Origin of the sequence: Trabulsiella guamensis ATCC 49490, assembly GCF_000734965.1 — a bacterium.
Classification (GTDB): domain Bacteria; phylum Pseudomonadota; class Gammaproteobacteria; order Enterobacterales; family Enterobacteriaceae; genus Trabulsiella; species Trabulsiella guamensis.
The window spans coordinates 1-56,659 of record NZ_JMTB01000029.1 but is presented as its reverse complement, the minus strand read 5'-3'; the positions used below and the strand labels follow the sequence as shown (position 1 = coordinate 56,659).

Annotated in this window: 47 protein-coding genes and 2 pseudogenes; 20 read left to right on the top strand and 29 right to left on the bottom strand. The window is 53.9% G+C overall.

Annotated elements, in window-relative coordinates; all coding sequences use genetic code 11:
• The 3 genes from GTGU_RS03040 to GTGU_RS03030 form a co-directional block, all read right to left on the bottom strand.
• Window positions 1-781, bottom strand: a 781-nt coding sequence (locus GTGU_RS03040) for a virulence factor SrfC family protein (protein ID WP_038154146.1), incomplete at its 3' end; no start/stop codon positions are given.
• A complete protein-coding gene (locus GTGU_RS03035; protein ID WP_038154145.1) occupies window positions 778-3,756 on the bottom strand; it encodes a virulence factor SrfB in 2,979 nt (992 codons plus the stop codon). The genes GTGU_RS03040 and GTGU_RS03035, both read right to left, overlap by 4 nt.
• Window positions 3,757-3,760: 4 nt before the next feature.
• Entirely contained in the window at window positions 3,761-5,119 is a 1,359-nt protein-coding gene (locus GTGU_RS03030) for an SrfA family protein (protein ID WP_038154144.1), read from the bottom strand.
• 270 nt (window positions 5,120-5,389) lie between these two features.
• On the opposite strand from GTGU_RS03030, the gene GTGU_RS03025 reads away from it, so the two are divergent.
• The gene (locus GTGU_RS03025; RefSeq protein WP_038154142.1) at window positions 5,390-6,985 is read left to right on the top strand and encodes an ABC transporter substrate-binding protein; all 1,596 of its coding nucleotides are present in this window, start codon (window positions 5,390-5,392) and stop codon (window positions 6,983-6,985) included.
• 17 nt (window positions 6,986-7,002) lie between these two features.
• Complete coding sequence (locus tag GTGU_RS03020; RefSeq protein WP_038154141.1) at window positions 7,003-7,236, top strand: DUF2526 family protein; 234 nt, start codon at window positions 7,003-7,005, stop codon at window positions 7,234-7,236.
• Between the two features lie 2 nt (window positions 7,237-7,238).
• Here GTGU_RS03020 and GTGU_RS03015 read toward each other — a convergent pair whose 3' ends face one another.
• Both GTGU_RS03015 and GTGU_RS03010 read right to left on the bottom strand, forming a co-directional pair.
• Window positions 7,239-7,688, bottom strand: a complete 450-nt coding sequence (locus tag GTGU_RS03015; RefSeq protein ID WP_038154140.1) for a DMT family transporter — start codon at window positions 7,686-7,688, stop codon at window positions 7,239-7,241.
• Window positions 7,685-8,203 (bottom strand): GNAT family N-acetyltransferase, encoded by a 519-nt coding sequence (locus GTGU_RS03010; protein WP_038154138.1) that lies wholly within the window; start codon window positions 8,201-8,203, stop codon window positions 7,685-7,687. The genes GTGU_RS03015 and GTGU_RS03010 overlap by 4 nt, the downstream gene beginning before the upstream one ends.
• A gap of 58 nt (window positions 8,204-8,261) precedes the next feature.
• Here GTGU_RS03010 and GTGU_RS03005 point away from each other — a divergent pair, with 58 nt between their 5' ends.
• Window positions 8,262-8,837, top strand: coding sequence for a helix-turn-helix domain-containing protein (locus tag GTGU_RS03005; RefSeq protein WP_038154151.1), 576 nt, complete (start codon window positions 8,262-8,264; stop codon window positions 8,835-8,837).
• A 283-nt stretch (window positions 8,838-9,120) separates the two neighbouring features.
• Window positions 9,121-9,780, top strand: a complete 660-nt coding sequence (locus GTGU_RS03000; protein WP_038154137.1) for a GntR family transcriptional regulator — start codon at window positions 9,121-9,123, stop codon at window positions 9,778-9,780.
• Window positions 9,781-9,862: 82 nt separating this feature from the next.
• Here the strand turns inward: GTGU_RS03000 and pqqU are convergent, their stop codons facing one another.
• Window positions 9,863-11,974, bottom strand: a complete 2,112-nt coding sequence (gene pqqU, locus GTGU_RS02995) for a TonB-dependent receptor PqqU (RefSeq protein ID WP_038154136.1) — start codon at window positions 11,972-11,974, stop codon at window positions 9,863-9,865.
• Window positions 11,975-12,191: 217 nt separating this feature from the next.
• Here pqqU and GTGU_RS02990 point away from each other — a divergent pair, with 217 nt between their 5' ends.
• From GTGU_RS02990 to GTGU_RS02980, 3 genes are all read left to right on the top strand, one after another.
• The gene (locus GTGU_RS02990) at window positions 12,192-12,824 is read left to right on the top strand and encodes a glutathione S-transferase family protein (protein WP_038154135.1); all 633 of its coding nucleotides are present in this window, start codon (window positions 12,192-12,194) and stop codon (window positions 12,822-12,824) included.
• 145 nt (window positions 12,825-12,969) lie between these two features.
• Entirely contained in the window at window positions 12,970-13,671 is a 702-nt protein-coding gene (locus GTGU_RS02985) for a cysteine hydrolase family protein (protein WP_038154134.1), read from the top strand.
• A 21-nt stretch (window positions 13,672-13,692) separates the two neighbouring features.
• Complete coding sequence (locus tag GTGU_RS02980) at window positions 13,693-14,643, top strand: GlxA family transcriptional regulator (RefSeq protein WP_038154133.1); 951 nt, start codon at window positions 13,693-13,695, stop codon at window positions 14,641-14,643.
• Window position 14,644: 1 nt separating this feature from the next.
• Here the strand turns inward: GTGU_RS02980 and GTGU_RS02975 are convergent, their stop codons facing one another.
• Window positions 14,645-15,223 (bottom strand): flavin reductase family protein, encoded by a 579-nt coding sequence (locus GTGU_RS02975; RefSeq protein WP_038154132.1) that lies wholly within the window; start codon window positions 15,221-15,223, stop codon window positions 14,645-14,647.
• Window positions 15,224-15,356: 133 nt separating this feature from the next.
• On the opposite strand from GTGU_RS02975, the gene nhoA reads away from it, so the two are divergent.
• Window positions 15,357-16,202 (top strand): N-hydroxyarylamine O-acetyltransferase, encoded by an 846-nt coding sequence (gene nhoA / locus GTGU_RS02970; RefSeq protein WP_038154130.1) that lies wholly within the window; start codon window positions 15,357-15,359, stop codon window positions 16,200-16,202.
• A 33-nt stretch (window positions 16,203-16,235) separates the two neighbouring features.
• Here nhoA and GTGU_RS02965 read toward each other — a convergent pair whose 3' ends face one another.
• On the bottom strand, window positions 16,236-16,835 hold the full coding sequence (locus tag GTGU_RS02965) for a TetR family transcriptional regulator (RefSeq protein WP_038154129.1): 600 nt from the start codon (window positions 16,833-16,835) through the stop codon (window positions 16,236-16,238).
• 263 nt (window positions 16,836-17,098) lie between these two features.
• Window positions 17,099-17,308 (bottom strand): annotated as a pseudogene (locus tag GTGU_RS26495) (RHS repeat-associated core domain-containing protein); the annotation flags it as partial.
• Window positions 17,309-17,462: 154 nt separating this feature from the next.
• On the opposite strand from GTGU_RS26495, the gene GTGU_RS02955 reads away from it, so the two are divergent.
• The gene (locus GTGU_RS02955) at window positions 17,463-18,953 is read left to right on the top strand and encodes an MFS transporter (RefSeq protein WP_038154127.1); all 1,491 of its coding nucleotides are present in this window, start codon (window positions 17,463-17,465) and stop codon (window positions 18,951-18,953) included.
• Between the two features lie 37 nt (window positions 18,954-18,990).
• Here the strand turns inward: GTGU_RS02955 and GTGU_RS02950 are convergent, their stop codons facing one another.
• Window positions 18,991-20,172 (bottom strand): RHS repeat-associated core domain-containing protein, encoded by a 1,182-nt coding sequence (locus tag GTGU_RS02950; protein WP_038154126.1) that lies wholly within the window; start codon window positions 20,170-20,172, stop codon window positions 18,991-18,993.
• 91 nt (window positions 20,173-20,263) lie between these two features.
• A complete protein-coding gene (gene yddG / locus GTGU_RS02945) occupies window positions 20,264-21,142 on the bottom strand; it encodes an aromatic amino acid DMT transporter YddG (protein ID WP_038154125.1) in 879 nt (292 codons plus the stop codon).
• 228 nt (window positions 21,143-21,370) lie between these two features.
• Between yddG and fdnG the strand changes: the two genes are divergently transcribed.
• From fdnG to fdnI, 3 genes are read left to right on the top strand one after another with little or no spacing between them, the layout of a single operon-like run.
• On the top strand, window positions 21,371-24,418 hold the full coding sequence (gene fdnG / locus GTGU_RS02935; RefSeq protein WP_156964029.1) for a formate dehydrogenase-N subunit alpha: 3,048 nt from the start codon (window positions 21,371-21,373) through the stop codon (window positions 24,416-24,418).
• A gap of 12 nt (window positions 24,419-24,430) precedes the next feature.
• The gene (gene fdxH, locus GTGU_RS02930; protein ID WP_038154122.1) at window positions 24,431-25,315 is read left to right on the top strand and encodes a formate dehydrogenase subunit beta; all 885 of its coding nucleotides are present in this window, start codon (window positions 24,431-24,433) and stop codon (window positions 25,313-25,315) included.
• Complete coding sequence (gene fdnI / locus GTGU_RS02925) at window positions 25,308-25,964, top strand: formate dehydrogenase-N subunit gamma (protein ID WP_038154150.1); 657 nt, start codon at window positions 25,308-25,310, stop codon at window positions 25,962-25,964. Before fdxH ends, fdnI begins: the two co-directional genes overlap by 8 nt.
• A gap of 69 nt (window positions 25,965-26,033) precedes the next feature.
• Here the strand turns inward: fdnI and GTGU_RS02920 are convergent.
• From GTGU_RS02920 to sra, 3 genes and pseudogenes are all read right to left on the bottom strand, one after another.
• A pseudogene (locus GTGU_RS02920) lies at window positions 26,034-27,539 on the bottom strand (ABC-F family ATP-binding cassette domain-containing protein); the annotation flags it as partial.
• A 300-nt stretch (window positions 27,540-27,839) separates the two neighbouring features.
• A complete protein-coding gene (locus GTGU_RS02915; RefSeq protein WP_038154121.1) occupies window positions 27,840-29,537 on the bottom strand; it encodes an NAD-dependent malic enzyme in 1,698 nt (565 codons plus the stop codon).
• Between the two features lie 180 nt (window positions 29,538-29,717).
• Window positions 29,718-29,852 carry a stationary-phase-induced ribosome-associated protein gene (gene sra, locus GTGU_RS02910; protein ID WP_038154120.1) on the bottom strand — a complete coding sequence of 45 codons (135 nt, stop codon included), beginning with the start codon at window positions 29,850-29,852 and terminating at the stop codon, window positions 29,718-29,720.
• A 256-nt stretch (window positions 29,853-30,108) separates the two neighbouring features.
• Between sra and GTGU_RS02905 the strand changes: the two genes are divergently transcribed.
• From GTGU_RS02905 to GTGU_RS02895, 3 genes are all read left to right on the top strand, one after another.
• On the top strand, window positions 30,109-31,158 hold the full coding sequence (locus GTGU_RS02905) for an NAD(P)-dependent alcohol dehydrogenase (protein ID WP_038154119.1): 1,050 nt from the start codon (window positions 30,109-30,111) through the stop codon (window positions 31,156-31,158).
• 183 nt (window positions 31,159-31,341) lie between these two features.
• A complete protein-coding gene (locus GTGU_RS02900; protein ID WP_038154118.1) occupies window positions 31,342-32,601 on the top strand; it encodes an MFS transporter in 1,260 nt (419 codons plus the stop codon).
• Window positions 32,602-32,809: 208 nt separating this feature from the next.
• Window positions 32,810-33,790 (top strand): magnesium transporter, encoded by a 981-nt coding sequence (locus GTGU_RS02895; RefSeq protein WP_245609580.1) that lies wholly within the window; start codon window positions 32,810-32,812, stop codon window positions 33,788-33,790.
• Here GTGU_RS02895 and cho read toward each other — a convergent pair.
• Window positions 33,787-34,650: an excinuclease Cho gene (cho, locus tag GTGU_RS02890; protein ID WP_038154115.1), complete on the bottom strand. Its 864-nt coding sequence runs from the start codon at window positions 34,648-34,650 to the stop codon at window positions 33,787-33,789. The two genes, GTGU_RS02895 and cho, sit on opposite strands and share 4 nt — an antisense overlap.
• A 233-nt stretch (window positions 34,651-34,883) precedes the next feature.
• On the opposite strand from cho, the gene mqo reads away from it, so the two are divergent.
• A complete protein-coding gene (mqo, locus tag GTGU_RS02885; protein WP_051857285.1) occupies window positions 34,884-36,533 on the top strand; it encodes a malate dehydrogenase (quinone) in 1,650 nt (549 codons plus the stop codon).
• 33 nt (window positions 36,534-36,566) lie between these two features.
• Here mqo and GTGU_RS02880 read toward each other — a convergent pair whose 3' ends face one another.
• The gene (locus GTGU_RS02880) at window positions 36,567-37,931 is read right to left on the bottom strand and encodes a cytochrome P450 (protein ID WP_245609579.1); all 1,365 of its coding nucleotides are present in this window, start codon (window positions 37,929-37,931) and stop codon (window positions 36,567-36,569) included.
• Window positions 37,932-38,057: 126 nt separating this feature from the next.
• Window positions 38,058-38,771, bottom strand: a complete 714-nt coding sequence (gene bdcA, locus GTGU_RS02875; protein WP_038154111.1) for an SDR family oxidoreductase — start codon at window positions 38,769-38,771, stop codon at window positions 38,058-38,060.
• A gap of 77 nt (window positions 38,772-38,848) precedes the next feature.
• On the opposite strand from bdcA, the gene GTGU_RS02870 reads away from it, so the two are divergent.
• A complete protein-coding gene (locus GTGU_RS02870) occupies window positions 38,849-39,439 on the top strand; it encodes a TetR/AcrR family transcriptional regulator (protein ID WP_038154110.1) in 591 nt (196 codons plus the stop codon).
• Between the two features lie 23 nt (window positions 39,440-39,462).
• Entirely contained in the window at window positions 39,463-39,951 is a 489-nt protein-coding gene (locus GTGU_RS02865) for a methyltransferase family protein (RefSeq protein ID WP_051857284.1), read from the top strand.
• An 8-nt stretch (window positions 39,952-39,959) separates the two neighbouring features.
• Here the strand turns inward: GTGU_RS02865 and GTGU_RS02860 are convergent, their stop codons facing one another.
• From GTGU_RS02860 to GTGU_RS02840, 5 genes are all read right to left on the bottom strand, one after another.
• Window positions 39,960-41,030 carry an ABC transporter ATP-binding protein gene (locus GTGU_RS02860; RefSeq protein ID WP_038154108.1) on the bottom strand — a complete coding sequence of 357 codons (1,071 nt, stop codon included), beginning with the start codon at window positions 41,028-41,030 and terminating at the stop codon, window positions 39,960-39,962.
• On the bottom strand, window positions 41,023-42,792 hold the full coding sequence (locus tag GTGU_RS02855) for an ABC transporter permease (protein WP_038154107.1): 1,770 nt from the start codon (window positions 42,790-42,792) through the stop codon (window positions 41,023-41,025). Before GTGU_RS02855 ends, GTGU_RS02860 begins: the two co-directional genes overlap by 8 nt.
• Before the next feature lie 88 nt (window positions 42,793-42,880).
• On the bottom strand, window positions 42,881-43,969 hold the full coding sequence (locus tag GTGU_RS02850; protein ID WP_038154106.1) for an ABC transporter substrate-binding protein: 1,089 nt from the start codon (window positions 43,967-43,969) through the stop codon (window positions 42,881-42,883).
• A 167-nt stretch (window positions 43,970-44,136) separates the two neighbouring features.
• On the bottom strand, window positions 44,137-44,838 hold the full coding sequence (locus GTGU_RS02845) for a response regulator (protein ID WP_038154105.1): 702 nt from the start codon (window positions 44,836-44,838) through the stop codon (window positions 44,137-44,139).
• A 3-nt stretch (window positions 44,839-44,841) separates the two neighbouring features.
• Window positions 44,842-46,464 carry an ATP-binding protein gene (locus GTGU_RS02840; RefSeq protein WP_038154104.1) on the bottom strand — a complete coding sequence of 541 codons (1,623 nt, stop codon included), beginning with the start codon at window positions 46,462-46,464 and terminating at the stop codon, window positions 44,842-44,844.
• Between the two features lie 392 nt (window positions 46,465-46,856).
• Here GTGU_RS02840 and GTGU_RS02835 point away from each other — a divergent pair, with 392 nt between their 5' ends.
• The gene (locus GTGU_RS02835; protein ID WP_038154103.1) at window positions 46,857-47,231 is read left to right on the top strand and encodes a VOC family protein; all 375 of its coding nucleotides are present in this window, start codon (window positions 46,857-46,859) and stop codon (window positions 47,229-47,231) included.
• A 100-nt stretch (window positions 47,232-47,331) separates the two neighbouring features.
• Here GTGU_RS02835 and GTGU_RS02830 read toward each other — a convergent pair whose 3' ends face one another.
• The 7 genes from GTGU_RS02830 to sad form a co-directional block, all read right to left on the bottom strand.
• Complete coding sequence (locus GTGU_RS02830) at window positions 47,332-48,783, bottom strand: tagaturonate reductase (protein WP_038154102.1); 1,452 nt, start codon at window positions 48,781-48,783, stop codon at window positions 47,332-47,334.
• A gap of 88 nt (window positions 48,784-48,871) precedes the next feature.
• Complete coding sequence (locus GTGU_RS02825; protein WP_038154101.1) at window positions 48,872-49,855, bottom strand: sensor domain-containing diguanylate cyclase; 984 nt, start codon at window positions 49,853-49,855, stop codon at window positions 48,872-48,874.
• Between the two features lie 81 nt (window positions 49,856-49,936).
• Window positions 49,937-51,355, bottom strand: coding sequence for a GGDEF domain-containing protein (locus GTGU_RS02820; RefSeq protein WP_038154100.1), 1,419 nt, complete (start codon window positions 51,353-51,355; stop codon window positions 49,937-49,939).
• Between the two features lie 104 nt (window positions 51,356-51,459).
• Complete coding sequence (locus tag GTGU_RS02815) at window positions 51,460-51,819, bottom strand: DUF4186 domain-containing protein (protein ID WP_038154099.1); 360 nt, start codon at window positions 51,817-51,819, stop codon at window positions 51,460-51,462.
• 6 nt (window positions 51,820-51,825) lie between these two features.
• The gene (gene glsB / locus GTGU_RS02810; protein ID WP_038154098.1) at window positions 51,826-52,752 is read right to left on the bottom strand and encodes a glutaminase B; all 927 of its coding nucleotides are present in this window, start codon (window positions 52,750-52,752) and stop codon (window positions 51,826-51,828) included.
• A gap of 63 nt (window positions 52,753-52,815) precedes the next feature.
• Window positions 52,816-54,405, bottom strand: a complete 1,590-nt coding sequence (locus GTGU_RS02805; RefSeq protein WP_038154097.1) for a methyl-accepting chemotaxis protein — start codon at window positions 54,403-54,405, stop codon at window positions 52,816-52,818.
• 103 nt (window positions 54,406-54,508) lie between these two features.
• A complete protein-coding gene (sad, locus tag GTGU_RS02800; protein WP_038154096.1) occupies window positions 54,509-55,894 on the bottom strand; it encodes a succinate-semialdehyde dehydrogenase in 1,386 nt (461 codons plus the stop codon).
• Between the two features lie 103 nt (window positions 55,895-55,997).
• Between sad and GTGU_RS02795 the strand changes: the two genes are divergently transcribed.
• Window positions 55,998-56,659, top strand: a 662-nt coding sequence (locus GTGU_RS02795) for a LysR family transcriptional regulator (protein ID WP_038154095.1), incomplete at its 3' end; no start/stop codon positions are given.

Sequence of the window (56,659 nt, the reverse complement as noted above, 5' to 3'; positions counted from 1 at the left end):
CAGGTAACGCAAACGTATCGACAAGCAGGCTCAGCGGGGCGGCAACATCACGGGCATTGCCGGTCTGATGCAGCATATGCGCCAGTGCCAGCCACTGTTGGGTCAACGCGTGTTGCTCTCCCCACAACAATGACCAGGCGCTGGCGCGGGCGCTGAGATCCAGTGAAGGCAGCAATGTGGCAAACTGATACCACAGGTCGTCGTCCATCTGCTGTTGCGCAACCGGAACGCTGTCGCGCCAGAAACGGGCAATGGCGGCAATGGATTCCTGATCAATACCAGGCACCTGTTGCGGCTGACGCAGGGACTGCCATCCCGCCAGACGTGCGGTAATGACGCTTTTCTCGACCGGCCGTATCTCTTCCTGATCCAACGCATGCATAATAAACAACTGCACCAGCTCGGCTTCGCTCATCAACTTCAGACGTAACGGAAACGCCTCATCCGGCGCCGTGGCCTGCTGACTGAAACGGATCGCCATGCGGGTGGTGTTATGACCGGGGTTAATATGGGTAAACCAGTCGAGGGTTTTGGCACCAGCGGTAATCGGCAATCGCCCGGCAGGGCTGTTGCACAGGGTCGTCAGCAAAAGAGCTTTGGCCTCCAGAGCGTGACCATACAGACCAACGCAGGGCGGCTGGTTCTGCACACAGGCGAGTTGCCGCTGCTGATGCTTAAGCGCCAGCAGCCGGGTCAATAGGGCGTCCGCATCGTTATTCAGTAAGGGGGCGTGCTGACGCGTGGCTTCCGTCCACGCGATGACGGCTTGTAAATCACTCATTTCAGATAAACGCTCCCGCTATCGATCCAGTAGTGGCTACCGCTATGACGGCGATCGGCCAGCGTATTCAGTTTCAGCGTCAGGGCATTCGGTGCGACCGGCGTACCGTCCTGTAACCAGGCATCTGCCAGCTCAAAAGCCTCTGGCGCCAGATTCCGGTTGCCGCCGCGCAATTGCAGACGGACATGCAGGACCCCATCGCCGGCAATGGTTTTGGCCAGTTCCGGGCTGTTAATGCTCAGGGTGTAGAGCGGAGTGGCAGGCCAGCGGGCGTTGGCGAGCTGGCGGAAACCCAGCGTGACATTGCCGCGTAGCGGGAAATGGAGCCGCGAGTCGAGCTTCACGCCAGGCTGATCCAGATCGATGTCCGAATACCAGACGTTCTCGTCCCGCAGGGTATTCACTACATTATCCAGCACCCCGAGATAACGCACGGTGGAATAAGCACCGATATCCACGGCCTTAAAGTTAAAGCGCGGCAGACGTAAATCGAGCGCCAGGCTGCAGAGCATCGCGCCCACCGCTGCGGTCGATTTCGGGTTGCCGATTTTCCCCTGCTGGCTGAACGGATACCACTCATGCACATGATATTTGTCGAGCCAGACCATGCGGCTCGCCGGGACCGGCTGCAAATGGCGGATCAGCGCCTGTACGCCTGGCAGGCAACCGGGGCGACCGGTGATAAGCAGCACGTCGCAGTGATAATGTGAAATGGCTTCGCACACCGCATGCAACGGTGAGGCGATAGTAAATTCACCCGCCAGCATCGCCTGCTGCAGGTCACTGAAATTCACCTGCAACGGCACATTAAGCAACTCAAACGGTGCGGATCCGCCCGGTAACTGATGCTCTACCGCATGGGTAATGTAGTTCATCACGTTGCGGGTCGGTTGCTGACTCAGCAGTTCGCCAAAAGTGGCATAGAGACCGGCCAGCGGATCGCTGCTGTCGCTGCGTTCCCACGCGGCAAGAATGGCGTGGCCGAGCGGCATAAAGAGCTGGAGCGTGGTCTGCTGGCGCAGTACCGCCTGGGTATCGATGCGGCCGGAATCGCCAAATAACGTCGCCATCAGGGCGGGCGCATCAGCGATGCCACTTTTCTGTAACTGCGTCTGTAATGCCGGTAACACGCAGCGCTGTATGATATCCAGCAGGATGTCGTCGCCCGCCACTTTAAACCCTTCGCGGAACAGCAAATGCGGGGTGATTTTGACGTTGCTGCCAGTACCATCATCAAGCTGGTACTGGGTGATCGCCATATCTGTGGTACCGCCGCCAAGATCAACCGAGGCCACGCGCAACGTACGGCCCGGCAGCTCATTTTGCGCGACAGCGCGATCCGGGCGGGACAGGGCTGCAAAAAACGCTTCTGTTTGCCCGCTGTAATGCGACACGGCTTCGTTATACAACCACACGAGTTGGCCGCAACTGGCTTCGTCCCACTCCATCTGGATCTGCGGCACCGGCACCACGCTGTTTTTCTGCAGTTTCACGCTGGCGAAATCGTCATCCTGGGGATGCCAGCCGAGTGATTTCCACACCAGCGCAATCGCTTCAAACATCCGGCGACGGAAAATCTCACGCTCCTGTTTCGGCATCGCCGATGGCAGCGTCAAAATAATGGTCCGTAATTGACGGGGTGATGAGGGGAAACCAAGCCGCAGGCGGGTGGCGACGCTGTTGATTTGCCCGAGCGCCTGCGCCAGTAATTCACACAGCATATGCGTCATCAGCGTGCTGCGACTGTATTGTGGTGAAAATACCGGCAGACGATCTTCTGGCGGCAGCGTGTAGAGCGGCTGTCCGTCATCGTTCATCAGATTCATCAGCGGGAAGGCGGTGGCTAACGGCTCGCGCTGGGTTTTGCTGTTGATCTGACTGAAACGCCAGTCCTGCACAGTGGGTGTTTCATCCCAGAGATAACGACGCGGGCTGGACAAGCCGCTGTAGCCGTCGGTACCCGTACGTTGCATCGCCAGTTTTCGCGCTTCGTCACCGACGCGAACAATCGACGGCCAGACAAAGGCGTCATCACGTCCGCTCTCCACTGAACAGTGCTGTTTGCCGAAACGCGCTTCGCAGAATTCGATGCGGCTGCTAAACAATGGCTCATTGAGATATTGCGGTTCGGTCAGCGAACGCACCTGTAATTCTGCTGTCTGGCGCAGACCGTCGTTAGCATCGCCCTGATCTTCAATAATAACGCCACAGGTATGGGTGTTGCCGACATCAAGGATCACATCGACCGGAATCGCTGGCGTACTCAACGTGGCGGTAACGATCTTAATTTCCGGGACAGACAACTGTTCGCCGAGCAGGGTGAGCAGATTAAGCCAGTGGCCCTGGTATTCAAAACTGCGCATCGCTTGTGCGATGTCGCGCTCGGTGCGGTTTTGCTGGGCAGCGTACTGATTAAAAACTTCGCGCAGCCAGCCGTCGACCCAGGTTTGATCGAGAAAATCGGCGATTTCGTCGTCACGCCACGCCAGCGCAAAGCGGGTGCCGTTAAGAATATCGTTTTCGACTGGCGCCAGCGACGCCGGGTTGTCGCCGCTGAGCTGGCTGTCGAACGCCAGTGTTACACGGTGACTGTTGCCGGCGCTGTCCGGCTGGCTCAGCTTGCGGATCTGTACTCGCGCCCAGTTGTCCGGTCCTTCAACGAAGGTGCGCGGCGGGTTAAAGCGGAAGAAGGGCAGTGGCAGCCAGATCCCATCGAGGATCGAAAGCGACTGCTCCAGCGTCAGTGTGCTTTCCGGTTTTACCACTTCCGCCTGTTCACCCTGACGGGCCGGCAGCGTGTAGCGGCCATTGACCAGATCATAATCGAGTCGCAGCAACGGGCCGTTGGCGGTTTTACGCACGAAGCGCCCGCTGTGGAGTGACTCCTGGGGCGTAAGACCGAAATCAAGGAACTGCACGCCACTGTTGGCAATCAGCGTGACGCTCTGTTTGTAATCGCAAAGAGTAACCAGCATGACATCAGGCCCCTGTTTTCTTGAACGTCAGCGGGACGATGGTTTTGGCATCGTAACGACCGGTACATTGCGCCACATCGCTGGTGCCTGCTTTGCAGGTAATTTCCGGCATCGGGTAGCGGGAACCATCGGCGCAGCGCGCCGCGCCACGGCTCTTAATCAGCAGCTCGCCGCTTTGGTGCAGGCCGGAGAAGATCTCTGCACGGCAGACGATATTTTTGCCATGCACCACGCGTGCCGTGCCTTTGTTATTCTGGATCTGATAACGCAGCGATGGCGCTTTGCCGCTCGGATCTTTGATATCGCCCAGCACCCGCCAGTTACCATTGAGGAAGCGGGTGGTGCCCGCTTTGAGCTGACCGGCCTCCATGATCAACGCATCTTTAGGGATGGCGGCGATTACCACCGGCTCATTTGCGGGTGTTGCTTTCTGTTCTACAGCCTCTTCTTTGGCTTTGACGACATCGGCCTGATGCAGCGGTAACCCGGCGGTCAGTTTTGGTAAGTCTGCCGGAGCGGGTAATACAACCGGCGCCGGGGTTTGCGCGACAACAGGTGCCGGAACTGCTGTCGGCGCGTCCTGTTTCCAGAGCATTGGTGCGCCAACGGCAGCCACCACCACGGCCGCGACCGGCAGGCTCCACAGCGGAACACGGCGGCGACGGGGCGCTGGCATTGTGTTTTCTGGTTGTGGGGGTGTTTCCGGGATGAGCGGAACAGCAACGGTGACTTCAGGTTCAGTGATCTCCACGGGGGTAAACGGCGGTTCAGGGAGCGAGGGCGCTGGCGTGAACAGCGGCTTATCGCCATCGCTAAACATGACTGGCTCAGGGAGTGTTTCGGCAGGCGGTTCCGGAAGTTGCTCAATCACCGGTTCCGGCTCCGGTAACGTCAGACAGGCCAGCGCGTCATCGCGGGTATTTTCATTGAGATTGATGAAACCCCAGAAGGTGATGACCGGCTTACCGTCGACCAGATAAACGTGATTTTCACCGGGGAACTGCAATGCTTTTTCCAGCAACGCGCCAAACAATTGCTGCGCGGTTTTATCGGATTGCAAGCTTTTGCGGCTCAGTACGAGAGCGCTGTCAAAGGTGCTGTGCAGGAAACGCAGCGCCCGTTCGCGGGTCTCGTTATCGGCGGCTTTCCAGGTGATCGCTTTTCCTTCGATGGGTGCGTACCACGCGACACGGTCATTGTCGTCGTTGATCTGCGGAATCGCCAGGCAGTCTACCAGTGCGAGCTGTTTGCGCAGGCGCAGGGTTTCACGGATTTGCAACGCCGAGTCAAAGACTGCCTGACCGCCGCCGCCAACAGCCTGGAAATCGTCAAGATCGCCGCTGCGTAATAGAGTTTTTGTCACGTTCTCATCCCATAGACTTCTTCACTCCATTACTCTACTGGAGGGGCTATGGTTCTAAACGGTAAAAGACAGGCTAAAACCTTCGAATTCTCGTGCTATTGAGAGGTGAATTTTTGCTTGACCTTTGCGAAACAACTTAACCCAAACAGCTGATTAAGAAAGCAACGAAAAACACCCGGTTAGCATAACCTGATGACGATTGATTATTTGTCAGTTATTACCGACTGTGCTGTTATTAAGATCCACATAATAAAAGCAGGGTTTACCACCATGTCTAAAGGGATAACACTACTCGCGCTGGCATTGAGCGCACTTTTACCGGCAAGTGCCTTCGCGGCAGACAAAGACACCATTATCTACTGTTCAGAAGCCTCCCCGGAATCCTTCAACCCGCAGATTGCCAGCTCCGGCCCGTCGTTCGTTGCCAGTTCGCAAACGCAATATAACCGCCTGATTAATTTTGACCCGGTGAAAAACACCCCAGTGCCATCACTGGCGACTGAGTGGAAAATTTCCCCTGACGGCAAAACCTATACCTTCACCTTGCGTCAGGGCGTGAAATTCAACAGCAACAAATTCTTCAAACCGACGCGCGATTTTAATGCGGATGACGTTATTTTCTCGGTAATGCGTCAGAAAGACCCTAATCATCCGTACCACAAGGTTTCGCAGGGCAATTATGAATATTTCACGGATGTGGGGCTGGATAAGCTGATTCAGGACGTGAAGAAGATCGACGATTATCACGTCCAGTTTGTGTTGAGTGAGCCAAATGCCGCGTTTCTCGCCGACTGGGGGATGGATTTCGCCTCAATTCTCTCCGCCGAATATGCCGATGCGATGCTGAAAAAAGGCACGCCGGAAAATGTCGATAACTGGCCGATTGGCACCGGGCCGTACGTATTGCAACAGTACAAGGTCGATTCGCTGATCCGCTACGTCGCTAACCCAAATTACTGGGAGGGTGCCGTACCGACGAAGCACTTGATTTTCTCCATTACGCCAGATGTGCAGACCCGTCTGGCCAAACTGCAGACCAACGAATGCCAGATTATTCCTGCGCCATCGCCCGTGCAGTTCGATGCGATCAAGAAGAATAAAGATCTGACGTTGCATTCCGTTGATGCGCTGAATGTCGGTTATCTGGCATTTAACACGGAGAAGAAACCGTTTGATAACGTGCTGGTGCGTCAGGCGCTGAACTACGCGACGGACAAGAAAGCCATCATCAACGCCGTGTTTATGGGCTCCGGTACGGTGGCGAAATCGCCGCTGCCGCCAAATATGCTCGGCTACAAAAAAGATCTGCAGGACTATGCCTACGATCCACAAAAAGCAAAGGAACTGCTAAAGCAGGCGGGTCTGGAAAATGGGACGGAAGTGACGCTGTGGTCGATGCCGGTTCAGCGTCCATACAACCCAAACTCCCGCCGTATTGCGGAGATGATCCAGAACGACTGGGCGAAAGTAGGCGTTAAAGCCAACATCGTGACCTATGAATGGGGTGAATACCTCTCCGGCATGCGCAAAGGCGAACATGACTCGGCGCTGTTTGGCTGGATGTCTGACAATGGCGATCCTGATAACTTTGCCGATGTACTGCTCGGTTGCGGCAGCGTTAAAACCGGTTCTAATGCCGCCCGTTGGTGTGATAAGGGGTACAATGACCTGGTTCAGAAAGCGAAACTGACCAGCGACCCGGCGGCGCGTGCGGAATTGTACGGTCAGGCGCAGGAAATTTACTATCAGCAGGCACCGTGGATTGCGCTGGCAAATGGCAAAACCTTCTTCGCCACCCGCAGTAACGTCTCCGGCTTTAGCGTCAGCCTGATGGGCAGCGATTTCTCGAAAGCGAAGTTAAATTAAGCGATAAGGGGTGAGGTATGTCGCATCTGGATGAGGTGACCGCCCGCGTGGACGCGGCGGTGGCGGAAAGTGTGATTACGCATATGAATGAGTTGCTGATTGAACTTAGCGAGGATGCGGCGCTGAGCCGGGAAGACCGCAATACGCAACAGCAGCGCCTGCGTAATGCCATCGCGCATCATGGCCGCCAGCACAAGGAAGATATGGAGGCGCGCCACGAGCAGCTTACCAGAGGCGGCACCATTCTTTAACGTCAGAACTGGCGTCTGGCCACCAGCCAGGCGCCAGCCACCAGCATGACAGCGCCGCACACCGGCCCCACCAGTGCCCGCCAGGGAATATCCTGACTACGCATGACGTCCATCACCAGCCCACCGATTAACTGACTGGCGACCAGCACCGCAATGGTCGTTGCCGCGCCGACATACTGATAACCACTGATGCTGGCAAAAACGAAAAACGAGCCAAGCAGACCGGGGATCAACGTCCACCACTTTACGCTTGACGCCAGTTCCTGAAAGCCACCAGCGCCGTGCTTTATCCACAGAATGCTGACGAACAGGACGATCCCAACCAGTGAGTTCAGCAGCATGGCGATCAGGATCGTGGAGGTGTTCTGCGTGATCCGTACCATCAGGGTATTCTGGATGACAAGGCCAAACCCGGCGGCAATGAGAAAGGCGAGAGTCAGCGACTGGTTCATGGCAGCGCATCCGGTTCTGTCCGGTCATCAAGCTGAAGCTGCATGAAAATCAGATCCAGCCAGCGACCAAACTTGGTGCCTACCTGTGGCATTTCGCCGGTAGTGATAAAACCGAGAGAGGCGTGAAGTTGTAGCGAGGCGAGGTTTTGCGACTCAATACCCGCGACCATCACGTGTTTGCCGATGGTTCTGGCTTCTTCAATCAATTGCGTCAGCAGCAGACGCCCCAGCCCTTTACCCTGGTGCGCAGGATGCACGTAGACAGAATGCTCGACGGTATGACGAAAGCCATCAAACGCGCGCCAGTCGCCAAACGACGCGTAACCTGTCACGGTACCCTGTTCTTCGCTGACCAGGACCGGATACCCCAACTGCTGGCGCGCTTCAAACCATGCCATTCGGTTATCTGCATCAACGGTGGAATCATTCCAGATGGCGGCAGTATGCAGTACGGCATGATTGTAGATTTCTGCAATCGCTGGACAGTCTTCTTTACAGGCATAGCGAATCGTCATAGCAAACCTCATGGCATGTATACTATAGTAGTACGATGTTATTACTATAATGTATTCCATGATGACGCCAGAAGACAATGTAAATCAACGTATCAGTGCGCGCCTGCGTATTGAACGCGAATCCCGCGGCTGGTCCCTCAGCGAACTGGCAGAACGGGCAGGGGTTTCCCGTGCGATGGTACATAAAATCGAACGCGGCGAAAGCAGCCCGACAGCTACTATGCTCGGACGCTTGTCCGGTGCCTTTGGTCTCAGCATGTCGACGTTGATTGCCCGCGCGGAAATGCAGGAAGGCAAGCTGCTGCGGCGTGAAAACCAGCCTGTGTGGCGCGATCCGCAGAGCCACTATTTGCGTCGCCATGTTTCGCCGCGCAGCGACCTGCCGATAGACCTGGTGGAGATTGAGCTTCCTGCCGGCAGCGATATCCCGATGCCAGCGTCATCGTACGCGCTGGCACGCCAGCTCATCTGGTTACAGCAGGGTGAACTGGTGTTTATTGAGGGTGACACGCGTCATGAAATGAAAGCAGGAGATTGTCTCGAACTCGGGCCGCCGAATGATTGCCGTTTTGTCAATGAAACGAAACAGTCCTGTATTTACCTGGTGGTGAGATTAAATCAGGCAGTTTCATAACCACGGCTTATCAATTAAAGCCTGTTTCGTGAAAGTGATTTAACGCAAAATATTTTCATGGCAATTTTTGATATTACCGTCTTTAATTATTGCAGCGTCTGTCGACGCCGGAGTACGGTATGGCCTTCATTAGCAAACTAATAACTCTAAAAAATGACAGTTGACTTTTTATTTCATATCCCAACATCAGCGAAGGATACAGGATATATTCTCCGTGTCCTGCAAATAGTTCCTGCTAAATGGCTGCAACGATAACGATGAGACTAAGCAACAGGATGTCCCTATGCTGGATTTTGAGAAAGCGCAGCGTACGAGTTTGACCACTCAGGTCGAGATGAATTTAAAAAGCGCGCTAATTATTGGCGCACTGAAACCCGGTGCCCGGTTAATTACCAAGGAGCTCGCCGAACAGTTAGGCACCAGTATTACCCCCGTGCGTGAAGCGCTGCTGCGACTGGTATCGTTTGGCGCACTGCAGGCGACGCCTGCTCAGGCGTTCCTGGTGCCAGTGGTTTCGCAGGAACGTTACAGGGAGATCAACGCCATCCGAAAGCAGTTAGAGGGGATGGCAGCGGCAACCGCGCTGACACACCTGACTACTGATAAACTTGGCGAATTGCAGCATCTGGCTGATGAATTTCAGACCCGCGTCCGGCAGGGCGACGTTGAACCGATGTTGCAGGCGAATTACCTGTTCCGCTTTCGTCTTTACCGTTACGCCGAAATGCCGACATTAACCGCGCTTATTGAACAATTGTGGATACAAATTGGACCTTGTTTTAATTTCCTCCATCCACAGGCGACGGATATTTTCCCGGATACGAAATTTTACGCAGATTTACTGATGGCGCTGGAAAAGAAGGATGAGGAGGCGACCCGACAGGCGATGGAAATAATTATCGATCACGATACGTTTATTTTGCAGCGCCAGTATGTTTATTAACCGGTGTCGCTTGTCAGGGTAAAGATATTCACTTCCCCGGAACAAAGGCTTATTATTTGTCCGGGGAAGGTGCTATACAGACTTATTCGAATGAATACGCCAGTGATAATCCCATACTGAAATTACGTCCAGGCGAGGGTTCATAGTAACGACCGTTTGATTCGTTAACGATCACCGAACCGACATATTGACGATCGAATAAATTATCTACACGGCCAAAAAGATCCATCTTCCATTTGCCAAAATCAAATTTATAGCCGGTATTCAGTCCCACAACCGTCCAGGACGGGGCTTTCGCGGTGTTGGCATCGTTAGCCATAATGTCGCCCATGTAGCGAATATCTGCCCCGGCGTACCAGCCTGTTTCTGGAATATACCCCAGCGAAGCAAACCCCATATTGCGGGCTATCCCGGGAATACGGTTGCCATTACAACTGCCGTCGCCGCAGACATCAGTGCGATAGGTGGCGTCGAGCCAGGTCCAGGCGGCGGTCATCCGCCAGTTTTCAGCGAACTGTTGATCCAGCGACAATTCAGCTCCCTGACGGCGAGTTTTGCCGGCGTTTTTGTAACTGGCGCGCCCGTTGTCATTGTCATTGACCACGATTTCGTTGTCGGTGTCGGTCTGGAACAACGCCGCCGTCAGCAGGCCGTTACCAATGCGGGTTTTGCTGCCTACTTCAACCGTGGTGTTGGTTGACGGTTTAAGATCCAGATTCAGGCCGCCAATAGATCCAGATTTGTAGGAGAGTTCGTTAATGGTTGGCGTCTCGAACCCACGTCCGGCAGAGGCATAGAGATTCCAGGCATCGGTTACCGCGTATTTCAGCGAACCTGCGGGCAGCCATTCATGGTAACTCGACTCACCGCTCGAGTCGGCATTACCGGTCGTAATGTAATGGTCATTAGAATCGAACCACACCGAGCTGTAGCGCACGCCTGCATCCAGCGTCAGCTTATCGGTAAGCTGCCACTGAGTCTGCAGATACGGGTCGAGGTTCCACATCAGGTTACGCTCATCGCGGCGCATCGCCCCTTTTTCGCCAAACTGCGGCGCGCCATCCACCATCACGAAGTTCTCAAAGCCCTTGCGCTTTTCGCTCATGTTTTCGTAATCAAGCCCGGTGGTGAAGGTCACCGGCACGCCGAGCTCGCCCTGGTGCGTCCAGCGGGTATCGATGCCCTGATAGTGACGTTCGAGATCAATAACGCCGCCGGAATGGGAAGAGCGCAACTGCGGCGCCATCGGTATGGACTGATATTGCGTGGTCTGCCGTTCTCCGGCGTACATCATCACGCTGAGCGCATCCTGTTCGCTCAACTGGCGGTCATAGCGCAGGCCCGCCTGGGTCTGTTTGATGTCTTTGCGGGTATTAAAGCTATCACCGCGCGGTGACTGGCGTGGGTTCGCCTGCCATTCGCTGTACGTCAGACCGCCAGGATCGTTCGCTTTTACATCGACGCTGTTAAACAGCAATGTCAGTTTGCTGTCCTCATTCAGCCGAACGCCGAGCTTAGCGTTAGCGAGGTTTTTACGTGCACCGCTGTGGTCGCGATAGCCATGCGTGGCAAAACGACTGGTGGAGACGGCGTAATCCACGTCACCGGATTGCGTACCGTCACCCACCGCGCCAGTGGCTTTCAGGCCGTAGCGCCAGGAACCATAACTGCCGTAGTAACTGCTGGCCTCAATGGTGGCAGGTTGGGTACCGGTTTCAGTAGTGACGTTCACCACGCCGCCTGATGAGTTGCCATACAACGCCGAGAAGGGGCCGCGTAACACGTCGATATGATCAACGCTATTGATATCAATATTTGACGTCTGCCCCTGACCGTCGGGCATGGTGGCCGGAATGCCATCTACATACATGCGCACACCGCGTACGCCATAAGTGGAACGCGAACCAAAACCACGGATCGAGAGCTGCAGATCCTGCGCATAATTCTGTCGGTTTTGTATCTGTAACCCCGGTATACCACTGAGGGATTCAGACAGATTGACACGCGGGGTGGCATGGCGCATGTCGTCACCTGTCACCACGCTTACTGCGGCGGGGGTATCCAGTTCAGAGACTGCCTGTGGTGTGGCGGTGACGATAAGCGTTTGCTCGTCGTCTGCCCTGGCGTCTGAAAGGGAGATAAAGGGAAGGAGAAGAGCAGGAAGTGCAACCCTGCGAACAGAACTTATTTTCATGACACTCACTTGTGCGGAGGAACCCAAAAAAGAAACCCGGGCATGGTAATGAATTTGTTAAAGACATGAAAAGTTTAACGGCACATTTGGTTAATTCCAGGATTAAAAATGTTTTTCTGGCGTAACCTGATGATGTGATAAGGATTGCGTTGTAAGGCGAGGCAGGCAGAAGCAGTCATCCGCACCTATACTCAGAGTTTGTCTGAGGAGGTCGCTGATGATTACTGTTTATGGCGCACCGGGCTGGGGCTCCGCCATCAGTGAAGTGATGCTGACACTGGCGAAGATCCCTTACAAATTCGTTGATGTCACCGGCTTTGACCAGCCCGGTCCGCAGCAGGATGCGCTTTCGGCGCTGAATCCGCTGTGCCAGATCCCCACACTGAAAATGACCGATGGCAGCGTGATGACCGAAACCGCTGCTATCGCGTTGATGATCCTGGATGAATATCCGGCGCTTGCGCCGCCGCCTGATACGCCGCAACGCCGGCAGTTTCAGCGGTTGCTGATCTGGCTGGTGGCGAATGTCTACCCGACGTTTACTTACGCAGATTACCCCGAGCGCTGGACGGAAACGGGAGCCCGTGAGCTGGTTGAAAGCTGTCAGAAGTACCGTAAAACCCTCTATCTGTGGCTCGAAAGCCAGCTTGTTGCCGCGCCGTACGCGCTGGGGGAACAGCTCTCGCTGATTGATGTGTATATTGCGGTGATGCGCAGCTGGGGTCCGCGTCACGACTGGTTTAAAGACAATACGCCGAAATTTTTTGCCATTGCTGAGAGGGTGTATCAGCTTCCTGAGTTGCAGGATGTGCTGCGTCGCAATGACATTATTCCCGGCACGAGCGAATAGCATGTAGCAGTCCTGGCACGGCCTGTGGGCCGTGCACCTTTCTCTCCTTTTGGCCCAAAGCGATCGCTTTTGGGGATACAGATATCTGCCGCGCCACGTTAATTACAGGAATAATGACCGCATCCATCACACAAGGAGTGCCATGATGAAGATGCTGTTATGCAAAACATTTTTATTCGCCGCGATGCTTTCTGCATCTGCGCTGAGCCATGCTGAGGAGTTCTCACCTGTGAATACTAAAACCATTCGTACCATGAGTGGCGCAACCGCCACCACTACGCTGTCAGCACCGGCTACCGGGCTGCTGGTGATTGATATTCAGAACGAATACTTCCCCGGCGGCAAAATGGTGATTCCGGACGGTATGAAAGCGCTCAACAACAGCAAAAAGCTGGTGGAATTCGCACACCAGAAGGGGATCCCGGTGTGGTTTGTGCGCCATGTCGGCGCAAAAGGTGGCCCACTGTTCGCTGAAGGCTCTGTTTTTGCTGAGTTTCATAAAGATCTTCAGCCGACAAAAGACGATCGTATAATTACCAAAGCGACACCCAGTGCTTTTGTCGGGACCGATCTTGAACAGCAGCTCAAGACGAAAGGGATTAAACAGCTGATTGTTACCGGTCTGATGACGCATATGTGCGTTTCCACGACCTCGCGCGATGCGGTGCCGAAGGGTTTCAGTGTTATTATTCCTGAAGATGCGACAGCCACGCGCAGCATTGATGATTCGCGCGGCGGGGTGATTGATCACGCGTTGTTACAGCGTGCGGCAATTGCCGGTGTAGCGGATGTGTTTGCCGAAATTCGCACTACGCAAGAAGTGCTGGATTTGCCTGTGACACTGTAACGTTATCTGTAGGGAGTGAAGATGACCCGCATTGGTATTGTGGCGTTTGATGGCATTATTCCGTTTCATCTCTCCGTGCCATGTGCTGTTTTTGAACTGGTGGTTTCACCGGACGGAACGCCGCTGTGCGAAGTGACTATCTGCGCCAGCACACCAGGGCAGATGAAAACCAATGCCGGGTTTTCGATTGTCGTCGATAACGGGCTGGATGCGCTGAGCGGTATGGACGTCGTCGTGGTGCCGAGCTGGAACCCGTCAGTGATCCAGCCTGATGAGCGGCTGCTTGCGGCGTTGCGCACAGCCCATCAGGCGGGTGCCCGCATCGTCGGCCTGTGTATGGGCGCTTTTGTGCTGGCGGCGGCGGGGTTGCTGGATCATCGTCCGGCAACCACTCACTGGCGCTGGGCGCCGGATTTCCAGCAACGTTATCCGACAGTGCGCATGGATCGTGACGTGCTGTATGTCGACGATGGCGATGTGGTGACCTCTGCGGGTACGGCAGCCAGTATCGACTGTTGTCTGCATCTGGTGCGGCAAAAGTGGGGGGCGGAAATTGCCAACAGCGTCGCGCGCCTGCTGGTCGTGCCGCCACATCGTCAGGGCGGCCAGGCGCAGTATGTGGAGTTACCGGTGCAGAACACGCGGCGCGGCGACAGTTTTTCCGTGGCGCTTTCCTGGGCGACGGAAAATCTCCATCAGCCGCTGACCATTGATTTGCTGGCCGACCGTGCCTGTATGAGCCGCCGCAGTTTTACCCGGCGCTTTCAGCAGACAACGGGTGAAAGTTTTTCGCGCTGGTTGCTCGACCAGCGTCTCATCGTGGCGCAGCGTTTTCTTGAGAAAACAGACCAGCCCATCGATCTTATCGCCAGTCAGGTGGGTTTTGCCTCAGCCACGTCACTTCGCCGCCATTTCCTGAAATCGCTGAAAACTTCGCCGTCCCGCTATCGTAAGGAATTTCGCGGCGTCTGATTTAGTCCTGCGTATTCGCTTTCAGCAGTCTGCCGCTGCTGACGAACGTCCCCGCGCCGAGGTGATGCAGGGTGTTGCGTTTGTCGTCATCGAACTGCCAGCGACCATCGATAAACGCGCTGGCGTCGGCTGCTACAGAGACAACTTCGCCAAACAATGTATCGTATTTTTCCTGTGCGGCCGTTGCCGGCAGTAACCGACATTCCATCCACGCCAGGCATTTCTCTTCGATCAGTGGTAATCCTAATACCGGGCCTCTCACTACCGGGATGCCGTAGCAGTTGAATTTGTCTTCATCGCGACCGGTGACACTACCTACGGCGTAAGTCCAGTTGGTGGCCTCCACGCCGGGAATAACGATGCCGAACTGGCCGCTACGTTCGATAAGTTCCCGCGACCAGGTGGATTTATCCACCACGATAGCGATGCGCGGTGGTTCAAACTCGACCGGCATAGACCATGCCGCTGCCATGAGGTTGCGGCGCTCGGTCTGCTCGTCATAACTGGTGATAAGTATTGTCGGACCATGGTTGAGCAGACGGCTGGCATGTTTTAACTCGACCGGGAGAAAACGGCTCATAGCGACTCCTCAAAAAAGGTTATTCAGCGGTAAGGGTTTGTTTAGCATAGCATCGCCAGTCAACCGCACAAATTCACCGCTGGCAACGAAAAAATACGTTATAAACAAGGAATACCGATAGCAGGAGATCCTGATGAGTCCTTTTTTAATGGCGTATTTATCTCGTCTTGGCTGGAACGGCGAGACTGGCGTGACCCTTGAAACCCTGCAGGCACTGCATTTAGCGCACAACTGCACCATTCCATTTGAAAACATCGATGTTCTGTTACCGCGTGAAATTCATCTTGATGACAGCGCGCTGGAGGACAAACTGGTTATGGCCCGTCGCGGCGGGTATTGCTTCGAACAAAACGGGCTGTTTGAACGGGCGCTGCGTGAACTGGGGTTCAACGTGCAAAGCCTGTTAGGGCGCGTCATTCTGGCGAATCCGGCGCAAATGCCGCCGCGCACGCACCGGTTGCTGCTGGTCGACCTCGGCGGAGAACGCTGGATTGCAGATGTAGGGTTCGGCGGTCAGACACTCACCGCGCCGATCCGCCTGCTGTCAGACGTTCCTCAGCAAACACCGCACGGCCAGTACCGGCTACTGAATGAAGGCAACGACTGGACGCTGCAGGTAAGTCATCACGAGCACTGGCAGTCAATGTACCAGTTCGATCTCACGAAACCGTACTTCACCGATTACGTAATGGGCAATTTCTGGTCGGCACACTGGCCGCAGTCGCACTTCCGCCACCATTTGCTGATGAGTCGCCATCTGCCTGACGGCGGCAAGCTGACGCTGACCAATTTTAGTTTTACCCATTGGGGAAACAGCCACGTGATTGAAAAGAGAGAACTGCCTGACGTCGAAGCGCTGTATGACGTGATCCAGCAGCGTTTTGGCCTGGGGGTTGATAGCCGTAAGCACGGTTTCAGCGTGACGGAACTGGCGGCCATTATGGCGGCGTTTGAAACGCACCCGGAAGCGGGGAAATAGTGATTTGCCCGGTGGCGCTTCGCTTACCGGGCCTCACACCTTCTGACGAGATGAGGGCGTAAAAAGTTCTACCGTAATAGCCTGCTGGAGATGGTGGACGAAAGCGGCATCATCCATTCCTTCCAGCCCCAGTGCATAGATGCCATCCAGCCCGCAGACCAGAGAGATCAGACGCCAGGCAATGCCGGAAGGGGTGTCATTAAGCGTAAACTCTTTCGCTTCGACACCTTTCTGGATAATCGCGACCGTCTCTTCATGCCACATGGTCATAGTTAACAGATAGGCGGCTTTAATATCACTGTCACTGTCCGCCAGTATCTGCGCTTCGCGCCAGAGCCGCAGGTGCGGGCCGAGCTTTCCTTCTTCGCTGTAGAGCATGACAAACAGCTTTTCGCGCCAGCTGGCGCAGTCGGCAGCCAGCGGGACATCAAGCATTTCACGCACCACCCGCACAAAAGCCTCTGCCTTTAACTCGCCGGAAGAGGTGAAATGGTGGTGGACCTGACCGGAAGCCATACTGGCTTCCTGGGCGATATGACGCACCGTCATGGCAGAAAACCCGCCGGAAAGCGCAACGCGCATCGCCGCCTGCACAATGGCTTCACGACGCGCTTCCCGATTCAGATAGCTCATGATGACCCCGTCCGTAATGATGATATCGCGATGATAACAAATCCCTGGACGGGCGTTCAATTTGCTTTGGTGGCTTACAGATGTGTTACGTGTGCAGGGTTGTAGTTCAATTTAAACCAATATAAAGGGTGTTTTAGAAAACTCAGTTGGGGCCGTCGCTTAATAACGATATGCAAACCATTAGCAGGAATACGAGTATCTCTCCTCGCCACAACTCTCTTGATGCCGGTGCGTACGCTCAGCCCGATGATTTTACGAATGAGCCAGGTAATGGGGCCGTGGCCGCTGGGGTCAGTTTTGTTGATAGGATCATTTTCGCAATAGGCATAGGGGTTAAGGCCGCCGATGCCAAACGGGCTTTCGCTGTCGGGGCAGGTAAAGCGACGCAGAACCGGGCTGTAAGCGCGGTAGCCATTGCCAGGGTGTGTCACGCCGGAAAGGGGATCCTGGCGTTCGCCGTTGAAGCCGGGAAGCGATGTTGCCGGGGCAAAAAAAGACATTGCCTGACAAAATAGACGTTTTCATGGATGCGAAACCGATTTAACAAAAATTGGACAGTTGTTCAAATTTCACGGAGAATTGCTGTGTTGGACGCTTGTCCAGGATTTATCACGAAAGGAAAGTAGTATGTTTCGCCAATGGTTAACATTAGTTGCGATTGTGCTGGTGTACATTCCGGTCGCAATTGATGCCACTGTTTTACATGTAGCCGCCCCGACACTGAGCGTGTCACTGGGGGCCAGCGGTAATGAATTACTCTGGATCATTGATATTTATTCCCTGGTGATGGCTGGCATGGTGCTGCCGATGGGGGCGCTGGGGGATAAAATTGGCTTCAAACGCCTGCTGCTCACCGGTAGTGGGCTGTTTGGTCTGGCATCGCTGGGAGCGGCAATGGCCGACAGCGCCCTGTGGTTGATTGCCACTCGTGCGTTGCTGGCTATCGGGGCGGCGATGATCGTACCCGCGACGCTCGCGGGGATCCGCAATACCTTCGCTGAAGCGCGCCATCGCAATATGGCGCTCGGTCTGTGGGCAGCGGTTGGTTCTGGTGGTGCGGCATTCGGCCCGCTGATCGGCGGAATGTTGCTGGAGCATTTTTACTGGGGATCAGTATTTCTGATCAACGTACCAATTGTGCTGGTAGTGATGGTGCTTGGCTGGCGAGTGGTGCCGGCGCAGCACGGGCGTCGCGAGCAACCCATGCACATCGGACAGGCATTAATGCTGATCGTCGCTATCCTGATGCTGGTCTACAGCGCAAAAACAGCGCTGAAAGGGCAACAGGCGGTATGGATGACAGGGCTGATCCTGGCGACAGGCACGGTATTGCTGTTCAAATTTGTCCGTATTCAACTGGCTGCTCGCATGCCGATGATCGACATGCGCCTGTTTATGCACCCAATCATTCTTAGCGGGGTGATGATGGCGATGACCTCAATGATCACCCTGGTGGGTTTCGAGCTGCTAATGGCGCAGGAGCTTCAGTTTGTCCATGACAAAACGCCGTTTGAGGCGGGAATGTTTATGCTGCCGGTGATGCTCGCCAGCGGTTTCAGCGGTCCGATTGCCGGGATGCTGGTTTCCGGCTTTGGTCTGCGACAGGTGGCAACAGCGGGGATGGCGTTGAGCGCGCTGAGTTTTCTCGGCCTGTCGATGCTCGATTTCAGCACGCAGCAATTGCAGGCATGGCTGCTGATGACGCTGCTCGGGTTTAGCGCTGCCAGTGCGTTGCTGGCCTCGACAGCGGCCATTATGGCGGCGGCACCGAAAGAGAAAGCCGCGGCTGCCGGAGCGATTGAAACCATGGCCTATGAACTGGGTGCCGGTCTGGGGATTGCGCTGTTTGGCCTGATCCTGACACGCAGTTACCACGATTCTATCGTATTGCCGAACGGGCTGGATGGCTCGGCGGCCACCCAGGCCGCGTCATCCATTGGTGAAGCGATGCAAGTGGCGAACAGTCTGCCTGCGTCGGTCGCGGATGCGCTGGTGAGCGCCGCTAAAACAGCGTTTATCACCTCACACAGCGTGGCATTGTTCAGTGCCGGTACGATGCTGATGGTGCTGGCAGTGGGGATCTGGTTTGGGTTGGCGAAAGCGTCACGTATGGCATAAGAAGAAAGGGCTGCGAGAAAGCAGCCCGGATATCTGATTAATTCGAGAAAGTGACAGGGCGGTAACCGGGGATATCCCAGTCCTGGCTGAAACAATTACAAATTCGTCTCCATTTATGCACGCTGAACTGCGCTGAGGGCGTTGCTTCAAAATAGTGGCTCAGCCATTCAGAACCGTACCTGTCGGTTATAAAATTCATCTGTTCGGTCAGCTCCCGCGGTCCGATTGAGCCATTAAGGACGCCTTCGAATCCTTTGACAGGACGGTGGATGAGCCCACTGAATTGCGCGGCAAACGAGCTTTCCCCGCCGTTAGCGGAATAACAGGAGAGCAGTCTGACGTTGTCATAGCTCTGAATATTAATCCCCTTTCTCTGCAGTAACAGCTGGAGCTGGCGGGGTGTTAATCGCTGATTATCCACCGCCAGTAACGACGTGCCGGTGTTTCCCTGAAGCGCGCCATGAGAAAGAATATTCAGTCGTGGAGAGCCTTTATACACGTCCTCATAGGTCATCAGGCCAGTATAATTACCCTGATGTATCCGCGTGTTCCGCATCGGGCCACCCAATGACAAGGTTCTTCTGTTATTGCCGGGTAATACGCGTTTCATTTTTCCTGATATGCCTTCCAGTTTCTGCCCGATCCGCGGCGCTAATTTTTCCGCGATGCCAAACGTGGCCGCAATACCGAGTCCCATTGATGCCCAGCCGAGCTTACGAGCCATCGCCGGGTCTTTCTCCGCCATCTCTTTTGCGGCAACCCCCGTCGCGAGAGAGGCTGCGGCTTCCACGCCAGTCTCCACTGTGCTGAGGGTCGCAATCGTGGCCGACATACTGTCACTCATCGCGGCCTTGATCCCGATGCGGATGCTGACACCGATGATTTTGCGCAGCAGCCATGTTATTGGCCCGTGGCCGCTGGGATCCGTCTGATTGATCGGATCACTTTCGCAATACGCATACGGATTAATACCGCCGATACCGAAAGGACTTTCGCTGTCCGGGCAGGTAAAACGGCGCAATATCGGACTGTAGGCGCGATAACCGTTACCGAGATGCGTCACACCGGAAAGTGGATCCTGGCGTTCGCCGTTAAAGCCGGGCAGAGATGTGATTGTGCCAGCACCGAAGGGACTCCACGTGTGAGAGGTATTCGTGCCAGATGTACGTGACAGCAGGGGGCTGCCGTGCCAGTCATTACCAGAAAGTTGTAGTGCCATGATGGTTTTCCTGTTGTGTGAAAACCTGCAAACTAGCAATACGCAACCGGCAGCCTGACGCAAATAAAAAGGAAAGCGAGGCAAAATTAAGTCACTGTCGCGTGGCATGCCAGCAGAGCAGGGATCCAAGACATACCATCCCGGCGCCCTGCCAGAAGGACCATGAGAGCGGGGCGTTGAGCAGAAATGAAGCCAGCGCCGAAGAAAGTACCGGTGTGAAATAGGAGCCGACGGCCAGCAGGCTTACCTTGCCGTAGAGAATGCCAATATTCCACGCCGCATAAGCAAATCCTAATGACAATGCGCACAGCAGCATTTTAATTGTGACAGGCCAGCTAAAATGCATTGGTGGCTGATCGGTGAGAAAATAGTGAACCCAGAGGCTGAGCCCGGTCAGTAAAACAAAAAAGGTAATGCCGTTTTTCCCCTTCGCATAACGGGCGGTAACCGTACAGTAGGCAGCCCAGATAAACGCGCCGACAAAGGCGAGAATATAGCTCAGCGGGCTGGAAATAATATTGCTGATGATTTCATCGACATTCAGCCCCTGGTCGCCGCCGAGCACCCAACTGACGCCGAGCAGCGCCAGAAGCAGTCCGGGAATAACCCACAGCGTGGATTTTTGTCCGTTGAAGAGAATCGCGAACAGGACAGTCAGGCTGGGCCAGAGATAATTCACCATCCCGACTTCAATCGCCTGCTGTCGCGTGGCGGCATAGCCCAGCGACAGGGCAAGGCATATTTCATAACTGACAAACAGAAGGCAACCTGCCAGCAGATAACGCGCCGAGAACTGGCGGATTTTCGGGATACCCACGGTGAAAACCAGTAACAGTCCACTCAGGGAGTAGATCATCGCCGCGCCAGCGACCGGGCCGAGCCCCTCGCTGACGCCACGAATTAACCCGACCATGGTGCTCCAGAGAATAATGGCAATCAGGCCAATGAATGTCGCGCGTTGTGTCGTCATCTCTTATTTTTCTTCATTTAGTGTAAAACGTAACGTCAGAATATATAACACCTTTTTGCCACTTTGTGGATTAATACTTCCAGAAGCTACTCCCTTGTGGGTAACGGGAATCGACAAAGTAAACTATTTAGTGGGCATAAAGAATGGTTATTGATTTGCCGCAAAAAAAACCACATCTGCGCTGTTACTTTTCCCCGTGAAGTCACTCCATCAATAATGAGGAAAACAATGGACGTCAACCGCAGACAGTTTTTTAAAATCTGCGCGGGCGGTATGGCCGGGACGACGGTAGCTGCGCTGGGTTTAACACCCAAAATGGCGCTGGCACAGGCGCGAAATTATAAATTAATGCGCGCCAAAGAGGTTCGTAATACCTGCACATATTGTTCCGTAGGTTGTGGGCTTTTGATGTATAGCCTTGGCGACGGTGCGAAAAACACCCGAGAATCGATTTACCATATCGAAGGAGATTCCGATCACCCTGTTAGCCGGGGGGCGTTGTGCCCCAAAGGGGCCGGTTTGCTGGATTATGTCCACAGCGAGAACCGCCTGCGTTATCCCGAGTATCGCGCGCCAGGCTCTGACAAATGGCAGCGTATTTCGTGGGATGAGGCTTTCAACCGTATCGCTAAGCTGATGAAAGCCGACCGCGATGCCAATTTTATTGAGCAGAATGCGAATGGTGTGACGGTGAATCGCTGGCTTTCCACCGGCATGCTGTGCGCCTCTGCGGCGAGTAATGAGACCGGTATGCTGACGCAGAAGTTTGTGCGTTCGCTTGGCATGCTGGCAGTAGACAACCAGGCACGCGTCTGACACGGACCAACGGTAGCAAGTCTTGCTCCAACATTTGGTCGCGGTGCGATGACCAACCACTGGGTGGATATCAAAAACGCCAACGTGGTGATGGTGATGGGCGGTAACGCCGCTGAAGCGCATCCGGTGGGTTTCCGCTGGGCGATGGAAGCGAAAAATAACAACGATGCCACGCTTATCGTTGTCGATCCGCGCTTTACCCGTACCGCGTCAGTCGCTGATATCTATGCGCCGATTCGTTCCGGTACCGACATTACGTTCCTGTCGGGCGTTCTGTTGTACCTTATTGATAACAACAAGATTAACGCCGAATACGTTAAACACTACACCAACGCCGCGCTGCTGGTGCGGGATGACTTTACGTTTGATGACGGGCTGTTCAGCGGCTATGACGCGGAAAAACGTCAGTACGATAAGTCCTCCTGGAGTTATCAGTTCGACGACAACGGCATGGCGAAACGTGACGATTCGCTGACGCATCCACGTTGTGTATGGCAGTTGCTGAAAAAACACGTATCTCGTTATACGCCGGAGGTGGTGGAGAACATCTGTGGTACACCGAAAGCGGATTTCCTGCGGGTGTGCGACGTGCTGGCCTCCACCAGCGCGGCGGATCGCACCACCACGTTCCTGTATGCACTGGGCTGGACGCAGCATACCGTCGGTGCGCAAAACATCCGTACCATGGCGATGATTCAGTTGCTGCTTGGCAATATGGGCATGGCAGGCGGTGGCGTTAACGCACTGCGCGGTCACTCCAATATTCAGGGTTTAACGGATCTGGGTCTACTGTCTACCAGTCTGCCGGGTTATCTGACGTTGCCGTCCGAGAAGCACATTGATTTGCAAAGTTACCTGGCGGCTAATACGCCAAAAGCGATGCTCGCGGAGCAGGTGAACTACTGGAGTAACTACCCCAAATTCTTCGTCAGCCTGATGAAAGCGTTCTACGGTGATGCAGCACAGCCGGAGAATAGCTGGGGCTACGACTGGTTGCCTAAATGGGATCAGGCCTGGGACGTCATCAAGTATTTCAATAAGATGGACAAAGGCGAAGTCAATGGCTATATCTGCCAGGGCTTCAACCCGGTCGCCTCATTCCCGGACAAAAACCGCGTCGTCAGTAGCCTGAGCAAGCTGGAATACCTGGTGGTCATCGATCCACTGGTGACGGAAACCTCTAACTTCTGGCAGAACCACGGCGAGATGAATGACGTCGATACCGCGTCCATTCAGACTGAAGTGTTCCGTCTGCCATCGACCTGCTTTGCGGAGGAAGATGGCTCCATCGCCAACTCCGGCCGCTGGCTGCAGTGGCACTGGAAAGGAGGCGAAGCGCCAGGGGAAGCGCGTACCGATGGCGAAATTCTGGCCGGGATCTTCCATCGCCTGCGGGATATGTACCGCAACGAAGGCGGAAAAGGGGCAGAGCCTCTGCTTAATATGCGCTGGGCATACAAACAACCGGATCACCCGGAATCAGACGAAGTGGCGAAAGAGAACAACGGCTATGCGCTGGCGGACCTCTATGATGCTAACGGTGTGCTGGTGGCGAAAAAAGGTCAGTTGCTGAGCAGTTTTGCGCTGTTACGTGATGATGGCACCACATCGTCGTCATGCTGGATTTATACCGGCAGCTGGACCGAGAAAGGCAACCAGATGGCGAACCGCGACAACGCCGATCCGTCCGGACTTGGCAATACGCTGGGCTGGGCATGGGCGTGGCCGCTGAACCGCCGTGTGCTGTACAACCGCGCGTCGGCAGATCCGCAGGGTAAACCGTGGGATCCGAAGCGGATGTTGATCCAGTGGGATGGTGCGAAGTGGAGCGGGAATGACATTCCTGACTTCAACACCGCCGCACCGGGCAGCGCTACCGGGCCGTTCATCATGCAACCGGAAGGTCTGGGGCGTCTGTTTGCGCTCGACAAACTGGCGGAAGGGCCGTTCCCGGAACATTACGAGCCGATGGAAACACCGCTGGGCACTAACCCGTTGCACCCGAACGTGATCTCCAGTCCGGTTGTACGTTTGTACGAAGAAGATGCGCAGCGTATGGGTAAGAAAGACCAGTTCCCGTACGTCGGCACCACTTATCGTCTGACCGAGCATTTCCACACATGGACGAAACATGCGCGTCTGAATGCAATTGCTCAGCCGCAGCAGTTTGTCGAAATCAGTGAAACGCTGGCGAAGACAAAAGGCATCGCTAACGGCGACAGGGTCAAAGTCAGCAGCAGGCGCGGCTTTATTCGTGCGGTAGCGGTAGTCACGCGTCGTTTGCAGGCGCTTAACGTTCATGGTCAGCAGGTGGAAACCGTTGGGATCCCACTGCACTGGGGCTTTGAAGGAGTGACACAGAAAGGTTATCTCGCCAATACCCTGACCCCGAACGTGGGTGATTCCAACTCGCAAACGCCGGAGTACAAAGCGTTTCTGGTCAACATCGAGAAGGCGTAAAGGAGCGAATTTATGTCAATGGAAACACAGGACATTCTCAAGCGCTCCGCCACCAATCCAGTCACGCCCGCGCCGCGCGCGCGTGATTACAAAGAGGAAGTGGCGAAGCTCATCGATGTCTCCTCCTGCGTGGGCTGTAAAGCCTGCCAGGTGGCCTGCTCTGAGTGGAACGATATTCGCGATGAAGTAGGACACTGCGTGGGGGTGTACGACAACCCCGCCGATCTGAGCGCCAAATCCTGGACGGTGATGCGTTTTAGCGAAACCGAACAGAACGGCAAACTGGAGTGGCTGATCCGCAAAGATGGCTGTATGCATTGTGAGGATCCAGGCTGTCTGAAAGCCTGCCCGTCCGCGGGGGCTATCATTCAGTACGCTAACGGGATCGTCGATTTCCAGCAGGAAAACTGCATCGGCTGCGGCTACTGCATCGCGGGTTGCCCGTTCAATGTTCCGCGTCTCAATAAAGAGGACAACCGGGTCTACAAATGCACGCTTTGTGTTGATCGCGTCAGCGTCGGCCAGGAGCCAGCATGCGTGAAGACCTGCCCGACAGGCGCCATTCACTTTGGCACCAAAAAAGAGATGCTGGAGGTGGCGCAGGCGCGGGTCGATAAGTTGAAAGCGCGCGGTTATCCACAGGCGGGGATCTACAACCCGGAAGGCGTTGGGGGTACACACGTCATGTACGTTCTGCATCATGCCGACGAACCTGAGTTGTACCACAACCTGCCGAAAGCACCGAAAATTGATACCAGTATCAGTTTGTGGAAAGGGGCGCTGAAGCCGCTGGCGGCGGCGGGATTTATCGCGACTTTCGCCGGGCTGATTTATCACTACATCGGTATTGGTCCTAACAAGGAAGTGGACGACGACGAGGGAGACCATGATGAATAAATCGAAAATGATTGTGCGGACAAAATTTATTGACCGCGCCTGTCACTGGACGGTGGTCATCTGCTTCTTTCTGGTTTCGCTGTCGGGGATTTCGTTTTTCTTCCCGACCCTGCAGTGGCTGACGGAAACCTTCGGGACGCCGCAGATGGGGCGCATTCTGCATCCTTTTTTCGGCGTGGTGATCTTCTTCGCATTGATGTTTATGTTTGTGCGTTTCGTTCATCACAATATCCCTGACAAAAAGGATATTCCGTGGCTGAAAGGGATAGTCGAAGTCCTGAAAGGCAACGAGCATAAAGTGGCCGATGTCGGCAAATACAATGCCGGGCAAAAGATGATGTTCTGGTCGATCATGAGCATGATTTTCGTGCTGCTGGTCACCGGCATTATTATCTGGCGTCCTTATTTTGCCGACTATTTCCCGATGCAGGTCATTCGTTACAGTCTGCTGCTTCATGCCACCTCGGCCATTATTTTAATCCACGCCATTCTGATCCACATTTATATGGCGTTCTGGGTGAAAGGGTCCATTAAAGGCATGATCGAAGGGAAGGTGAGCCGCCGCTGGGCGAAGAAACATCACCCGCGCTGGTATCGTGACATCGAAAAAATGGAAGCGAAAAAGGAGAGCGCAGAAGGGATCAAATAACCTCTGTGCTGATGAAATCCCCGCACTCTTAACAGAGGCGGGGATTTTTATTTAACGGCTGCCCGTTAAGCGCAGTCGCTCAGATACCATATCCAGGTCATGCCATTCACTGAGCGTGCCGTTATCAATCAACCAGAAGCGATTACAACTGTCGCTAATCAGTTTCCGGTCATGACTGACCAGCAGCACGCCGCCGGCATAATCACGCAAAGCCGCCGCAAGTGCTTCTTTACCCTCCATATCCAGGTGGTTGGTCGGCTCATCCAGCATCAGCAGGCTGTAACGCGCCAGAGACAGACCGACGAACAACAGGCGTGATCGCTCGCCGCCGCTCAGCGTGCTGACAAACTTGCCATGTTGCGCCCAGGGAAAACCGGCGCTGATCAGCGCTTTCTTGCGCACTTCAGCGGCAGAGGCGAACGGCTCCAGCGCCTCCAGCAGTGTGGCGTTATCCGGTAACTGATGCAGCGTCTGGTCGTAATAACCGGGACTGACGCGGGGATGAAGCTTCAGTTGCGCGTTCTGAACTCCCTGATAGTGCTGCCAGATCTGTTTCAGTAGTGTCGATTTCCCACTACCGTTACGGCCCATTAACGCCACCCGGTCGCCACTTTTCAGGCGGGCGAGAGGGGCGGTAAACAGTGGCGGCACGCCGGGTGCCGGGGAGACGCTCAACGCTTCCATTTCCAGCAGACGGTCGGCGCGAAGCGCATCGCCATGAAGTTGCAACTGCCAGTGACTGCCGGACGTGACCTCCGTCTGGTTCTCTTTCAGCCGGTCGATCTGCTTCTCCATCTGTTTGGCCTTGCGTGACAGGTCTTCGTTGTCATAGGTTCGCCCCCAGACAGCGAGCCGTTTCGCGCTGGTGGTGATGCGATCAATCTCCTTTTGCTCTGCTTTGAAACGCAACGCATCGCTCTCATCCTGTGCGGCCCGCGCTTCACGCGCTGCTGTACATGGCAGGGCAAAGCTGTAGAGCGTTTTATCACGCAGAATTAAAGTTCCATTAGTTACAACATCCAAAAGATGGCTATCATGAGAAACCAGTATGAAGCTTCCGCGCCAGTTTTTAAGGAAGCTTTCCAGCCATAACAGGGTTGGGAGATCGAGGTGGTTACTGGGTTCATCCAGCAACAACAGATCGGGTTGATGGATTAGCGCACGGGCCAACAACAGTCGGGTATGCTGACCACCGCTCAGCGTGGCTGATTGCAACTGGATATCCGTCTCGCTGAATCCCATCTCCGCCAGTAATACATCGGCTCGCCAGCTCTGTATTTCACGCTCGCCGGGGGGCAGTTGCGCCAGAACGGCATCGCGCATTGTCAGCGGATAAATTTCAGCGGGAAGATGTTGCTCGACGCGGGACAACAGGCAGTGATTTGCTCGTGAAACGCTGCCTGATGTGGGCGAAAGGGTACCCTCCAGCACTTTCAACAGCGTGCTTTTGCCGCAGCCATTGTAGCCAATTAAGCCGAGGCGATCGCCTTTTTTCAGCGTGAAAGAAATGTCAGAAAACAGCGGACCAAACGCGGTGTCCACGTGGAGAGATTGTACAGTTAGTAATGTGCTCATTGCTTACTCAAGAGTTACAGGTACAGTCGTACCTCGTCATACATCGCTGACGATAACCCGGTAAGCCCGAGGGAAGGGATTAAGACAGTGTTTCTTCGCTCAAGCCGAAGTTATCGCAGCACGGAACCGATAACGCTTGAGCTGGCACGATCACCAAATGCACGTGAAACAAAAATATGTTCACAGTACAGCATGGGGATCCTCCTTTTTTATTCAGTAAGTTGATGGGTGAAAGGAGTGTAGCGGGGAAAAGCGCGCTTGACCAGCCCGGCAGACAGCGCTGCCGGGTGGAAAGGGGAATTAAATGGAGGTTCTGCGGTAGCTGCGGTATTCCGGTAGCCAGAAGTTATCGTCAATCGCCTGGCGCAACGCTTCAGCGGACGTTTTCACCGCCACGCCCTGTTGCTGCGCCATTTTACCCACGGCGAAGGCGATTGCCCGGGAAACCCCCTTGATCTCTTTTAGCGGCGGCAGCACCATCCCTTCACCATGATTGACCAGCGGGGAGTGTTCAGCCAGCGTTTCACTGGCGGCCATCAGCATTTCATCTGTTATGCGTGATGCGCCGGAAGCGATGACACCAAGACCGATGCCGGGGAAAATATAGGCGTTGTTGCACTGGGCGATGGGGTAAATCTTGTCTTTCCACACCACTGGTGCAAACGGGCTGCCCGTTGCTACCAGCGCGTTGCCCTCCGTCCAGGCGATGATATCCTGCGGTGTTGCTTCCACGCGTGAGGTCGGGTTCGACAGCGGCATGACGATAGGGCGCGGGCAATGTTTATGCATTTCCCGGATGATCTCTTCCGAGAACAGCCCAATCTGACCCGATACGCCAATCAGAATATCCGGCTTGACGTTACGCACCACATCGAGCAGTGATAGCGCATCGTTTGTCGTATCCCAGTTGCTCAGATTTTCGCGCTTCTGCACCAGTTTAGTCTGGAACGACAGCAGGTTTGGCATCTGATCGGTCAGCAAGCCGAAGCGGTCAACCATAAAGACGCGCTGGCGAGCCTGTTCTTCGCTGAGTCCTTCACGCTGGATCTGTGCCACAATCTGCTCGGCGATACCACAGCCTGCGGAGCCCGCGCCGAGGAAAACAATTTTTTGTTCGCTTAACTGACTGCCAGCCGCGCGACTGGCGGCGATCAACGTGCCGACCGTCACCGCCGCGGTACCCTGAATGTCATCGTTAAACGAACAGATTTCGTCACGGTAGCGGGTCAGCACTGGCATGGCGTTGTTCTGTGCGAAATCTTCGAATTGCAACAGTACGTCCGGCCAGCGTTGTTTCACCGCCTGGATGAAATCATCGACGAACTGGTAATACTCTTCACCGGTAATGCGCGGATGACGCCAGCCCATATAGAGCGGGTCGTTCAGCAATTGCTGGTTGTTCGTGCCGACATCCAGCACTACCGGCAATGTGTAAGCCGGGCTGATGCCGCCACAGGCGGTATAAAGCGACAGTTTACCGATAGGAATGCCCATCCCACCGATACCCTGATCGCCAAGGCCGAGTATACGCTCGCCATCGGTCACCACGATCACTTTGATATTGTGGTTGGGGACGTTCTGCAGAATGTCGTCCATGTACTGCCGGTTTTCGTAGGAGATAAACACCCCACGCGCGCGACGGTAGATCTCAGAGAAACGTTCGCAGGCGGCGCCCACCGTCGGGGTGTAGATCACCGGCATCATCTCTTCGAGATGGTTTTCAACCAGCCGGTAGAAGAGGGTTTCGTTGGTATCCTGGATATTGCGCAGGTAAATGTGTTTGTCGATTTCCGTCTTAAAACCCTGATACTGGATCCAGGCGCGCTCTGCCTGCTCTTCGATGGATTCCACCACCTCGGGCAATAACCCGAGCAAGTTAAAGCTGCGACGTTCTTCCATGCTGAAGGCGCTGCCTTTGTTCAGCAGCGGAAATTCGAGCAGAACAGGGCCAGCGTAAGGGATATAAAGGGAACGGTTTTTTTTATGATTTAGTAACATCTCACTTCACTCCTTTGTCATTTTTCCAGTCCATGACAGGGTTTTGTAGGTACGACGGGAGCGCCAAAGTATAAATCAAATGTTAATAAAAAGGGTAACTCCGTGTTTTTTGCCCATAAAAAAACACCATCTTCACAGGAAGATGGTGCCGTGCGTCATCCTTTCAGCGAACGATTACCCTTAGCGGCGTTTACGACCGGTAGAATGGGCGTGGTTGACCAGTGTTTCGTGGTTGTCTTCGATAAGCACTTTTTTCTGATTAGAAAGCTTATAGTTCAAGCCGAGGATGTGACGTGCCTGACGGTTCGATTTCATTCTTACTCCTTAATCCTGTTTCTGGTTTCAAGGACAAGCCCGGCGTAGCCGGACGAAATGTAACCCCATAGTGCATCGCGAAAATTTGATGCAGTAATGATAGTCGATCATCTCAACGCAAATAGCAAATCACGCCATCGGGATTAAGAACATTCTTCCGCCGATTTCGCCTTTCTGTATTTGGCGCTATCATCGGGCGAGCACGCCTTACGTTTCAGCTATTACTCACCTTGTTATCATAATGAGGACGTTAACCATGAAAGTATTGGGTTATGCTGCACAAACACCGTCTGCGCCGCTGGCACCATTTTTGTTCGACCGCCGTGCGCCGCGTCCTGATGATGTCACTATCGAAATTCTCTACTGTGGCGTTTGCCATTCCGATCTCCACCAGGCCCGCAATGACTGGGGTTTCAGCGAATATCCTATCGTGCCGGGGCATGAAATCGTCGGGCGAGTGATCGCTGTAGGTGACAGTGTCACTAAGTTTAAGCCCGGCGACCTGGCGGCGATTGGCTGTATGGTCGATTCCTGTCGTGTCTGCGCCCCCTGCAATGAGGGGCTGGAACAATATTGCGAAGAGGGCAACATCCAGACTTACAATGGCCGCGACCGCCACGACCATACGCAAACTTTTGGCGGGTATTCGCAAGTCATTCTTGCCAGTCAGGACTTCGTTCTGCATCTGCCAGAAAATATGGATCTGAAAGGAGCGGCGCCGCTGCTGTGCGCCGGGATCACCACCTGGTCGCCTCTGCGTCACTGGAAAATCGGTGCCGAAAGTAAAGTCGCGGTGATAGGTCTGGGCGGGCTTGGTCATATGGCGCTTAAACTGGCGCATGCGCTGGGCGCTGAGGTGACGCTGTTTACACGCTCGCCGGGCAAAGAGGCGGATGCCCGTCGTCTAGGCGCTCATAACGTGGTGCTGTCAACGGACAGCGCGCAGATGCAGTCCGTTCACAACCAGTTCGACCTGATTATCGACACCGTGCCTTATGAGCATGATATCAACCCGTATCTTCCGACGTTGACGCTTGATGGCACGCTGGTGTTTGTTGGTCTGCTGGGTGACAGCCCGACCTTCAACACCATGCCGATGATCACCGGTCGCCGTAGTATCGCCGGCTCCTGCATCGGCGGTATCGCTGAAACGCAGGAGATGCTCGATTTCTGCGGGCAGCACGGTATTGTGTCAGACGTGGAAGTGATCAAAATTCAGGATATTAATGCCGCGTATGAACGGTTGCTCAAGAGCGACGTGAAATACCGTTTTGTGATTGATATGGCCTCACTGTCTGCGGCGTAAGCCGTCCTGCCACTCTTTCGCCCGCACTCGCGGGCGAATCAAACCCCTTCTTTAAATCCCTGCTATTAATGTGACAAATCATGTGCAAAACAGGGAGTGTTAACAAAATGTAATCATTACTCCCGCACTGACGTAAGTTTACATGCTATATACAAAACAATAACAAACGCAGGACATTACCCTATGTATACACCCTTAGACTGGAGCGTTACGCAACGGCACGTGGCGTTCGCCAGCTTTACCAGCTGGATGCTTGATGCCTTTGACTTTTTTATCCTTGTTTTTGTTTTAAGCGACCTTGCGGACTGGTTTCATGCCTCCGTTTCCGATGTTTCTGTCGCCATTATGCTGACGCTGGCGGTGCGTCCCATCGGCGCATTGTTGTTTGGTCGGCTGGCGGAAAAATATGGTCGTCGTCCGATCCTGATGCTCAACATTCTCTTTTTCACTGTGTTTGAGCTGCTTTCCGCATGGTCACCGACGTTTACCGCCTTTCTCGTGTTCCGTGTGCTCTATGGCGTCGCGATGGGCGGGATCTGGGGCGTCGCGTCATCACTGGCGATGGAGACGATCCCGGACCGTTCACGCGGGCTGATGTCCGGAATATTCCAGGCTGGCTATCCCTGTGGTTATCTGTTTGCGTCGATTATTTTCGGCCTGTTCTACAGCATGGTGGGCTGGCGCGGTATGTTCCTGATCGGGGCGCTGCCGATTGTGCTGCTGCCTTATATCTGGTTTAAAGTGCCTGAGTCGCCAGTGTGGCTGGCCGCCCGTGAGCGCAAAGAGAGCACCGCGCTGCTGCCGGTACTGCGCAGCCAATGGAAATTGTGTCTTTATCTGGTGCTGGTCATGGCGTGCTTTAATTTATTCAGCCACGGTACTCAGGATCTTTACCCGACATTCCTGAAAGTTCAGCACGGTTTTGACCCGCATACGGTCAGCCTTATCGCCATCGCTTATAACATCGCCGCGATGCTTGGCGGGATCCTGTTCGGCGCGATGTCAGAGCGAACAGGGCGCAAAAAAGCGATTATGATTGGCGCGTTTCTGGCGCTGCCGGTCATTCCGCTGTGGGCATTCTCAACCGGCTCGTTTAATATCGGTCTTGGCGCTTTCCTGATGCAGTTTGTAGTGCAGGGCGCATGGGGCGTGGTTCCGACCTGGCTGAATGAACTGGTGCCAGCGAATGCGCGTGCGGTATTGCCGGGGTTTGTCTATCAGCTAGGTAATCTGCTGGCGTCGGTCAATGCCACGCTACAGGCGCGGATCGCGGAAACCCATGACGGTAACTACGGTCTGGCGATGGCCCTGGTCGCGGGCGTCGTCGCGGTGTTGATCTGTGCTTTCGTCGCTTTTGGCCGCGAAACCCAGGGTGTGGTTATTTCCGGGGAAGAACGCAACCGGGGAGCTTCAGGCGCGGTTCGCCATCAACATCATCATTAAGAGAAACAGCGCCCGTGATCCGCCGGGCGCTATTTTTACTATATCCTTCGCTGTCGCAGAAAATATAAATACTCACTCAACATTTCAACGAATTTTTATTTTTATAAACGCCTGATAAACAATACGTCGTCTCAGGTTTTTATTTTTTATTGTCGTCGTTATATTCCCCCGCAAATACATATTTTGCGAGGTTATGATGACCCAAATAATGATGAACCCTCCACGCGTGGATGATATCAGTGAATACATGACAGCGGATTTTGTCTCCCTGAATGCCAGAATGACCATCGCTGAGGCCCGACAGATGTTACTGTCGCAGCTTTCAGACGATCGCATTCCGTCTCACGCCTGCGTGACAACAGAAGAGGGGTTTCTGCATGGCATTCTGTCAGTGAAGTCATTACTGAGTAATAACGATGAAAATGACTTTGTCAGAACGCTGGTTGACCGGAAATTTATATCGGTAAAACCGGAAGATGATCGTCATGATTTTTGCGGTTTATACGTCCGGCATCCCTTGTCTTTTTTTCCGGTGATGCGCGATGGCATTATTGTGGGAGTCTTAGGCGAAAAAGAGATCGCCCATCTGGTTCGCGATGAAAATACCGAAGACGCGCAATTACAGGGCGCTTCATTGCCACTGGAAAAGCCCTATATGGAAACCAGCCCGTGGGAATTATGGCGAAAACGTAGCGTCTGGCTGTTGTTGCTGTTCGTCGCCGAAGCTTATACCGGCACTGTATTGCAGGCGTTTGAAGAGCAACTCGAAGCCGTCATCGCGCTGGCCTTTTTCATTCCGCTGTTGATTGGTACCGGTGGCAACAGCGGCACACAAATCACCTCAACCATTGTGCGCGCTATGGCGCTGGGGGAGGCCAGCCTGAAAAATCTCGGGCGGGTATTGCGCAAAGAGGTGAGCACCTCGCTGCTGATTGCCATAACGATTGGCCTGGCGGCGTGGATCCGCGCCTGGATCATGGGGGTGGGTGCGGATGTGACGCTGGTCGTCAGCCTGACGCTTATCGCCATCACCATCTGGAGCGCTATCGTCTCGTCAATCATCCCGATGTTGTTGCAGAAATTCCGGATTGATCCGGCGGTGGTCTCCGCCCCGTTTATTTCAACGTTTATCGACGGTACGGGACTGATTATTTATTTCAAGATCGCACAGTTTACACTGGGGATTTAGGTCAGCGGGTGAAGGGTAAATTTGCCGCTCAGCATCGGGCGGCAAAGAATCTTATAACCGTCCTGGTCGAACCCGGCGGGTAACTGCGTCAGGGTATTGGCCTGGGCGAGCGAATCGACAGCCCCCAGCCACAGCCAGTTATTGATGATATGAAACTGCGTCATCGCTTCGCCTTTTTCCTCCAGTGCCACGGCGCCTGCCCACGGCCAGCAGATCAGTTGCAGATGCGCCATGGCCTCGCGAAGTCGCTGGTTATGCGCCGCGACGGTTTCGCGGCCACAGCAGGCACCGGCACAGCGGCCCAGCGATGATCGAAAGCAGGCGCGTCCACGGTTTAGCGGCTCCAGCCCCATCACGCTGTAACATAATTTCTGTTCATCCGCGACCGATTTGAGCGCTTCCAGCGCTGCTCTGCGGTTGGCAAACAGGCCAAACAAGTTCTCTTTGAGGGCGAAATTGACCTCGTGCGCATAGATGACCAGCGGACGATCATCCGTTAACTGCAGCGAACAGAGTTGCTTGTTTCTTCTCAACCGTTTGTTGAACAGCGGCTGCATTTCTTTAATGAGCCTGGCTTCAAGCAGCAATGCCCCCAGTTCGCCTGCAGCAGGGAGCCAACTGATGCGCCGCGCCTGCCTCAGCATGGCGGCTTCGTCAGGGTTTCGCAGATGTGATAAAACACGACTGCGAATATTGATGCTCTTGCCGATGTAAAGCGGCATTGCGTCGCTGTCACCATGAAACAGGTACACGCCGGGCCGCCCGGGCAGTTCATCAAGCCACGGACGCAGATGCTCCGGATACTGGTAAATGGCCGCTGCTTCGAATTCAAGCCGCGGTATGGAGGTTCGCCGTGCCACTCTGGCTCCTTATACTGATAATTTATCCAGTATATCCAGAAATCCTGCGCAGGGAAAGTGCCGGTACGGTGATAAAGGAGAGTGGCAGAGAAAATATAGACAAAATAATTAATGCGATTTTTTTTAATTAAAAAAAGTAGAATTATCGCAACTGTGAATGATATTTTAAAATAAAGTAAAAGTGCGTTAAGATATCTATTCTTATTACTCTTTTGCTATGCGATATTATTCCAATGCCTGCAATGAAAAAAACTATTCTCTCACTGACTACCGTCGCGATGCTGGTCAGTTCAGCGGCTTACGCAAATTCTGACACCACCACAAAAACGGATTTCCTGCTGATCGGCGGCGGTATTATGAGCGCCTCTCTCGGTACCTGGTTGCAGGAATTACAGCCGGAATGGAAACAGATGATGGTCGAGAAACTCGACGGCGTTGCGCTGGAATCGTCGAACGGCTGGAATAACGCCGGTACCGGTCACTCTGCCAATATGGAGCTGAACTACACGCCGCAACGGGCGGATGGTTCGATTGATGTCAGCAAGGCGCTTGATATCAATGAACAATTTATGATTTCCCGTCAGTTCTGGACAGCGCAGGTAAAACGTGGCGTTCTGCAAAACCCGCGTGCCTTTATCAACTCCACGCCACATATGAGCTTTGTCTGGGGCGACGCTAACGTCAATTATCTGCAAAAACGGTATAACGCGCTGCAACAAACAACGTTATTCCAGGGAATGAAATTCTCAACAGATCACGCGCAAATTAAACAGTGGGCGCCACTGGTAATGGAAGGCCGCGATCCGCAACAGAAAGTCGCTGCCACCTGGACGCCTGCAGGTACCGATGTTAACTATGGGGAAATAACCCGTCAGCTGATTGGCAGCCTGAAAAAAAGCAATAATTTTACGCTGCAGACCTCTTCTGAAGTGACCGAATTTAAGCGGAATGCAGATAATTCATGGCACGTAACGATTAAAGATGTCAATAGCGGCAAAGAACATGCGGTTGATGCGAAATATGTTTTTATAGGGGCGGGTGGTGGCGCGCTGAAATTACTGCAAAAAACGGGCGTCGCCGAAGCCGATAATTATGCTGGCTTCCCGGTGGGCGGCTCTTTCCTGATGACCGAAAACCCGGCCATCACCAAACAGCATCTGGAGAAGGTTTATGGTCAGGCTTCTGTTGGCGCGCCACCGATGTCTGTACCGCATCTTGATGCGCGAGTGATCGACGGTAAACGTGTGGTGCTGTTTGGACCATTCGCTACGTTTTCCACCAAATTCCTCAAGAATGGTTCTTTCTTTGATCTGCTGAGTACCACCACAACCAGCAACGTCATGCCAATGACGCACGTCGGGCTGGACAATTTTGATCTGGTGAAATACCTCATCAGCCAGGTGATGCTGAGCGATGATGATCGTTTTGCGGCGCTGAAGGAGTATTATCCGCAGGCTCGTCAGGAAGACTGGAAATTAATCCAGGCCGGTCAGCGTGTTCAGATCATCAGAAAAGATGAAGAGAAGGGCGGCGTACTGAAGCTCGGCACTGAAGTGGTGGTCGATAAACAGAAAACCATCTCCGCATTGCTGGGGGCATCGCCGGGCGCTTCAACTGCTGCGCCGATCACCCTCAACGTGCTCAAACAGATGTTCCCGGTACAATTTGCTTCCCCACAGTGGCAGAGCAAAATTCGCGACATCGTACCGAGCTTTGGGCAGAAACTGAACGGCAACGCGGCGCTGACGCAACAAGTCTGGAACGACACTGCAGAAACACTGCAACTGGTGAAACCGCCGGTGATTGCGATGAGCGAACCCGTGCCAGCCGCACCCACCGATGAACCCCACGAAGCATCACCGCAGCACGACATGGCGCTGTAAAACGTTAAACACCCCGTCAGACATGCCGGGGCGTTATCGCCTGATAATGGCGGCCCGAAAGTTCTGCGGTGCCATGGTGAAAGCATACCGTTCCTGTACCATTTCCGGATCCTGTAGGGGAATGACCTTAAAACGACTGTAGATCGCATGCAGCGCCATTTTGATTTCTGTCAGCGCCAGAGAACGTCCGGGGCACATCCGGGCACCCCCGCCGAACGGAAACAACGCATTCGAAGCCCCTTCGCGTTTTATCCAGCGTGAAGGTTCAAATGCCTGAGCATCGGAAAAATAAGCCTCATCCAGAGTGCCTGCATGTAACGCCAGAAACAGTGGCGTACCTTTATGGATCTCAATATCCCCGATACGGGTATCTCGCACAGGCTCCAGATAAATTTGTGGCGTCACTGGTTTAAGCCGCATAGATTCTTTGATGATGGCGTTCATCCAGGGGAAAGACGGTAACGGCCAGGGCAATGGCGCGCTATCATTGTGCTGATCAATTTCCTGAATCAGCGCGAGTTCTGCCTGCGGATGACGGCTCAGCAGATACATCGTCCACGCCAGGGTATTCGCCGTCGTGTCTTCCCCGGCCAGAAGCAGCGTCAACGCGTTGGCCACAATGTCCCTGTCGGTCAGCCGTTGATGTTCCATTTGCTGGAACACCATGGCCTGCAAAAAATTCTCCGGCGTGGTGACGTCGCCAGCGGTAATGCTCCGCCGCTGTTCGTCAATCAATGCGGCAAGTGTGTTCTTGATCCGCCCCAGACCCTCATCAAACGCTTTGTCTTCCGGGCTGCGGTACAGTCGCCAGAGAGGAATGGGCGAGCGGCAACGACGGTGCAGCACAGGAAATACTGACTGCAGGGCTGATGACACCGGGTTGTCGATGCTGCCGGTCAGGTTCATATCTTTACCGAAAGCCAGCATGGTGGTGATATCAGCGGTATATCGCCGGAATTCATCTGTCAGAAATATCCCCTCCGGCACCGATATTAATGAATCAAGCCTTTCGCTGAAGCGGGTGGTGATGTTTTGCATGAGCGGGTGAAAACGTTCGAGCTGCCCTGGCTGGAGTGCGCTCTCGACAATACGACGGCGGAATTTCCAGTTTTCGCCTTCGGAGGAGAAGACACCATTCATGCCCGCTTCCTCAAACACCGCCTCAATATTGCTGATCCGCCGAAAGTCATGTGGTCGGGCTTTGAGTATCTCGCGGATGAGATCCACATCAGCAATGACGAGCGCTTTTTTCAGCCCGGCGCGCAAACGATACAGAGAACCGTAATCGCGTTGCCATTCCATCATTTGCCGGTGAATATTTTCTTTCTTCAGATAGTACACATGGCCTAATAAACCTTTTTCGGGTGGTGCAGGGAGCTGGCTCAGCTTTCGCATCATTTATCTCCAGTCGCATTAGCATTGCCGGTAAACATAACACCCACAATGAACGCTTTAGCGATAGGATTTTCTGATGCTCAGCCATGCTGCACTCTCACAGCATGGCTTTGATAAGGAAAGGGAGCGTTATGCGCCAAATGCGCCATCAATAGTGTGCATCGCCCCGGTCACGAAAGAGGCCTCCGGACCAGCAAGCCACGCCACCATGCCGGCGACTTCTTCTGGTCTGCCGTGCCGCTTTATCGCCATAAAACTGTGCATCAGTTCCTTCATCGGACCATCTGCCGGGTTGGCATCCGTGTCGATCGGGCCGGGCTGCACGATATTGATCGTTATCCCTCGCGGGCCAAAATCGCGTGCTAAACCGCGCGCTAACCCCTGAAGCGCAGATTTACTGACAGCGTATGACGCCATGCCCGGAACGGGCATCCTGTCTCCATTCACGGAACCAATAACAATGATGCGACCGCCATCCGGCATCTGACGGGCTGCCTCAACCGAGGCGTGATAGGGCGCATGGATATTAATGCGGAACAAACGGTCAACGGCATCGCTATCCTGCTCCAGCGCATCACCAAAAATGGCAATACCGGAGTTAACGACCAGAATATCCAGCGCACCAGCGTCCTTCACCAGTTTAATCACTTCGTCGCGATTCGCACTGTCAGCCTGAATAGCGGTGCTGCCGGTTTCTTTCGCCAGTTGTTCCGCCGCGTCACGCGAACCGGCGTAGCTGAAAACAACCGACGCGCCTTCGTCGGCAAAGCGCCGGACGATAGCCGCGCCAATACCGCGACTACCACCGATAACCAGAACAGATTTGTTTTGAAAAGCAGCCATAAGAGTGTCCTTTGTGATATTGTAGTGATGATTACAATATGTCGCAGTCAAATGGGCTGTCAAGGAGTTATGTAGTAATGACTACAAAAAATAGCCGCGCCCCGGGACGTCCACGCAAATTCGACGCGGAGCAGGCGGTAGAAATTGCTCAACATCTTTTTCATTCAAAAGGTTATGACGCACTGAGCGTGGCAGATTTGACCAAAGCGTTTGGAATTAACCCGCCCAGTTTCTATGCGGCGTTCGGCAGCAAACTCGGGTTATATGAACGTGTACTGGCGCGTTATACCTGTACTGGTGCCATTCCGTTTGAAGTGCTTTTGCGTGAGGATCGTCCGGTCGCCCAGGGGCTCATCGGCGTGTTAAACGAAGCGGCCCGGCGTTATGTTGCCGATCCGGTTGCGACCGGTTGCCTGGTTCTTGAAGGCACGCACTGTAACGATCAGCAGGCGCGTGAAGCGGCGTGTGATTTACACAAGGCGGCAGAAGATCAAATTCGCGCCTTTATCGCCAGACGTTATCCGGACGATGCCGCACGGGTAACTGATTTTATGGCGACTATTATGGCAGGCCTGTCGATCAAAGCGCGGGCAGGGCATTCACTGGCACGTCTTCAGGAAACCGTGCGCCTGAGCGGTCTGGTACTGGAACAGTTGCTTCCGGACTGATACAAAGATTGCAGGGAGGCTACATGAACACATTTCGCGCCCGAATCCGGCTTTTTTTCCCGCCACCGGTATTGCTGGTCCTGTTTCTGCTGTTTGATGTGTTGACCAGTTGGCCAGCTATCATGCAGTGGCGCCGTTTCATTACCTTGCCTCTGACTTCCTGCGCCGCCGCAGTGATAGGGGGGCTTAGCCTGTGTCTTATCATTACCGGGTTGCTGCAACTGATATCCCGCAATACGACGATCAATGCGCTGCAGCCAGATAAAACCAAAACGCTGGTCATTGAAGGTTGCTACAAATTCTCGCGCAATCCAGTCTATCTGGGGTTTGTCGGGATGCATCTTAGCGCTGCGACGGGGCTGAGCAGCGTCGTGGGGTTACTGGTCACGCCGCTGCTGGTTATGCTGATTACCACATTGCATATTCAGTTCGAAGAAACAGAGATGGCACGGCTGTTTGGTCAGCAATGGAACGCGTACAGCCGTAAAACGCCTCGCTGGTTGTGGAGATAAGTCTCTTCTCAGTTTTTCGCGAAAATCCACACATGTTTTTCCGGCAGCGAGAGGTGACAAAGCTGTGGATCGCGCACCTCGTTGCCATAGGCGCGAATAACAAAATCATCGCCTGACGGGCGGAACAGGTATTCCCACCGGTCACCCAGATACATGCTGGTAAGCAAGGGTAGTGCTAGCTGGTTTTCTCCCGGGCCGTCCACCACCGCCACCCGTTCGACGCGGATCACCGCTGTGGCGTCCTGGCCGCTTTGCACGCCCTCTGCAGCCTGACCCCACAACACCCAGCCGTTTCCTTCAATTCGTGCTTTGCCATCGCGCAGTTCAGTAACTTTGCCGTGCAGACGGTTATTGCTGCCCATAAATTCTGCGGTAAACAAGGTTTTTGGCGTGGCATACATTTCCTGTGGCGTGCCTTGCTGTTCAATTTTGCCGTTGTTAAGCAGCAGGATGCGGTCGGAAATGGACATCGCTTCATTTTGGTCATGCGTCACCATCAGCGCCGATAACCCAAGCTTGATAATCAGCTCGCGAAGAAACACGCGGGCCTCTTCGCGCAGCTTGGCATCCAGGTTCGACAGCGGCTCATCCAGCAGGGTCACCGGCGGGTTGTAGACCAGCGCCCGACCAATGGCCACGCGTTGCTGTTGCCCTCCTGACAGTTGGTGTGGGTGACGTTTTCCAAGATGACCCAGACCCAGTTGTTCCAGCACATCCTGAACCCGCTGGTTGATCTCTTTGGTGGCGACTTTACGCAGTTTTAGCGGATAAGCGACATTTTCAAAAACCGTTTTGTGTGGCCACAGCGCATAGGACTGAAAAACCAGACCCAGATTACGCTCTTCCGCCGGGATTTCGCTGCGGGGTGTGCCGTCATAGACTTTGTTTTTGCCAATAACAATCGATCCCTGAGTAGGTTTTTCCAGCCCGGCGACGGCGCGCAGCAGGGTGGTTTTACCGCTGCCGGACGGCCCGAGTAAGGAGACAACTTCGCCACGCTTCAGCTCCATGGAGACACCTTTTAAAACCGGGTTGTCACCGTAGGTTAAGTGCAGATTCTCAACCGCTAATTCAATCATGTAATTTGACTCCAAAACGAAGGGCAATGCCCAGTCCGACCACGACCAGCAGGATGTTAATAAAGGAGAGCGCCGCCACGATATCAATGGCCCCGGCCGCCCACAGCGAAACCAGCATTGAGCCGATGGTTTCCGTACCTGGTGAGAGCAGATAAACCCCCGTTGAGTATTCGCGTTCAAAGATCAGGAACATCAGCAACCAGGAGCCGATAAGGCCATAGCGGGACAGGGGGATCGTGACGTGACGGGTCACTTGCCCGCGTGTGGCGCCGGTACTGCGTGCCGCCTCCTCAAGCTCCGGACCCACCTGCAACAGCGTTGATGAGATAAGCCTCAGCCCGTATGCCATCCACACCACGGTGTAAGCCAGCCAGACGCTGAAGATAGTGCTGCGTAGCGAGCGCAACCAGACGATCAGGTTTTCGCGCATCCAGTCCGTCCAGGTGAACCCTGAAAGCCAGCCAGATTTCAACGAGTTATCCAGCCACATCGGCAGGAACAGAAAAACCCACAGAAACGCCAGCCCGGCAAGCAGGCCAGGCACCGCACGCGGAACCAGCACGCTGTAATCAAGAAAACGGGTGATGTTGTCCGGCTTGCGGTGCATCGCGATGCCGACAAACAAATAGCACGCGACCGCCAGCGCTCCGCCAATCACGCCGATGGACATCGAGTTAACAATCGCGCGTAGCAGGTTCGGTTGCGCCCAGATAGTACGGAAAGTGCTGAGCGAGAGCTGATCCCAGAGGGAAACGCCTACGCCCCAGTTAGAAATAAACGCACGCAGCACCACGCCAAGCAGGGGAACGCCGATGGTGATGGTCAGCCAGAACACCACCACCGCACCTGCCACCCAGCGCCATTTTCCCAGCGGTAAAGCACGCGCCTGTGAGGCCTTGCCTTTCATTGTCACGAAGCGGTTGGCGGTACGCATCAGTCGACGCTGCAACATCACCAGCGGGATGGTGATACAGATCAGCACCACGGCCACCGCCGCCATCAGGTGATAAGAAGGGGTGCCGAGTTTGTTGGTGAGTTGGTACAGATAGGTTGCCAGCACCATGTTACCTTCAGGATCGCCGAGTACCAGCATCAGACCAAACACTTCCAGCCCGAGGAAGAACAGCAGTACGATGGCGTACAGGATCGACGGGCGTACCATCGGCAAACTGACCGAGGTCATTACCTGTAAGGGGGATGCCCCCGCCGTTCGCGCCGCTTCTTCAACATCCGAGCCCACGCTGCGCAGCGCCGAGGAGATATACAGATAGGCATGCGGTACATGCGTCAGGCCGGCGATGATCACGATGCTGGACATGTCATAGATATTCCACGGGACAAAACCGATCAGTGATTGCGCCCATAGCGACAAAAATCCAACCGGCCCGGCCGCCACGACATAGCCAAACCCAAGCACCATCGGCGAAACAAAAATCGGCACGAGGATCAACGGCTCAATCAGACGACGTCCCGGCAAATCGGTACGCACCATCAGAAACGCCAGCACGCCGCCGAGCGGGATGGCGATAATCACCAGCCCGAACGCGAGAATAAAACCGCTTCTCAGCGCCTTATAAAAATCCGGATCGGTGAAAATAAAACCAAATGATTCCAGACTCCACGCTTTTGCCGGTGAAAAGAAGGGGGCAGACAAGAAGCTCTGGATTACGATAAACGACAAAGGCACATAGATAACCAGCGCGGTTATCAACACCACAACGCCGCGCGGCAGACTTTGCCACTTTCTGTGTAATGTATTCATGGAATATCCCTGGTGTTGAAACCCGGAAAAACGAAGTCAGGTCAGTGAAAAGAGGCGCGATGGCACGCATCGCGCTCAGGGCATCGCCTTATTTGGCGGCGGCAGCCCGCCACTGTTTGATGTAATCCAGACGTTTTTTCGGTTGCAGATATTCCAGCAGGCTTTCATCAACCGGGATCGGTTTCAGCGCGTTACCGAGGACGTTTGTCAGCCCTGCGATATCATTTTTGCCTTCGATATCGTTACGAATGGAGGGAATATCTGCCTGATTTGCCAGGATACTTTGCCCTTTTTCCGACAGGACATAGTCCAGCCACAGCTTAGCAGCGTTGCTGTTTTGCGCCTGCTGGCTGATGAAAGAGACGCGTGATAAAACCAGAGTGTAATCTTTCGGATAGGCGATCCCCAGTGACGGATCGTTCTTCGCGCGTGCTTCGGCGTAGGAACCCAGGATGTTAAAGCCAATCAGGTTTTCACCCGATGAAACCCTTTCCATCATAGTGCCGGTAGACGACTGCACGGCTAAGCCGCCTTTAGCGACGTCAGCCAGCGTTTTGAAATAATTGGGATCAGCTTTATAGTCCTGCACGGAAAGCATAAAGCCAAGACCTGATTTTTCGATGTCGTAGGTGGTGACTTTGCTCTTAAATTTGTCCGTCTGACTGGCGATAAGTTTTGCCAGCGCGGCGTGTGAATCCGGCACATCACCGGCCGGGATCAGCCGTTTGTTGTAGATGAACACCACCGGTTCATAGGTCGTGCCGTAAGCCTTATCATTCCAGACCGCCCATTTCGGCAACTGGTTTTGTTCGGGAGATTTATACTCCATGGCATAGTCAGTGGCGAGTTTCAGCCCGGTATCCATCGATGAACTCCAGACCACATCACCGCTACCTCCGCCGGAAGCCTGTTCACTGATAAAGCGGTTGTACAACTCGGTGCTGTTCATGTCGTTGTATTCAACTTTAATACCCGGATAGGTCTTTTCGAAGCCCTCGATCAGCGGCCCGGCGGCCTTGGTGTCGGTAGTAGAATAAATCACCACTTTGCCTTCTTTGGTCGCAGCATCTACGACTTTTTGATACTCAGCAGGGTAACCCTGCGGTAAGGCAGACATGGCAGTCGTTGAGAACAGTACGGCAGCGGTAATCAGAGAAATTCGGCATGTGTTCGACATTATAATTAACCTTTTAGTTACATTTGAGGAACTAAAGGTCAACATAGCGGATGCGGCAGCGCAGGCAACAGGTCAGGAGGGGTTCCGGTTCCGAAGTGTGATTGTCGGCGTAATTTGGGGAATTAACACCATTAAATCCACGAAGGTTAGCTAACGAACAGTGCCGTTTACGACTTGTCTGGCACTTTGCGATACAGTCTTCTCGGGTGACCAATATTGCCGTACAGCATTTCGATGCTGACAAACCCGCTCTCCACACAATATTCGAGATACCGGCGCCCCGTCGTTTTACTGATCCCGACGTTCTCCACAACGTCTTCCACTGACATATTGCTCCCGGGGTTATCTGCGAAGAATCGTTTAATGCGATCCAGGGTATTGGGCTCAATTCCCTTTGTGGAAGGCGGGTGAGGGGATTCCGCAGCCGGCAGGTTAAACAGACGATCCAGCGCATGCTGATCGACTACTTTTACCTGCTGCACAGTGTGAATGAAACGCATAAACCGTTCCAGCGAAGCGTGCAGTCGCTGGAAAAATACCGGCTTGATCAGGTAGTCGAATGCGCCACTGCGCATGGCATGGCTACAGGTTTGCATGTCGGTCGCTGCGGTAATAAAGATGACCGAACACTCAAAACTTTTCAGCAGCGGACTATCAATAAGCTCCACGCCCTTACCATCAGGAAGATAATTGTCGAGGAGAATCAGGCGGGGTCGATGCTCACGGATCAGGCTGTGCGCCTGTTCAATCGACGTCGCAATACCGACAATTCGCAGGTGAAAATTCTGTTCGATATACTCGCGATGTAGCTCTGCGAGGTGGGGTTCATCCTCAACAATAACCACACTGAGTGCGCGGGTCGTCGTCATGCTTTAGCCCTGTCGATATGGAATAAACGCTGAAAATATAGTGCCTTGCGGAAGGTTATCGGAGATTTCTATGTTGCCGCCAGCCTTATCGATATATCCTGCCACCAAAAACAGACCGATACCGTGCTCTGTACCCACGATTTCGTTACCACTTTCAGGTTTACTACTAAATCCTTGCCTGAAGATGTGTGGTTTCAGGGCGTCATCCACACCGCAGCCGCGATCGGCCACTTCTATCAATAGCTCATGGTTTCTGTCTGAAATATAGAGTTCGACGGCGTCCGGGACTGCGGCGTTAAGGGTGGCATCGACAGCGTTATCCAGCAAGTTACCAATCACCGAAATCAGTTCTGTTTCGGTGATTGAAGAGGGCATTCGGGTCAGATGACATGCGGGATCAAACTGCAACTCAATCCCTTTCTCTCGTGCGCTGACATATTTCCCTAATAGCAGACCGCACAACGCCGGGGAGGAGAAATGAGCAGAGACGAAGTCGAGCACTTTTTGCGCACCCTCCGATTGCACCTGAATATAGCGGATCGCTTCGTCATAGTGTTTCATCTGTAATAGCCCCACGAGCGTTGCAGTCCAGTTCATCTGTTCATGGCGCATGATGCGTAAGTTATCCGCGTAGCGTCTGATCTGGCTCAACTGGCTACTGAGCGTATTAATGTCGTTTTTGTCACGAAAGCTGTAGACCCAGCCGCTTTCAATGCCGGGCTCGACCTCAATCGCGACACGGTTAACGATCACTTCCCGTTGATTAAGCACCGCGATCTGATCGTGGTTGCCATTGTTTGTCGCAAAGCGTTGAGATAAAAAACCCGGAGACGTTTGCAGAACATCTTCCAGAGGTTTGCCAATGAGCTCTTTCTCACTCTGACGAATATCCAGCAACTCTCTGGCGGCACGGTTAATTAAAATCAGCTGTTTTTCATCGTTAACGGCAAATACGCCTTCATACATGGCCTCTAGCAGTGCTTTTTGTTGCAGAACGAGGCGGGCAATATCTTTCGGTTCGAGCCAGAACATCTGTTTTTTAAGGTTACGGGTAAACAGCCAGGAAAAAATAAACAGCGACAGCAGAAGGGCGATGCCATACAGCCCGGACTGCCAAAGGATACGGGCATTGATATTGGCAATATAGGAAGTCAGATATCCGACCGAGACAATCCCGATCACCTGATGCTGTGCATTGAAAATCGGTGCTTTGCTGCGTAATGAAACCCCAATTCCGCCTTTACGAACGGAAATAATGGTTTTCCCTTTTAAGACTTCCGCATTATCTCCACCGATCATCGGTAAATTAATGCGTTCCGGTGATTCCGAGTGATACAGATGCTGCTCGAGGGTATCGCCGATAACAACATAACTGGCATCACTTTTGTTACGCAGCGGCTGAATCAGACGGGCAATAGCAGGGATATCTCTGGCGGCAACTTTTTCCGCAAGACCTGGCATCAATGCTATTTGACTTGCCTGAATGCGGGCGCGTTGACCAAGGTCGTGATGAAGTTGTCTGTCAATGAAATGAAACAGGATCACCCCAAGCAGGGCTAACAGCAGGCAGGAAAAGAATACCAGCGCCAGAAAAAGTTTTACCTGAAAAGAGAGTCTGCGTTTCATATGACCAGTGACAGGACAGAAGGAAAAACATTTGTGCAGACTAGCATGTGTAAATGGACGGTGTTAATTGTTAAGAAAAAGTTGTGAGCTGGCGCGATGTAAAGATGTGAGCGTTAATAGTGGTAATCAGGGGCGGGGTAAAGAGTTATCCAGGAGTGGCCGTAGGTTCACATATCATTTAACATAATATTCATTATGCGCACTAACATAGAGTCAGGCGGAATCCAGCGTTTTGCGGACCTGATTGCCCTGGTCGATTTTGGCTGTTTTTTTGTTCTGCTCACCATGGATATCATTCCATCGATGAAAACTAACCGCAAATCATCCTGCACCAGCATCGAACATCGTTTTTGCTAAACTCTATCTTTCACACATTACGTTCAGGAGATGCTATGTTTGACCACGTTAAGTTCGGTGTTAGCGATTTTGAAGCCAGCAAGACTTTCTACCTCAATGCACTTGAGCCGCTTGGCATCAGACTGGTTTCAGAAGGCACTCCCGATTACGGTGTTGAACTTAGCACGGATGACAAATCATCGCTGTGTCTGTTCCAGTCCGCTGAAAAACCCGCGCACCTGCATATTGCCTTTGTGGCTGAGACTCGTCAGCAAGTTGATGCATTTTACCATCAGGCGCTCGACGCTGGCGGTAAAGATAATGGCGCTCCGGGTTTACGTTCGCATTATCACGCTAACTATTACGCTGCTTTCGTTATTGATCCCGATGGACACAATATTGAGGTCGTCTGCCATCAACCTGCGCCCTGACCTTCTTTAACCTGATGAGACAGGACAGTAATGCGGATAAATTAGTAAATAAAAAAACGGAGAATACCAATATATCCTCCGCTTAAATAATTAAACTACCTTAGCACAGCGGCTGAACGGCGTTGCGCATCCCTTTTGTCAGGATAGTATCCAGGTCGCGTGTCACCTGCTCTGCCAGCCCGGAAACGGCAGTGAGATCCTGTTCCCAATGAGATGTCACTGACAGAACGCTGTCGACCAGTTGACGAGTGGTGATCTGACGATCGCGGTGCTGCGCCCACAGCAGCTGGTAACGCTCTATCCACTCCGCATCGTCCTGCACCGGGTACGTTTCACCGCCACGTTCGCCACGGTAGAACGCGATCAGCGCAGCCAGTGCAAACGTCAAACGCGCCGGCAGTTCGCCGCTTGCTTTCTGCCCTGCCAGCAACTGCGGCAAAATACGGGTGCGAAATTTGGTCATTCCGTTCAGGGCAATCGACAGTAACTGATGCTTGATATACGGGTTGCGGAAACGCCCGGTGACTGCGCTGGCAAAAGATTCCAGCTCATCACGCGGTAAATCCAGAACCGGAATAATCTCCTCGTAGATTGCTTTTTCTACAAATGCGCAGATTTCCGCATCACTCATCGCTTCGCCGACAGTATTCAGCCCGGCCTGGAATGCCACCGGTACCAGCGCTGTATGTGCGCCATTAAGGATTGCCACTTTGCGTTCTTTATACGGCTTGATGTCGTCAACGATCAGTACATTCAGTGGATATTTATCCAGGTGCAGTTCAGCGGCCAGTGATTTGGGGCCCTGGATCACAAACAGGTAGAAATGTTCCGCCGTGTCGAGGAAGCTGTCTTTATACCCCAGTCCGGCCTCGATGCTGGCCGCTTCATCACGCGGATAACCGGTCACAATGCGGTCAACCAGCGTTGAGCAAAAATGGTTGGCACTGTCGAGCCACGCCACAAATGTCTGCGGCAGCGCCCACTCTTGTGCATAACGTAGCACCAGTTCGCGTAGTGCATCACCATTATAATCAATCAATTCGCATGGAATAATCACCCAGCCTTTATCCTGCGCACCATTGAAATGGCTGAAACGCTCGAATAGCAGACGGGTCAGTTTCGCCGGGTAACTCACTGCTGGCGCATCATCAAACTTATCCCCTTCGTGATAGCTTATGCCGGCCTCGGTGGTATTAGAGAAGACGAAACGCATCTCCGGGTTGTGCGCCAGTTCCAGAAACGCCTGATAGTGTGAATAAACGCTGATTTCACGATTGACCGAACGAATCAGCCGGGCTTCGCTGACCGCCTCGCCCTTCTCATTCAGGCCGCGAATAATGGTGGTATACAGGCCATCCTGCGTACTGAGTGATGGCGGGAAATCGCTGGCAATCGGACGAACCACCACCACACCTGAATTCATACCGGCATGTTCATTCAACAGATCGATCTGCCAGTCGATGAAGGCGCGTAAGAAGTTGCCTTCACCAAACTGGATGATGCGCTCAGGGTACTGCGCGCCCGGAAAATCACGGCGGTTTAACGTTTTCACTATGGGTTCCCTCGGTTATTGGTAATACAACCTGTATTATTGGTCTAATAACTTATCAGATGTATAAACCACAGAACCCTGCTTTGAATCAAATATTATTATTCCATTGATTAATATCGCGCTGGAGTTTCATCTCATACATGCGCTTATCCGTCGCCCTGAGCCAGCTTTGCACATCGCTGTATGCGGCATGGTCGAACTCCGTTACCCCCCACGAAAACGCCAGACGCCAGGGTTTACCTGAGGTGGCGTTGAATGCGTCAGTCACTTCAGCCATATGTTGCATGGCGATAAACGCCCCGTTTTCATTGGTGTCCAGAAACAGAATGGCAAATTCGTCTCCGCCATGCCGCACCAGCAGATCGGATTCGCGGAAGGTTTTACGCATCAGCTCGGCCAGCGCGCGCAGCGCCGCATCGCCCTGATCATGGCCAAAGTTGTCATTAATCTCCTTGAACTTATCAAGATCGATCCAGCCGAGCGTCAGCGGTTCTGCACGGCGACTGGATGACGCAATGGCGTAGTTTGCCAGATGCTCAAACCCGCGGCGGTTCAGCAACCCGGTCAGATCGTCAGTGGTGGCTACGCTGAATATTGCAAAATCATCTTCTACGATTGACGCCAGGTCTTTGAGCATCTCCTGCTCTGCAGGCGCGAAGCCGCGAGTTTCATGATCTATCAGGCAGAACGATCCCACGATGGCACCGTCAGGCAAACGCAGCGGATACCCGGCATAAAAGCGGATGTGAGGATTTCCTGTCACCAACGGATTGTCGCTAAAGCGTTCGTCAGTGGTGGCATCGGGTACAATCAGCGGCCGTTCGCTGAGAATCGCGTGCCCGCAGAATGAGATATTGCGCGGCAGGGTTTTCCAGCTCACGCCTTCAGATGATTTGAACACCAGCGTCGTTTCATCCACCAACGTCACCAGTGCCATCGGAACATTAAAAAGATGCTTTGCCAGCCGCGTAAGCCGGTCAAAACGGTGTGGATCGCCCGCGTCCAGCAAGCCGGAGTCACGTAAGGCAGCCAGACGCTGGGCTTCATTTTTGGGGATTTCTGGCGTTTTCATGACTTATCCTCCAGGGAAAGTCATTAAATTTTAGCGTAATATCGCTAGATTTCACTGATAAGTGACAACGTCACCTGTTAATTAAAATAACACCGGTTCATCGCGCCGGATGCTCGTGCGGTTGCGCCCCATCTTTTTCGATCGATAAAGATATTCATCCGCTTCCACCAACAACAGATTGAACGTCTCTGATACGGGAGAAATTCCTGGGCTGCGAGTACCAATGCCTATGCTCACGGTCAGCCGCAGCGTGTCCTGATGCCAGCGGAACGGATACGCTTCAATGGCGCTGCGGATCCTCTCCGCCAGCGCATAGCCTTCGGCGGCATCGTCGGTAAGCACGGCGATCGCAAACTCCTCACCGCCCATTCGCGCCACCAGCCCTTTTTCGCCAACCAACGCTTTTACCTGTTGCGCGAAGGAAGCCAGTACATAATCGCCGCACTCATGCCCATAGTTGTCGTTGATGCTTTTGAAATAGTCGAGATCCAGCAGCATCACGGTCAGATAACTGTCATCGGTATGTTCTATTTTTTTCAGCGCTTCATAGAGGCCGGAGCGCGAATAAACCCGGGTCAGAAAATCGAAATCGGCGCGCAACGCGACCTGCTTCATAAGTTTGCTGATGGCATCAACACTGGCGGCAACCATCACCGGGCTCATTACCAGCGCGGCAATGCCAAGACGCGTGGAGAACAGCTGCGGCGTCTCCAGCGGAGCCGACACGGAGAGATTAAGAATATTGTTCGCTACAAGTAAAATTTCAGCGCAACCGATCACCAGCGTCAGCAGGCAGGTCAACGGCAACGGGTAACGCACAGCGCACCAGATAAGCGCAGGCAGAGGAAAAGCCAGGCTCCCTGCTCCGCCGACCAGTAAGGCGGCAGCCATCGAAAAGATGAGCGCCACCACCGGAATCAGTGCGCGCAAACGAAAACCGGGCAGGTTTGCGGGCCACGCCATCGTCATGATGCATGGCAAAAACAGCACACCGGTAGAGAACTGCTCGCTGAACCAGTCAGCAAACAACGGAAGAAAAGCCTGACGGTCAATACCCACCGACCCGACGGCACCGAGTAAAGACGATAATATTGCCGCAAGCAGACAATAATAAAATAAATGCAAGGTACTCAGCGGGCCGGGCATATTATTTATTCGTCTTTTATCACGTAATACCAACTGAGCCACTGTCACGATAAAAACCATATTCGACAGATTAATAACCAGCGATGCCATTCCCCATTGTGTGGTTATTGCATCATATACCAGCATTGCGACATAACAGATGGCGTAATGGATACCGCGATTCAGAAACGCGTAACGGGCGAATACGCCCGCCATGACAGCGTTCAGCGGCCAGAACAGTGAGAGTTCCTGCACCATTCTCAGCATCGCGCCAAAGAAATAGAACAGAGTTGTTAAAATAAATACTACCAGCGCATCCCGCACGGGTTGTTCTTCACGAAATAACGTGAAAGACGTCAGTGAAAATGAGCGCATGTATATTTATCCGGTAATTACTTTCGTAATTAGTTTACGGTTGCAGGTGAAGTCATCATATTATCCTGAAAAAAAATTACACGATATTTTCTCCAAAAAATTATCTATTGCGAATTCATCTGAATGACCAGCCAGTGATGGATCACCGCCACAATATACTGTTGCTGTTCTTCGCTGAGTGGGGTTCCCTGCGGGATCTGATGCCACTTTTGTAGGCAACCGCGGCAACAGGTGGCTGTCGCATGCTGCGCAATAAACACCGGATGACCGCGCATCGGCGTTTGTTTCCCGTCATTCTTCGGCTGGGCGGGCGCCAGACGGCTGGCGATGAAATCGGCGGCATGACGGTCAATCACTTCCGGGCCCTTATCAATGCAGTACTGCCGCTCTTTCGGGCCGAGACGAAACCGGGCGCGAAACGTCGAGCGCGCCAGGCGGGCAAAGAGAGAATCAAGTGGATCCATAATCAACTAGTAAACCGAGTAACCCAGCTGTCGAGTTAGTTTTTCAAGAGCAGCGATCCCTGCCAGTGAATTCCCCGCGTCATCCAGTTCAGGGCTCCAGACTGCAATGGCCATCTCCTGCGGCACAATCGCGACAATCCCCCCACCCACGCCGGATTTGGCTGGTAACCCCACGCGCCAGGCGAACTCTCCGGCGTTCTGATACATTCCGCTTGTCGCCATCAGGGCATTGACCTGCCGCGTCTGCAACGGTGTTATCACCGGTGAAGTGAGATGCGGTGCCCTGCCCCTGTCTGCCAGAAACAGAAACGTGCGTGCCAGTTCTGAACAACTCATTTTCAGTGAACAGTAATGAAAGTAGTTCTGCAATACTGTCGCCACGTCATGATGAAAATTGCCAAATGATTTCATCAGCCAGGCGATGGCGGCATTGCGGGCAGAGTGATCAAGCTCTGATCGGGCAACCACGGCGTCATAACTGATATCCGTTTTGCCACTGAGTTTGCGGACAATTTCCAGCATGCGCTGTCTTGGTGCGCTCAGCCGTCCCTGTAACATATCACAGACCACCAGCGCCCCGGCGTTGATAAACGGATTGCGAGGAATGCCCTGCTCCATTTCCAGCTGCAACAGGGAGTTGAACGGCTGGCCGGAGGGATCTTTCCCGACCCGCTGCCAGATCTCCTCTTCCTTATAGTGGTTCATGGCGACGATCAGGCTGAGCACTTTAGAAATTGACTGGATGGAGAAACGTTCGTGCGCATCGCCAGCGGAATAATGCTGGCCGTCGACAGTGCTGATGGCGATGCCAAGCTTGTTTCCCGGAATACAGGCCAGCGCCGGAATGTAATCCGCCACCTTGCCGCGCCCAATCAGTGGCCGGACGTCAGCCAGAATGGCGTCCAGCATCGTGTTATTAATGACCGTAGCCACTTACTGCTCCTCGCCCGCAGGTCAAATTCGGCCTGCGAGTATACCAGAGCGACATGTCTGACGTCAGGCGGGAAGTCGAAAACGGGTGACGGCCTGCTTCAGTAATTGCGAGCTTTCCTGCAACTTACCCGATGATTTTGTCGCATAGTCGACCAGTTCGCCGGTCTGCCGTGCGACCAGGTTCAGGGTGTGTAACTGGCGGGTCATCTGATGAATACTGTCTCCCTGACTGAGAGTAGCCTGTGAGATCTCATTCAGTAAACCACTCAAATGGCCCACCAGTCCGGTGACTTTTTGCAGGTTATCTTCCAGACGATTTACCGCTCTCGATCCCTGTTCGATACCGTCCAGTGAATGGTTAATCAGCTCCTGAATGGTTTGCGTGGACTGGCTACTCTTGCGCGCCAGCAAACCCACTTCTTTCGCCACGACTGCAAACCCGCGCCCCTGATTGCCTGCATGAGCCGCTTCAATGGCGGCGTTAAGCGCCAGAATATTGGTCTGGAAGGCAACGCTGTCGATCATCGCCACGATCCCCCGCATTTCTGCAGAACGATCAACAATCGCCTGCATAGATTCATTCACCGTGACCATCATCCGGTCACCGCCAGCCGCCACCTGGCGCGCTTCATCCGCCCGCTGGCTGGCAAGCTGCGCATAACCGGTGTTGCCTTCAACGTGTGATTCCATACGGGCGATATGGGTGGTGACTTCATCCAGCTCCTGCGCCTGTTTGACCGACTGCTGAAGGAGTTTCTCGTTACCTTCCACCAGGTGATCGATCTGCGTCATCATCGAACCGGTGGCCTGGTTGACGCGAGTTACCAGTTGCTGCAGTCCGCGCTGCATGTCGCCAATGCTGAGACTCAGTTGATCGATTTCGCGGTTAAAACGGGTGACAGTGGGCAGCGGACGGGAGAGATCCCCTGCCGCCAGCGTATTGATATGGGTAATCAGCTGTCGCAGCGGGGAAATGACCCAGCGCGACATACCTGTCCATACCATCGCGGCAATCACCACCAGTAATGCCGGGGCCACCAAAAATAGCGTCTGAAGAGAGGAGAGATTACTCATTAACGCCTGCCGCCCCGCTTCCGCCTGGGTTTCGCTGGCCTGCTGGAATCGGGCGTAGTTGTCGTTAAAATCAGACTGAAACGCCTGCACGGGCACGGCAAAAAAGGCATCGATCGACTGGGTCTTCGTCAGTCCGTCCGCCTGCTCCTTGATCGCGCCGTAAAACATTTGATAGCTGTTGATCAAGCCCTTGTCCTTCGGCGGATTCAGCGCCAGCCAGGCCTGCCAGGCGGTTTGCGACTGCACCAGCGCTTTCTGCGCCTCATCCATCAGGCTGTTCCAGCTTCCCACCGAGCCGGTTTCTTTATCCTGCATAAAATAGACGCCAGCGCGGTTGAGCAGATCGCTCGCCGCCAGCAATGATACGCGCGCTTCGTCAACCTTCACCTGCTGGAGATGCGCCTGTTGATTACGCTGTTCGTTACGCTGCGCGTCTTTTAAGGAAAATGTGAGAAGGAATGAGGAGGTAATCTGCAAGGCAGAGAATAAACCAATGATGCAAAAAATCCCTGCCAGCAGGCCGAACTGCCGTGGAAAAAAGCGTTGTGTGAAACGCCGAAGAGTTTGAGTTAAGTTCATGATTTTCATCTGTTACGACTAGACAGGCGCGAGTCTACGGAATGAAAATGACAGAACCATGATAGAAAAATGACAGGACGCCGTATGGCGTCCCGGGAATGGCTTAGCGGCGGTCTTTCCATACCGTTTGTACGTTGCAGAATTCCCGCAACCCGAAGTGCGACAATTCACGACCAAAACCGCTTTTCTTCACACCACCGAATGCCACACGGGCATCGCTGGCGCTGTAGCCGTTGATAAAGACGCCACCACACTCCAGCTCGCGGGCAAAACGCTGTGCCTGTTGGTCACTGGCGGTAAAGACCGTAGCAGAAAGCCCGAACTCGCTGTCGTTCGCCAGCTCCAGCGCGTGATCAGCATCGCGGGCGATAATAATGGCCGCCACAGGGCCAAACATCTCCTGACGAAATGCGGTCATCTCACGGGTGACGTTACCCAGCACAGTGGGTGCGTAGTAGTTACCCTGCCCGGCCACTTTCTCGCCACCCAGCAATAATGTAGCGCCTTCGGCGAGCGTCTTCTGTACCTGCTGATCCAGTTCATCACGCAGATCAAAACGAGCCATCGGCCCGAGGTAGTTCTGCTCCTCTTCGGGAGAGCCCATCTTTAGTTTCGCCGTCGCGGCGACAAATTTCTCCGTGAAGGCGTCGGCAATACCGGCTTCGATGATAAAACGTTTTGCGGCAGCACATACCTGCCCGGTGTTCTGATAACGGCCAGTAACGGCGGCCTGTACGGCGAGGTCCAGATCAGCATCATTCAGCACGATAAACGGATCGGAACCACCCAGTTCAAGAACACATTTTTTCAGCGCCGCGCCGGACTGTGCGCCAATCGCTTTCCCTGCCCGTACGCTGCCGGTGACGGTCACCGCGGCAATGCGCGAATCGTTTATCGCCTGGCTGACACCGTCGTTCGTGGCATTGACCCAGCCGAAAACACCCTGTGGGATCCCGGCTTTTGTGAAGATCTCGCCGATTAACGCCGCGCAACCCATCACGTTGGGAGCATGTTTCAGTAAATAGCTGTTACCGGCCAGCAGAATTGGTACCGCGCCGCGCACCACCTGCCATAGCGGGAAGTTCCACGGCATCACCGCCAGAATCGGGCCCAGCGAACGGTATTCAATGACCGCCTGCTGATTTTCAACCATTGTGGGTTCAGTTGCCAGCATCGCCGGGCCGTGTTCGGCATACCAGTCAAACAGACTGGCGGATTTCGTCACTTCGCCTCGCGCCTGGGCGATCGGTTTCCCCATTTCACGGGTGATCAGTAACGCCATTTCATCGGCATGTTCGCGCAGCGTCTTACCGACCGCACGCAGCGCATCGGCCCGCTCCGCAACAGTTTTCTGCCGCCACTGGCGATAGCCGCTGTCAGCTTGCGCGATGGCGTTGTCAACCTGGTCGGCAGTGGCCCACGGCAATGACGAGAGCACCTCGCCGGTTGCCGGATTGACGGAAATTGCGTGGGTTGCAGGTGAGCTCATATTTTCTCTCTCAGTCGATTGCGTTGTGTTCTCATCCTGGCCTACTCTTTCGTTTATGAAAAATGAATAATATTAACCAGCTTGTTCACGAATCGAGAATACTATGGATCTGACGCAACTTGAGATGTTCAATGCCGTCGCCCAGACAGGCAGCATTACCCTCGCGGCGCAAAAAGTTCACCGGGTGCCTTCTAATCTGACGACCCGGATCCGTCAACTGGAGGCCGATCTCGGCGTTGAGTTGTTTATTCGTGAGAACCAGCGGCTGCGTCTCTCCCCGGCCGGGCACAGTTTCCTGCGCTACAGCCAGCAGATCCTCGCGTTAGTGGATGAAGCCAGAATGGTGGTCGCGGGCGATGAACCGCAGGGCCTGTTTGCGCTGGGGTCACTGGAAAGCACGGCGGCGGTGCGCATTCCTGAAACGCTGGCGCGCTATAACCAGCGCTACCCCAAAATTCAGTTTGATCTGGCGACCGGCCCTTCCGGTACCATGATTGACGGTGTGACCGAGGGTACGCTGAGTGCGGCGTTTGTCGATGGCCCGGTCATGCATCCCGGTCTGGAAGGCATTCCGGTCTATCGTGAAGAGATGATGATTGTCACCCCACATGGCCATGCGCCGGTCAAACGGGCCAGCGAAGTGAACGGCGCCAGTATTTATGCGTTTCGCGCCAACTGCTCCTATCGCCGTCATTTTGAGAGCTGGTTTCACGCTGACCGCGCCTCGCCAGGGCGTATCCATGAGATGGAGTCTTACCACGGCAT

Excerpts from the sequence above, each read along its gene's own strand:
- GTGU_RS02855 (WP_038154107.1), bottom strand. The coding sequence starts at position 42,792 with ATGAATACATTACACAGAAAGTGGCAAAGTCTGCCGCGCGGCGTTGTG.
- GTGU_RS02860 (WP_038154108.1), bottom strand. The coding sequence starts at position 41,030 with ATGATTGAATTAGCGGTTGAGAATCTGCACTTAACCTACGGTGACAAC.
- GTGU_RS02865 (WP_051857284.1), top strand. The coding sequence starts at position 39,463 with ATGAACACATTTCGCGCCCGAATCCGGCTTTTTTTCCCGCCACCGGTA.
- GTGU_RS02845 (WP_038154105.1), bottom strand. The coding sequence starts at position 44,838 with ATGACGACGACCCGCGCACTCAGTGTGGTTATTGTTGAGGATGAACCC.
- GTGU_RS02850 (WP_038154106.1), bottom strand. The coding sequence starts at position 43,969 with ATGTCGAACACATGCCGAATTTCTCTGATTACCGCTGCCGTACTGTTC.
- sra (WP_038154120.1), bottom strand. The coding sequence starts at position 29,852 with ATGAAATCGAACCGTCAGGCACGTCACATCCTCGGCTTGAACTATAAG.
- GTGU_RS02955 (WP_038154127.1), top strand. The coding sequence starts at position 17,463 with ATGTTTCGCCAATGGTTAACATTAGTTGCGATTGTGCTGGTGTACATT.
- GTGU_RS03000 (WP_038154137.1), top strand. The coding sequence starts at position 9,121 with ATGCTGGATTTTGAGAAAGCGCAGCGTACGAGTTTGACCACTCAGGTC.
- GTGU_RS02835 (WP_038154103.1), top strand. The coding sequence starts at position 46,857 with ATGTTTGACCACGTTAAGTTCGGTGTTAGCGATTTTGAAGCCAGCAAG.
- fdxH (WP_038154122.1), top strand. The coding sequence starts at position 24,431 with ATGTCAATGGAAACACAGGACATTCTCAAGCGCTCCGCCACCAATCCA.
- yddG (WP_038154125.1), bottom strand. The coding sequence starts at position 21,142 with ATGACGACACAACGCGCGACATTCATTGGCCTGATTGCCATTATTCTC.
- GTGU_RS02905 (WP_038154119.1), top strand. The coding sequence starts at position 30,109 with ATGAAAGTATTGGGTTATGCTGCACAAACACCGTCTGCGCCGCTGGCA.
- GTGU_RS02825 (WP_038154101.1), bottom strand. The coding sequence starts at position 49,855 with ATGAAAACGCCAGAAATCCCCAAAAATGAAGCCCAGCGTCTGGCTGCC.
- GTGU_RS02820 (WP_038154100.1), bottom strand. The coding sequence starts at position 51,355 with ATGCGCTCATTTTCACTGACGTCTTTCACGTTATTTCGTGAAGAACAA.
- GTGU_RS02950 (WP_038154126.1), bottom strand. The coding sequence starts at position 20,172 with ATGGCACTACAACTTTCTGGTAATGACTGGCACGGCAGCCCCCTGCTG.
- sad (WP_038154096.1), bottom strand. The coding sequence starts at position 55,894 with ATGAGCTCACCTGCAACCCACGCAATTTCCGTCAATCCGGCAACCGGC.
- GTGU_RS02915 (WP_038154121.1), bottom strand. The coding sequence starts at position 29,537 with ATGTTACTAAATCATAAAAAAAACCGTTCCCTTTATATCCCTTACGCT.
- GTGU_RS02985 (WP_038154134.1), top strand. The coding sequence starts at position 12,970 with ATGAAGATGCTGTTATGCAAAACATTTTTATTCGCCGCGATGCTTTCT.
- GTGU_RS02815 (WP_038154099.1), bottom strand. The coding sequence starts at position 51,819 with ATGGATCCACTTGATTCTCTCTTTGCCCGCCTGGCGCGCTCGACGTTT.
- pqqU (WP_038154136.1), bottom strand. The coding sequence starts at position 11,974 with ATGAAAATAAGTTCTGTTCGCAGGGTTGCACTTCCTGCTCTTCTCCTT.
- GTGU_RS02870 (WP_038154110.1), top strand. The coding sequence starts at position 38,849 with ATGACTACAAAAAATAGCCGCGCCCCGGGACGTCCACGCAAATTCGAC.
- GTGU_RS03020 (WP_038154141.1), top strand. The coding sequence starts at position 7,003 with ATGTCGCATCTGGATGAGGTGACCGCCCGCGTGGACGCGGCGGTGGCG.
- GTGU_RS03025 (WP_038154142.1), top strand. The coding sequence starts at position 5,390 with ATGTCTAAAGGGATAACACTACTCGCGCTGGCATTGAGCGCACTTTTA.
- GTGU_RS02975 (WP_038154132.1), bottom strand. The coding sequence starts at position 15,223 with ATGAGCCGTTTTCTCCCGGTCGAGTTAAAACATGCCAGCCGTCTGCTC.
- fdnI (WP_038154150.1), top strand. The coding sequence starts at position 25,308 with ATGAATAAATCGAAAATGATTGTGCGGACAAAATTTATTGACCGCGCC.
- GTGU_RS03035 (WP_038154145.1), bottom strand. The coding sequence starts at position 3,756 with ATGCTGGTTACTCTTTGCGATTACAAACAGAGCGTCACGCTGATTGCC.
- nhoA (WP_038154130.1), top strand. The coding sequence starts at position 15,357 with ATGAGTCCTTTTTTAATGGCGTATTTATCTCGTCTTGGCTGGAACGGC.
- GTGU_RS03005 (WP_038154151.1), top strand. The coding sequence starts at position 8,262 with ATGATGACGCCAGAAGACAATGTAAATCAACGTATCAGTGCGCGCCTG.
- GTGU_RS02880 (WP_245609579.1), bottom strand. The coding sequence starts at position 37,931 with ATGATGCGAAAGCTGAGCCAGCTCCCTGCACCACCCGAAAAAGGTTTA.
- mqo (WP_051857285.1), top strand. The coding sequence starts at position 34,884 with ATGCCTGCAATGAAAAAAACTATTCTCTCACTGACTACCGTCGCGATG.
- GTGU_RS02980 (WP_038154133.1), top strand. The coding sequence starts at position 13,693 with ATGACCCGCATTGGTATTGTGGCGTTTGATGGCATTATTCCGTTTCAT.
- GTGU_RS02840 (WP_038154104.1), bottom strand. The coding sequence starts at position 46,464 with ATGAAACGCAGACTCTCTTTTCAGGTAAAACTTTTTCTGGCGCTGGTA.
- GTGU_RS02900 (WP_038154118.1), top strand. The coding sequence starts at position 31,342 with ATGTATACACCCTTAGACTGGAGCGTTACGCAACGGCACGTGGCGTTC.
- bdcA (WP_038154111.1), bottom strand. The coding sequence starts at position 38,771 with ATGGCTGCTTTTCAAAACAAATCTGTTCTGGTTATCGGTGGTAGTCGC.
- GTGU_RS02805 (WP_038154097.1), bottom strand. The coding sequence starts at position 54,405 with ATGAACTTAACTCAAACTCTTCGGCGTTTCACACAACGCTTTTTTCCA.
- GTGU_RS02990 (WP_038154135.1), top strand. The coding sequence starts at position 12,192 with ATGATTACTGTTTATGGCGCACCGGGCTGGGGCTCCGCCATCAGTGAA.
- GTGU_RS03015 (WP_038154140.1), bottom strand. The coding sequence starts at position 7,688 with ATGAACCAGTCGCTGACTCTCGCCTTTCTCATTGCCGCCGGGTTTGGC.
- GTGU_RS02895 (WP_245609580.1), top strand. The coding sequence starts at position 32,810 with ATGATGAACCCTCCACGCGTGGATGATATCAGTGAATACATGACAGCG.
- GTGU_RS02965 (WP_038154129.1), bottom strand. The coding sequence starts at position 16,835 with ATGAGCTATCTGAATCGGGAAGCGCGTCGTGAAGCCATTGTGCAGGCG.
- GTGU_RS03010 (WP_038154138.1), bottom strand. The coding sequence starts at position 8,203 with ATGACGATTCGCTATGCCTGTAAAGAAGACTGTCCAGCGATTGCAGAA.